The organism is Olsenella urininfantis (assembly GCF_900155635.1).
GTDB classification, from domain to species: Bacteria; Actinomycetota; Coriobacteriia; order Coriobacteriales; family Atopobiaceae; genus Olsenella_G; species Olsenella_G urininfantis.
In genome coordinates this window covers 1645227-1701554 of record NZ_LT732540.1, presented here as the reverse complement: position 1 = coordinate 1701554, position 56328 = coordinate 1645227, and the positions used below count along the sequence as shown (strand labels likewise).

Annotated in this window: 52 protein-coding genes, 1 tRNA gene and 1 pseudogene (2 of these 54 running past the window's edge); 14 read left to right on the top strand and 40 right to left on the bottom strand. The window is 63.8% G+C overall.

Annotation, left to right across the window (positions count from 1 at the left end):
• From ftsH to CZ375_RS07845, 4 genes are all read right to left on the bottom strand, one after another.
• Positions 1-577: the 5' portion of an ATP-dependent zinc metalloprotease FtsH gene (gene ftsH, locus CZ375_RS07860; protein WP_077598812.1), read on the bottom strand. 1430 nt of this gene lie to the left of the window's left edge; only the first 577 of its 2007 coding nucleotides appear in the window; the start codon lies at positions 575-577; its stop codon lies beyond the left edge, outside the window.
• 177 nt (positions 578-754) lie between these two features.
• Positions 755-1303, bottom strand: coding sequence for a hypoxanthine phosphoribosyltransferase (hpt, locus tag CZ375_RS07855; protein ID WP_077598656.1), 549 nt, complete (start codon positions 1301-1303; stop codon positions 755-757).
• A 49-nt stretch (positions 1304-1352) separates the two neighbouring features.
• Positions 1353-2864, bottom strand: coding sequence for a tRNA lysidine(34) synthetase TilS (gene tilS, locus CZ375_RS07850; protein ID WP_077598655.1), 1512 nt, complete (start codon positions 2862-2864; stop codon positions 1353-1355).
• Between the two features lie 116 nt (positions 2865-2980).
• Positions 2981-3406 (bottom strand): Hsp20/alpha crystallin family protein, encoded by a 426-nt coding sequence (locus tag CZ375_RS07845; RefSeq protein ID WP_077598654.1) that lies wholly within the window; start codon positions 3404-3406, stop codon positions 2981-2983.
• Between the two features lie 598 nt (positions 3407-4004).
• Here CZ375_RS07845 and CZ375_RS07840 point away from each other — a divergent pair.
• On the top strand, positions 4005-4433 hold the full coding sequence (locus CZ375_RS07840) for a hypothetical protein (protein WP_077598653.1): 429 nt from the start codon (positions 4005-4007) through the stop codon (positions 4431-4433).
• A gap of 15 nt (positions 4434-4448) precedes the next feature.
• Here the strand turns inward: CZ375_RS07840 and CZ375_RS08270 are convergent, their stop codons facing one another.
• The 8 genes from CZ375_RS08270 to dnaK form a co-directional block, all read right to left on the bottom strand.
• Positions 4449-4616, bottom strand: a complete 168-nt coding sequence (locus CZ375_RS08270; RefSeq protein ID WP_159438396.1) for a hypothetical protein — start codon at positions 4614-4616, stop codon at positions 4449-4451.
• A 10-nt stretch (positions 4617-4626) separates the two neighbouring features.
• Complete coding sequence (clpB, locus tag CZ375_RS07835) at positions 4627-7233, bottom strand: ATP-dependent chaperone ClpB (RefSeq protein WP_077598652.1); 2607 nt, start codon at positions 7231-7233, stop codon at positions 4627-4629.
• A gap of 332 nt (positions 7234-7565) precedes the next feature.
• Entirely contained in the window at positions 7566-9119 is a 1554-nt protein-coding gene (locus CZ375_RS07830; protein ID WP_143803093.1) for an ABC transporter permease, read from the bottom strand.
• Between the two features lie 140 nt (positions 9120-9259).
• Positions 9260-10111, bottom strand: a complete 852-nt coding sequence (locus CZ375_RS07825) for an ABC transporter ATP-binding protein (RefSeq protein ID WP_234966924.1) — start codon at positions 10109-10111, stop codon at positions 9260-9262.
• 277 nt (positions 10112-10388) lie between these two features.
• A complete protein-coding gene (locus CZ375_RS07820; protein WP_077598649.1) occupies positions 10389-10820 on the bottom strand; it encodes a heat shock protein transcriptional repressor HspR in 432 nt (143 codons plus the stop codon).
• On the bottom strand, positions 10810-11772 hold the full coding sequence (locus CZ375_RS07815; protein WP_077598648.1) for a DnaJ C-terminal domain-containing protein: 963 nt from the start codon (positions 11770-11772) through the stop codon (positions 10810-10812). Before CZ375_RS07815 ends, CZ375_RS07820 begins: the two co-directional genes overlap by 11 nt.
• A gap of 66 nt (positions 11773-11838) precedes the next feature.
• Entirely contained in the window at positions 11839-12609 is a 771-nt protein-coding gene (gene grpE, locus CZ375_RS07810) for a nucleotide exchange factor GrpE (protein ID WP_077598647.1), read from the bottom strand.
• A gap of 87 nt (positions 12610-12696) precedes the next feature.
• The gene (gene dnaK, locus CZ375_RS07805) at positions 12697-14583 is read right to left on the bottom strand and encodes a molecular chaperone DnaK (protein ID WP_077598646.1); all 1887 of its coding nucleotides are present in this window, start codon (positions 14581-14583) and stop codon (positions 12697-12699) included.
• Positions 14584-15229: 646 nt separating this feature from the next.
• Here dnaK and CZ375_RS07800 point away from each other — a divergent pair.
• Together CZ375_RS07800 and yfcE are read left to right on the top strand one after the other, a co-directional pair.
• A complete protein-coding gene (locus CZ375_RS07800; protein ID WP_159438395.1) occupies positions 15230-15994 on the top strand; it encodes a nucleoside/nucleotide kinase family protein in 765 nt (254 codons plus the stop codon).
• 29 nt (positions 15995-16023) lie between these two features.
• Positions 16024-16590, top strand: coding sequence for a phosphodiesterase (yfcE, locus tag CZ375_RS07795; protein ID WP_077598644.1), 567 nt, complete (start codon positions 16024-16026; stop codon positions 16588-16590).
• A gap of 124 nt (positions 16591-16714) precedes the next feature.
• On the opposite strand, the gene CZ375_RS07790 is transcribed toward yfcE, so the two are convergent.
• The gene (locus CZ375_RS07790; protein WP_077598643.1) at positions 16715-17719 is read right to left on the bottom strand and encodes a helix-turn-helix transcriptional regulator; all 1005 of its coding nucleotides are present in this window, start codon (positions 17717-17719) and stop codon (positions 16715-16717) included.
• 334 nt (positions 17720-18053) lie between these two features.
• Between CZ375_RS07790 and CZ375_RS07785 the strand changes: the two genes are divergently transcribed.
• The 3 genes from CZ375_RS07785 to CZ375_RS07775 all read left to right on the top strand — a co-directional run bounded on the left by CZ375_RS07785 (position 18054) and on the right by CZ375_RS07775 (position 22042).
• A complete protein-coding gene (locus CZ375_RS07785; protein ID WP_077598642.1) occupies positions 18054-19025 on the top strand; it encodes a homoserine O-succinyltransferase in 972 nt (323 codons plus the stop codon).
• A 58-nt stretch (positions 19026-19083) separates the two neighbouring features.
• The gene (locus CZ375_RS07780) at positions 19084-20685 is read left to right on the top strand and encodes a DEAD/DEAH box helicase (RefSeq protein WP_077598641.1); all 1602 of its coding nucleotides are present in this window, start codon (positions 19084-19086) and stop codon (positions 20683-20685) included.
• Positions 20686-20758: 73 nt separating this feature from the next.
• A complete protein-coding gene (locus CZ375_RS07775) occupies positions 20759-22042 on the top strand; it encodes a class I SAM-dependent rRNA methyltransferase (protein ID WP_077598640.1) in 1284 nt (427 codons plus the stop codon).
• Here CZ375_RS07775 and CZ375_RS07770 read toward each other — a convergent pair.
• Together CZ375_RS07770 and CZ375_RS07765 are read right to left on the bottom strand one after the other, a co-directional pair.
• Positions 22039-23022: a threonine ammonia-lyase gene (locus CZ375_RS07770; RefSeq protein WP_077598639.1), complete on the bottom strand. Its 984-nt coding sequence runs from the start codon at positions 23020-23022 to the stop codon at positions 22039-22041. The genes CZ375_RS07775 and CZ375_RS07770 overlap by 4 nt on opposite strands.
• Positions 23023-23183: 161 nt before the next feature.
• Positions 23184-23753 carry a nucleoside deaminase gene (locus CZ375_RS07765; protein WP_097677392.1) on the bottom strand — a complete coding sequence of 190 codons (570 nt, stop codon included), beginning with the start codon at positions 23751-23753 and terminating at the stop codon, positions 23184-23186.
• Between the two features lie 39 nt (positions 23754-23792).
• On the opposite strand from CZ375_RS07765, the gene CZ375_RS07760 reads away from it, so the two are divergent.
• Positions 23793-23883 (top strand) — tRNA-Ser (locus tag CZ375_RS07760).
• A gap of 78 nt (positions 23884-23961) precedes the next feature.
• Here the strand turns inward: CZ375_RS07760 and CZ375_RS07755 are convergent.
• From CZ375_RS07755 to CZ375_RS07725, 7 genes are all read right to left on the bottom strand, one after another.
• The gene (locus tag CZ375_RS07755; RefSeq protein WP_077598637.1) at positions 23962-24513 is read right to left on the bottom strand and encodes a LemA family protein; all 552 of its coding nucleotides are present in this window, start codon (positions 24511-24513) and stop codon (positions 23962-23964) included.
• Positions 24514-24624: 111 nt separating this feature from the next.
• Complete coding sequence (locus CZ375_RS07750) at positions 24625-27666, bottom strand: glycoside hydrolase family 3 N-terminal domain-containing protein (RefSeq protein WP_077598636.1); 3042 nt, start codon at positions 27664-27666, stop codon at positions 24625-24627.
• Positions 27667-27799: 133 nt separating this feature from the next.
• Positions 27800-28759 carry a transketolase family protein gene (locus CZ375_RS07745; protein WP_077598635.1) on the bottom strand — a complete coding sequence of 320 codons (960 nt, stop codon included), beginning with the start codon at positions 28757-28759 and terminating at the stop codon, positions 27800-27802.
• On the bottom strand, positions 28759-29613 hold the full coding sequence (locus CZ375_RS07740; protein ID WP_077598634.1) for a transketolase: 855 nt from the start codon (positions 29611-29613) through the stop codon (positions 28759-28761). The genes CZ375_RS07745 and CZ375_RS07740 overlap by 1 nt, the downstream gene beginning before the upstream one ends.
• Positions 29614-29696: 83 nt before the next feature.
• Positions 29697-29978, bottom strand: a complete 282-nt coding sequence (locus tag CZ375_RS07735) for a PTS sugar transporter subunit IIB (protein WP_077598633.1) — start codon at positions 29976-29978, stop codon at positions 29697-29699.
• 199 nt (positions 29979-30177) lie between these two features.
• A complete protein-coding gene (locus tag CZ375_RS07730; protein WP_077598632.1) occupies positions 30178-31644 on the bottom strand; it encodes a PTS ascorbate transporter subunit IIC in 1467 nt (488 codons plus the stop codon).
• A gap of 92 nt (positions 31645-31736) precedes the next feature.
• The gene (locus tag CZ375_RS07725) at positions 31737-32180 is read right to left on the bottom strand and encodes a PTS sugar transporter subunit IIA (protein ID WP_077598631.1); all 444 of its coding nucleotides are present in this window, start codon (positions 32178-32180) and stop codon (positions 31737-31739) included.
• A 258-nt stretch (positions 32181-32438) separates the two neighbouring features.
• Here CZ375_RS07725 and CZ375_RS07720 point away from each other — a divergent pair, with 258 nt between their 5' ends.
• Positions 32439-33071 (top strand): DeoR family transcriptional regulator, encoded by a 633-nt coding sequence (locus CZ375_RS07720; RefSeq protein WP_077598630.1) that lies wholly within the window; start codon positions 32439-32441, stop codon positions 33069-33071.
• A 215-nt stretch (positions 33072-33286) separates the two neighbouring features.
• Here CZ375_RS07720 and CZ375_RS07715 read toward each other — a convergent pair whose 3' ends face one another.
• From CZ375_RS07715 to CZ375_RS07685, 7 genes are all read right to left on the bottom strand, one after another.
• Positions 33287-33931 carry a beta/alpha barrel domain-containing protein gene (locus CZ375_RS07715; protein ID WP_097677391.1) on the bottom strand — a complete coding sequence of 215 codons (645 nt, stop codon included), beginning with the start codon at positions 33929-33931 and terminating at the stop codon, positions 33287-33289.
• A gap of 15 nt (positions 33932-33946) precedes the next feature.
• On the bottom strand, positions 33947-34846 hold the full coding sequence (locus tag CZ375_RS07710) for a dihydrodipicolinate synthase family protein (RefSeq protein WP_077598629.1): 900 nt from the start codon (positions 34844-34846) through the stop codon (positions 33947-33949).
• A gap of 5 nt (positions 34847-34851) precedes the next feature.
• Positions 34852-35460, bottom strand: a complete 609-nt coding sequence (locus CZ375_RS07705; protein ID WP_077598628.1) for an SIS domain-containing protein — start codon at positions 35458-35460, stop codon at positions 34852-34854.
• A 39-nt stretch (positions 35461-35499) separates the two neighbouring features.
• On the bottom strand, positions 35500-36060 hold the full coding sequence (locus CZ375_RS07700) for a hypothetical protein (protein ID WP_077598627.1): 561 nt from the start codon (positions 36058-36060) through the stop codon (positions 35500-35502).
• Between the two features lie 90 nt (positions 36061-36150).
• Complete coding sequence (locus tag CZ375_RS07695; protein WP_077598626.1) at positions 36151-37479, bottom strand: PTS ascorbate transporter subunit IIC; 1329 nt, start codon at positions 37477-37479, stop codon at positions 36151-36153.
• 137 nt (positions 37480-37616) lie between these two features.
• Positions 37617-37928, bottom strand: coding sequence for a PTS sugar transporter subunit IIB (locus tag CZ375_RS07690; protein ID WP_077598625.1), 312 nt, complete (start codon positions 37926-37928; stop codon positions 37617-37619).
• Positions 37928-38383 carry a PTS sugar transporter subunit IIA gene (locus CZ375_RS07685; protein ID WP_077598624.1) on the bottom strand — a complete coding sequence of 152 codons (456 nt, stop codon included), beginning with the start codon at positions 38381-38383 and terminating at the stop codon, positions 37928-37930. The genes CZ375_RS07690 and CZ375_RS07685 overlap by 1 nt, the downstream gene beginning before the upstream one ends.
• Positions 38384-38674: 291 nt before the next feature.
• Here CZ375_RS07685 and CZ375_RS07680 point away from each other — a divergent pair, with 291 nt between their 5' ends.
• From CZ375_RS07680 to CZ375_RS07670, 3 genes are all read left to right on the top strand, one after another.
• Positions 38675-39454, top strand: coding sequence for a DeoR/GlpR family DNA-binding transcription regulator (locus tag CZ375_RS07680; RefSeq protein ID WP_077598623.1), 780 nt, complete (start codon positions 38675-38677; stop codon positions 39452-39454).
• A gap of 221 nt (positions 39455-39675) precedes the next feature.
• Positions 39676-41514 (top strand): magnesium transporter, encoded by a 1839-nt coding sequence (locus CZ375_RS07675; RefSeq protein WP_077598622.1) that lies wholly within the window; start codon positions 39676-39678, stop codon positions 41512-41514.
• 9 nt (positions 41515-41523) lie between these two features.
• Positions 41524-42807, top strand: coding sequence for an Nramp family divalent metal transporter (locus tag CZ375_RS07670; protein ID WP_077598621.1), 1284 nt, complete (start codon positions 41524-41526; stop codon positions 42805-42807).
• A gap of 12 nt (positions 42808-42819) precedes the next feature.
• On the opposite strand, the gene CZ375_RS07665 is transcribed toward CZ375_RS07670, so the two are convergent.
• The 6 genes from CZ375_RS07665 to CZ375_RS07640 all read right to left on the bottom strand — a co-directional run bounded on the left by CZ375_RS07665 (position 42820) and on the right by CZ375_RS07640 (position 50293).
• On the bottom strand, positions 42820-43641 hold the full coding sequence (locus CZ375_RS07665) for a hypothetical protein (RefSeq protein WP_077598620.1): 822 nt from the start codon (positions 43639-43641) through the stop codon (positions 42820-42822).
• A gap of 81 nt (positions 43642-43722) precedes the next feature.
• A complete protein-coding gene (locus CZ375_RS07660) occupies positions 43723-44169 on the bottom strand; it encodes a YtxH domain-containing protein (RefSeq protein ID WP_077598619.1) in 447 nt (148 codons plus the stop codon).
• A 75-nt stretch (positions 44170-44244) separates the two neighbouring features.
• Positions 44245-45471 carry a cyanophycin synthetase family protein gene (locus tag CZ375_RS07655; RefSeq protein ID WP_077598618.1) on the bottom strand — a complete coding sequence of 409 codons (1227 nt, stop codon included), beginning with the start codon at positions 45469-45471 and terminating at the stop codon, positions 44245-44247.
• Between the two features lie 93 nt (positions 45472-45564).
• A complete protein-coding gene (locus CZ375_RS07650) occupies positions 45565-46884 on the bottom strand; it encodes a hemolysin family protein (protein WP_077598617.1) in 1320 nt (439 codons plus the stop codon).
• 130 nt (positions 46885-47014) lie between these two features.
• On the bottom strand, positions 47015-49090 hold the full coding sequence (locus CZ375_RS07645) for an elongation factor G (RefSeq protein WP_077598616.1): 2076 nt from the start codon (positions 49088-49090) through the stop codon (positions 47015-47017).
• Positions 49091-49351: 261 nt separating this feature from the next.
• Positions 49352-50293, bottom strand: a complete 942-nt coding sequence (locus CZ375_RS07640) for a lactate/malate family dehydrogenase (protein ID WP_077598615.1) — start codon at positions 50291-50293, stop codon at positions 49352-49354.
• Between the two features lie 171 nt (positions 50294-50464).
• Between CZ375_RS07640 and rlmD the strand changes: the two genes are divergently transcribed.
• The 3 genes and pseudogenes from rlmD to CZ375_RS07625 all read left to right on the top strand — a co-directional run bounded on the left by rlmD (position 50465) and on the right by CZ375_RS07625 (position 52597).
• A complete protein-coding gene (rlmD, locus tag CZ375_RS07635; RefSeq protein ID WP_077598614.1) occupies positions 50465-51916 on the top strand; it encodes a 23S rRNA (uracil(1939)-C(5))-methyltransferase RlmD in 1452 nt (483 codons plus the stop codon).
• Positions 51917-51998: 82 nt separating this feature from the next.
• Positions 51999-52109, top strand: a pseudogene (locus CZ375_RS08160) (IS3 family transposase); the annotation flags it as partial.
• On the top strand, positions 52103-52597 hold the full coding sequence (locus CZ375_RS07625; protein WP_002846217.1) for a Csac_0668 family 2Fe-2S cluster-binding (seleno)protein: 495 nt from the start codon (positions 52103-52105) through the stop codon (positions 52595-52597). The pseudogene CZ375_RS08160 and the gene CZ375_RS07625, both read left to right, overlap by 7 nt.
• 52 nt (positions 52598-52649) lie before the next feature.
• On the opposite strand, the gene CZ375_RS08535 is transcribed toward CZ375_RS07625, so the two are convergent.
• From CZ375_RS08535 to purM, 5 genes are all read right to left on the bottom strand, one after another.
• Positions 52650-53015 carry an AlbA family DNA-binding domain-containing protein gene (locus CZ375_RS08535; RefSeq protein ID WP_077598613.1) on the bottom strand — a complete coding sequence of 122 codons (366 nt, stop codon included), beginning with the start codon at positions 53013-53015 and terminating at the stop codon, positions 52650-52652.
• Between the two features lie 207 nt (positions 53016-53222).
• On the bottom strand, positions 53223-53648 hold the full coding sequence (locus CZ375_RS07615) for a Spy0128 family protein (RefSeq protein WP_077598612.1): 426 nt from the start codon (positions 53646-53648) through the stop codon (positions 53223-53225).
• Positions 53587-54777 (bottom strand): Cna B-type domain-containing protein, encoded by a 1191-nt coding sequence (locus CZ375_RS07610; protein ID WP_077598611.1) that lies wholly within the window; start codon positions 54775-54777, stop codon positions 53587-53589. The genes CZ375_RS07615 and CZ375_RS07610 overlap by 62 nt, the downstream gene beginning before the upstream one ends.
• 331 nt (positions 54778-55108) lie before the next feature.
• The gene (gene purN, locus CZ375_RS07605; protein WP_077598610.1) at positions 55109-55744 is read right to left on the bottom strand and encodes a phosphoribosylglycinamide formyltransferase; all 636 of its coding nucleotides are present in this window, start codon (positions 55742-55744) and stop codon (positions 55109-55111) included.
• A protein-coding gene (gene purM / locus CZ375_RS07600; RefSeq protein WP_077598609.1) for a phosphoribosylformylglycinamidine cyclo-ligase crosses the window boundary here: on the bottom strand, positions 55741-56328 show its 3' portion. 486 nt of this gene lie beyond the right edge of the window; 588 of the gene's 1074 nt are visible here — the last part of the coding sequence; the start codon falls outside the window, past its right edge — the gene reads right to left on this strand; its stop codon occupies positions 55741-55743. The genes purN and purM overlap by 4 nt, the downstream gene beginning before the upstream one ends.

The window sequence follows — 56328 nt, the reverse complement described above, 5'->3', positions numbered from 1 at the left end:
TCTCGGCGCTGGTTCGCGCCTTGCTCGCCTTGCCAAAGTTCATGGCACGGCCGTTCTGACCCTGCATCTGGTTCATGAAATACAGCAGCACGGCCACCAAGATCACCGTGGGGACCACCGAGACGAGAATGGTCTGCATGAGGTCGTCCGTTGAGGTGTCGATGTCGAAGATGGTGGAAGAGTGCTGCGCCATGAGGCCCTGGAGGCTGTCGCTTCCCACATAGTGGCTGGTGAAGGGCCTCAGCTGGTTGGTGTCCGCCGTGTCCGCCTTGGGGGGCCAGTAGGTGCCGCGCAGGCCACCGTCCGCTGCCCTGTAGGTCACCGACGCAACGCGGTCCGAGCTTACCGCCTTGACGAAGTCACTGGTGGTGAGGCTGTCTGCAGAGGCGGGGCCGGCAAACATGCTGCGCCACACCGAGACCGCCAGATAGATCGCAAAACCAATCATCAGGGCGGCGCTGATGGCGAGCCGCCTCCGAGGCGCGGGGCCGCCGGGACGCAGGGGGCCTGCGCCCAGGGGGCCCTCCTGGTCACCGTCCCCACTGCCGGGTGCGACAGGGCGTCCTCGTTCAGGCATGCCGTCTTTGCCCTGGCGCTGGGGTTGGCTCCTCTCGTCCTGGTTGGGTGTCTCGTCTTGCCGCTTCTCGTCTGTCACCAGAATGGCTCCTTGCCGTAAACGAGGAACGCCCCGCCCGGGCGTTCCCTTGGCGCGCGAGGGCGATGCCCCCGCGTCACCCGCGTGTTCCGATTGTGCCTACACGTAGGCCTCGGGCTTGAGGACCCCTATGTAGGGGAGGTTGCGGTAGCGCTCCGCGTAGTCCAGGCCATATCCCACGATGAACTCGTTTGGCACGTGGGTTCCCACGTAGCGGGGCTCGATTGCGGGCTCCTTGCCCTGGATGTCCTTGACCGCGAAGGTGGCGACCTCTATGGAGGCGGGCCTGCGGGCCCGCAGCAGCTTAATGAGGTAGCTGAGCGTCAGGCCAGAGTCCAGGATGTCTTCCGCGATGATGACGTGGCGTCCCTCGACCTTTGTGTCAAGGTCCTTCACGATGCGCACCACGCCCGAGCTCTTGACCGAGTCCCCGTAGCTGCTGACCGCCATGAAGTCCACGGAGCAGGGCACGGTGATGGCCCTCATGAGGTCTGCCGTGAAGATGAACGCGCCGCGCAGCACTGCCACGATGAGCGGGTTCTTGCCTGCGTAGTCCGCAGAGATCTCCGCGCCGACGCGCGAGACGACCTCACGGATCTCCTCCTCAGTCAGAATGACATCACTGATGTCCTGATGAAGCTCCTCCACGTGGCATTCCTCCTCTGCCCCAGGCGGATGACGCCCTCTGCGGTCTCCGCTATTTCTTGAGGATACTCAATTCTAGCAGCAGCTTTGTTGCGGGCTGGCAACGAACGCGCTCGTCCGGCCGAATTCCCGCCACCCACACGACGGCCCCCGTGGGAGAGCTTCGGACAACTGCGACCCCGGACCGCTCCGCCGCAGGGACCCGTGCCTGCGCAAGGAGGTCCGAGAGCTTCTTGGACTGCCCGCGCATGCCCAAGGGGCAGAGCACGTCCCCCGGGGTGGGCGCATCCACCCAGAGCCTGCCTCCGCTGGGCAGGTCAAGACCACAGGCCTGCGCATCGAGGAGCACGGACTTGCCCTGCCACTCGCGGCCATGCGCCAGGGCGAGCTGGTCTGCCCTCCTGCCGTCGTCTATGGTCTGCAGGCGCGCCGACAGAACCCGGCCGTCGGGAAGTGGCAGGCTCCCAGGAACCTCCAGCCAGGCGGGCTGCAGGCCCTGGCAGTCGCCCTGGACGCGAATGAAGAGCAGGCCGTACTCTACGCGCACGTCGCAGGCCACGGGCACGCTTAGGGAGCCGTGCCCGGCAGCCACAAGGCGCAGCACGCCGTTGACGTGGCGCGCCTCGAGACGGGCCTCGGGACAGACGGCGAGAAGCGCCTTGCGCACCACGCGCCGGGCAAGGGCCAACTCGCAGGCCCCCAGGCGCCGGGCGTCCAGGGCAAGCATGGAGGGGCCCTCTCGGCGCACCAGCTCCCGGTAGCTGCGGGCGGCGAGCTGAGAGAGGAAGGCGTCCTCGTCGGCCAGGATGTCGCAGGTGGTGGAGAGGGCGCCCACCACCTGCGGGTTGCGCGCCTTGATGGGCGGCATGACCTCATGGCGCACGTACGAGCGCAGGTAATGGGTGTCCAGGTTGCTCGCGTCCTCGCGCCACTGGATGTCCCGCATGCGGAGGAGGTCGCAAAGCTCCTGGTGGGTGCGGTCAAGGAGGGGGCGAACGATGCGGTTGCGCCTGCGGGGGATAGACGAGAGACCCGGGGCTCCGGTGCCGCGGATCGCGTTCATGAAGAAGGTCTCCGCCCGGTCATCCGCGGTATGCGCCGTGAGGATTCGGGCGGCAGAGCGGGGGACGGCGGCCTTGGCGCACAGCTCGTTCGCGAGCTTGGATGCGGCCTGGTAGCGTAGCTCCCTCCCAACGTTCTCGACGTTCGAGGACCCACCGGCCTGCTCGCGGGCAAGCGCGGCGACGTCCTGGCTGCACACCGTGCAGGGGATGCCGAGGTCTTCCGAGAGCCGACGAACGAAGCTCTCGTCCTCTTCTGCCGCCCCCGCCCTGAGCTGGTGATTCACATGCAGTACATGAAGGCGCTCACGAGCTATGCGGGAGAGGCCGCGGCCGTCGTCTATGTCTAGCTCTGAATCCGCGGCAAGCAGGAGCAGCGCCGTGGAGTCGGCACCACCGGAGACCATGAGCACCACAGGGGCCCGCATCTCCATGTCATCGTTCTGAGACGGGCGCTCGAAGAGATTCTGGGGCGTGGCGAACCTACGCAAAACGCTGGGCATCAACAACCTCCGCGGTCAAGGGCGGTACCTCACAAGTGTAGCGAGAAAGAGGCGGGCGCCACCTGCCGTGGCGCCCGCCTCGGTGCGAGCAGGGGTCAGAGCCGTGCCAGCTGGCCCTAGTCGATGGAAACCTTGGTGACGTTGACCTTCTCCTCCTGCTTGGGGACGTTCACCGTAAGCACTCCGCCCTCGAGCTTGGCACTCAGGCCCGCGGTGGCCGCGTCCTTGAGGTAGACGCCGCGCGTGGCACTCCACTCGGTGGTCTCCTTGTGCAGATAGTTCTTGCCCTTCTCCTCGTCCGACTCCCTCTTCTCGACGGAGATGGAAAGGCGCCCCTCGTTGAGCTCGACATCGATCTCTTCGCGCTTGACGCCGGGGAGCTCGGCGCTGATTACGTAGCTGTCATCGGCGTCCTCGACGTTCATCTTGAAACCGCCCTCGCTGGCAAGGGTGGGGAGCTGGTTGCCAAAGAACGCGTCAAAGGGATCGAACGCCCTGCGCAGGGCCCTGTCGTAACGGTTGTACGGAATCATGCTGGTCATGATGCCTCACTCCTTAGGTCTTGTGGCTCCCCTACTTGGGGTGCCTTCGGCTTTCATGACCTCTTGTTCCCGCTTGACAAGAATCTATACCTGTCTGGAAGATTTTATTAGTAATTAGCACTTAGTAAATCTAAGCGCTACTTTGTTAGATTTTTGCAAGCTGGACAGGGGGCGGGATGTCGCGGCAGCCGCGGGCTGGCTCGCGACGTGGACGGCCCAGGGCTGACGGCAACCCCAGCGTCAAGGCCCCCGCTGACAACAAAATGGGCCAGAACCTCTCGGCAGCTGGGGAAATGTCATTCAGGGTGATTTAGCCGTCAAATAGGCGCCCATGGTGACAACAAAAGCAGTCTGAACATCTCCAAGCTGGGCAAACGCGATTGGGCAGCAGTCTTGTTGTCGGCAAGGGAACAGGTGCGTGGCGGCGATCTTGTTGGCAGCGGGCGGGCGAAGCGCGGGCCGTGCACGGGCAGAGCATGGTTCCCGCAAGAATTTGGCTGCGCTATGGCAAGGGGAGATGCCGCTGCCATATGATGTGGTCATTCATGACAGCGCGCGGCAGCAGCCTCCCGCGCAAACGCAGCCACGGAGGGCCAGAATGGGCGAAGAAGAGCGTCGCGAGCAGGACGCGACACGGCAGGCAGGAGAAGTCGCCGAGACGGACGTGCCAAACGTGGCGGAGGAGCCCCTGCCCTTCGTTCGCCCGCGCGCGCCGCACAAGACCCAGGCCGCCATCGACGACCTTGGCCAGGACAGCGGCGGCGTCCAAGGCTACGCCCATGACTCCAATGTTGCCGTGGGCTCCATGCCCTTCACGGACGGCGGATATCGCCGCTCGCGCAGCTCCATGGACCAGCTCAAGGGCAGCCGTTATGGCCAGTACCTCGAGATCCCCAAGGGGAGGCGCAGCATCTTCTCCTCGCGCGGGCAGGAGAAGCGGCGGCGCTCCACCTTGGGAGGCGCCGCCGCAGTCATCGTCCTTGCCGCGCTGGCATTTGTGGTGCTGAGGCTGACGGGGGTCATCTAGGCCGTATCGCGCGGCTCAGTCCCAGGGGTTGCCCTCGAAGAGCGGCTCGCGGGGAGCCGGCCGGTCAGAATACGGATCGTAGCCGTCGTCGTCCTCGTTCTCTGCGCGCGCAAAGCTACGCTCGACCTCGGGTTCGGCCACCAGCTTCTTCTCGCCGGCTTCCTGCGTTTTGCCTGCGGGCATGACCTGCCTCCTACTCGATCTCCGCGACCGGCTGTGGCACGGCAACAAGGCGTCCGTCCTTGCCTGCCTCGATGCGCACCCCGTCTCCCTCATGCAACTTGCCGTCTATTATGAGGCCTGCGATGCCGTCAACCACCTGGCGCTGGATGAGTCGCTTCAGCGGTCGCGCACCATAGACGGGGTCCAGGCCATCAAGCGCGAGCGACTGCAGGGCCTCGTCGCTGAGCGAGAGCGTCATGCGCTCGCGAGAAAGCCGCTCGCGGACGCCACGCAGCTGGATGTCCACGATCTTCTCGATCTCCGCCAGGCCCAACGAGTGGAATACCACCACATCGTCTATGCGGTTGAGGAACTCGGGCTTGAAGCTGGCGCGCAGGGAGTCCATGACCTGCGCGTGCACCTCAGGCGTCACTCCCGCGCCACCGGCCCCGGCGATGAACTGCGAGCCCACGTTGCTGGTCATTATGATGATCGTGTTCTTGAAGCTCACGACCCTGCCCTGGCCGTCCGTGAGGCGCCCGTCATCCAGCACCTGCAGAAGGACGTTGAAGACGTCGGGATGGGCCTTCTCCATCTCGTCCAGAAGTATCACGGAGTAGGGCCTGCGACGGACGGCCTCGGTGAGCTGGCCACCCTCGTCATAGCCAACGTATCCGGGAGGGGCGCCGATGAGGCGCTGCACGGAGAACTTCTCCATGTATTCGGACATGTCTATGCGCACAAGGGCACGCTCGTCGTCGAAGAGGCACTCTGCCAGAGCCTTTGCCAGCTCGGTCTTGCCCACCCCGGTGGGCCCAAGGAAGAAGAAGCTTCCCAGGGGACGGTTGGGGTCCGAGAGCCCCGCGCGGCTGCGCCTGACGGCGGAGGCAACCGCGGCGACCGCCTCATCCTGACCGATCACGCGCTTGTGCAGCTCGTCCTCGAGGCCCTTGAGCTTGTCCATCTCGCCCTGCATCATCTTCGAGACGGGCACGCCCGTCCACGACGAGACGACCTCGGCGATCTCCTCCGTGGTGACCTCCTCCTTGAGGATGCCGCCCGCCTCCTGCTTGGCCGAGAGGTTCTTCTCCGCCGCACCGAACTCCCGCTGGAGGGCAGGAATCGTGGAGTAGCGCAGCTCGGAGGCGTGTGCCAGGTTCCCCTCGCGTATGGAGCGCTCCACCTCCGCCCTTGCGTCCTCGATCTGGGACTTGAGGTCTTGCACCCTGTCCACGCTGGCCTTCTCGTTCTGCCAGCTGGCCTTCATGGCGTCCAGCCTCTCGCGCGTGGTGGCTATCTCGGCACGCAGGGACTCGAGGCGCTCCTGGCTGGCCGCGTCCTCCTCCTTCATGAGGGCCTGCTCCTCGATCTGCATCTGGGTAAGCTGACGGTCCACCGCGTCTATCTCGGCGGGCATCGAGTCAAGCTCCATGCGCAGGCGGCTCGCCGCCTCGTCCACCAGGTCGATCGCCTTGTCCGGCAGGAAGCGCTCGCTGATGTAACGATTCGAGAGGTCTGCCGCGGCAACCAGGGCGGCGTCCGTGATGCGCACGCGGTGGTGCTGCTCGTAGCGCTCCTTGAGGCCGCGCAGGATGGAGATGCTGTCCTCCACGGTTGGCTCGCTCACCAGGACCGTCTGGAAGCGACGGGCCAGGGCCTGGTCCTTCTCGATGTACTTGCGGTACTCGTCCAGGGTGGTTGCCCCTATGGCGTGGAGCGCCCCACGGGCGAGGGCGGGCTTCAGGATGTTACCGGCGTCCATGGAGCCCTCGGTTGCCCCTGCCCCAACGATGGTGTGGAGCTCGTCGATGAACAGGATGACCCTGCCCTCGGACTTCTCCACCTCCTTGAGCACGCTCTTGAGGCGATCCTCGAACTCGCCGCGATATTTGGCGCCTGCGACGAGGGCGCTCATGTCAAGCTCGACGATGTCCTTGTCCTTGATGGTTGAGGGCACGTCGCCGGCCACGATGCGCTCTGCCAGACCCTCTACGATGGCCGTCTTGCCCACCCCGGGCTCGCCGATGAGCACGGGGTTGTTCTTGGTGCGGCGCGAGAGCACCTGGATGGTGCGGCGAATCTCCTCCACGCGACCGATGACGGGGTCGAGCTTGCCCTGGCGCGCGAGGTCCGTCACGTTGCGACCGTACTGCTCGAGGGCCTCGAACTGGGTCTTTGCGTCCTGAGAGGTCACACGCTCGTTGCCACGCAGGTCAGCGTAGGCCTCCTGCACGCGCTTGCTGGTGACGCCGGCGGCCCTGAGGGCGCTCCCGGCCTCGCCGCGCTCGTCCGCCAGGGCGCAGAGCAGGTGCTCGCTGGTTACGTAGGAGTCTCCCAGCTTGCTGGCGAGCTTCTCGGCTGCGTCTCCCACCTTGGCAAGATCCGACGAGATGCCCATCTGGCTCATGTCGCCCGTCACCTGCGGCGCGGCGGCAAGCGTTGCATCAACCTGCGCCTCCAGCCGGGCGGGGTCTGCGCCGACGCGCTCTATGATGGCGCGCAGGTTTCTCTCGCCCGACGAGAGCAGGGCCTTGAGCAGGTGGATGGGCTCCACCTGCCCCGCCTGCGCGTCCGCCGCCGCGGAGACCGATGCCTGCAGCGCCTCCTGGGCTGTAACCGCCCACTTGTCAAACCTCATGTGTGCCTCCTTGGGCCGTCCTGTTGTTCGAGGACAGTATTCCCGCGGAGGGTGACAGGCATACCAGAATCTAAGTGTCTCTATATAAGATTTTTTGAGTGCACCGAGTCTTGGTCATGCTGACGAGAGTGACGACAAAAACTCGCGCGCAGCGGCATCCCCCAGCTGAAGAAACCTCGCACTTGTTTTTGTTGCCGCCAAGAGCGCTTATTTGACAACAAGATCCCGCCAGAAGGCGTTGTTCCGAGTAGCGAAAGGAACAGAACTGTCTTGTTGTCAGCCGGGGCAAAGAGGCATCGAACTCCAAGGGAGCTGATGGGTGTTCCTGGGAGCTATAGGTAGAGAGGCTGCCTGCACGCTCGCGAGAAGATAAAGGTGCCAACCACAATCATCAGCGCCTCGATGCCGACATACGCAAGTCTTGATGTGTCCGGCCCCACCGCAAACAAAGCCGAGGCAACAACAAGGCTGGACAAGGCCATGACAGCCATGCCGGACAGAATCGCGGCAGTGACGGGCGCCCCCCTCTTCACCACCTCTGCCGGACTGCTCCAGGCATAGTTTGGCGACCTGACATCAACGAACAGACCAATCGCAGCCGCAAGATAACCATAGCTCACCATAGCGAGAACGCACTCGAAGGCAACAAGGGGCTCGATGCGCCCCGTAAGAGCCAGCAGCACGGCCGAAATCATCGCAGTTACCACTAGGTGCACCATACTCGCCAGCATCTTTGCACCCAAGATAATGCGGACGGGCTGGGGGGCACAAGACATCACCCATGCCGCTCGGCCCTCAAGCGAGGTCGAGCAAGCGGCGAAGGGTACCGAGAGCGAGAAGAGGGCGAAACTCCAAGGCGCCACGAGACGCACCAGGTCGTTCGGCGTGCCAAAGAGCGAAAGCTGCGACAGCTCTACGCCATTGACCGAAAGCGTCGCAAGGTCTCTTGGTGCAAAGAACGCCAGGAATAGTGCTGCACCCAGGAGCATGAGGTCTGATGCGAGGATATTGAACACGCAGGCTGGCGTCCCAACAAGGCAGCCAAGCTCCTTTGCCAGCAGCGCGCGGAAGGGGCCGGAGCTTCGAGCCCATCCTCTCTTGATGGCCTTCGGGTTGTGGCGTCCCCCACGCGCGAGGAATACAGAGTTCAGTGCCATGAAGTGACGCGCCAGAAACTCCAGGCTAGCAAAGGGAATTACCAGCGACACGCCAAAAAAGAGGCAGCCTGCCGGCAGGCTGCCCGCCATGGCGCCGGCAAACCACGCCGCCAGGGGCCAAAGCCGTTGTGACAGAACTTGGACCAAGCCAGAAAGGCCATGCGCGAGAAGCGCCATCCCGTCAGAGTCCGGTGAGCCAAAGGAAAACGACAACCACAGGTAGCCATAGAGCCCTCCGGCCACAAGGACCGCGCCAAGCGCAAGGGAGAGCGTGCGAAAACGCCTAAACCGAGAGACAAGCATCGAAATGAGAAAGGACAGGACGGTGGCCGCGCACGTGGGGGTCAGAGGGACAAGAAGCACCGAGGCAAGCATCAGGCCTAGACGACCTGCCGTCACTGGGACTGAAAGGGCGTAGGCAAAATAGAGGGGGAGCATGGTGACAACAGCAGACGCAAGCTCAACCAGATAGAGAGGCACAATTCGAGACAAGACAACGATGTGCGTGGACGTGGGCATCGACATGATCAGGTCGTAGTCACGAAGGCCAAAGAGAGCACCATTGGCCTTGAGCATGGTGATCGCCAATGCGGGCAACGCCCCCACGAGCACGGCAGCCGCAGGAATGGCCTCCACCTCGCCGCTTCGACCCATAACAAAGCCGAAGGCGAAAAGATAGGTCATTACGGCAAGAGACATCACCAGCATCAGGACGACAGCACCAACCATAAGGCCCACCCTGGGCTTCCGCGCACCCCCAGGCGTTAGGCCAAAAGAGGCAAAAAGCGCGCGGGCCTGCGGCCCCAGAAGCAGCTCAAGCTGCTTGCCCCATTTGGGTAGTGGCCGTAGTTCAAAAGCTCCCATGCGCGTCACTCCTCCCGAGATGGCGCTGCGGAAACGGACCCCGCGTTGTCCGCGATGCCCAAGAATGCCTCCTCGAGAGAGCCATCCCCTCGGACCTCATCAGTTGGTCCAGCCGCAAGAAGCTCACCCGACCGAATGAGAGCAACCTTATTGCACAGCTTTTCGACCACCTCAAGAACATGCGACGAGAAGAAGACCGCGCCGCCTCTCTCGGCATGTTCGTGCAGGAGGACCTTCGCCTCATGAATTGCCAGGGGATCCAGCCCCACAAAGGGCTCGTCAAGGACGATGAGCTCAGGATTATGCAAGAGGGCCGAGATCAGCACCAGCTTCTGTCTCATGCCATGAGAGTAAGAGGAGACATAATCTCCCAGCACGTCGACCATTCCAAGGCGATCGGAGAGAAGCTGGATGCGCGAGATTCTCTCCTCTCCCACAACGCCAAAGAGTGCGCCGACGTAGTCCAGGTAGCCAATGCCGGTCATGAAGTCGTAGATGTCAGGATTATCCGGCACGTAGGCCATGCGACGCTTGCACTCGATGGGCTGTCGGGCAACGTCAAATCCCGCAACGGAAATCGTTCCGCCGTCAAATGGCTGGGCACCCACGATGGAACGTATCAAAGTGGTTTTTCCCGCGCCGTTATGCCCGACGAACCCATACACGTCTCCCGGGCACACCTCAAGAGAAAGGTCGGGCACAACCAGCTTTTTGCCATAGCTCTTCTTGAAATGTCTGACCAAAAGAACGGGCTGGCCGCAGCGGGTATCCGATGCTTCCATCCAAGCCTCCCTTGAAGACCCGACTCTAGCGGTACTGCATATCAATGTGATATCACATATGCTCCTGAGGAGCAAGAAATGCCACGACACTCGACGTTTGGCACCGGTGACAGCAAAACTGCAATGGCCCACTTGTCAACTGGGAAAACACTCTTCAGTCTGATTTAGCTGTCATATGAGAGCCATGGGTGACAACAAAACTCCGCCAGAAGGCGTTGTCCCAGATATCCCATAATGCAAGCAAATCTTGTTGTCATAAAGCCACCTTATGCGAGAACAAAGCGAGACGGACCCGGCATCGTCGCAGTTGCCGGATCCGTCTCGTCATCTTGTTGTCACTGGACGCCGAGCGCTACCCCTCGGCGGCGGCGATCGTCCCATTGAGCAGGCCGCGCATGACCTGCTCGGGGTCAGCGCCGTCATAGCGAGCAAGCGCCGTGATCCTCTCGCGCATGCGCAGCTCGTGGATGTCGTCCTCGAGCGCGCGCACGCGGGCCCGAAGCTTGTCGATCTCTGCGTCTCTCTCTGCGGCACGCTCCTGCATGTCCAGGATGCGCACCACTCCCGCAAGGTTGATGCCCTCCTCGGTGAGCTTGCTGATCAGATTGAGTCTCTCGATGTCGCGCCTCGAGTACAGACGGGTGTTCCCGCGCGAGCGGCCTGGGTTCACCAGGCCCTTCTGCTCGTAGACGCGCAGGGTCTGGGGGTGCATTCCCGTCAGCTCGGCGGCGACGCTGATCATGTAGAGGGGCTTGTCCTTGCCTTCCTCGCTGCTATGCGCCATAGCGGTCAACGTCCTTCCTGTACTCGCGCTCATCGAGCTGCCGCAGTGACTCGAATGCCTCCCGCTCCTTTGCGGAGAGGCGCGTGGGAACCTGGACCTTGACGGTCACGTAGAGCGCGCCGACGGCACCCTTGTGCTTGACGTCCGCCACGCCAAGGCCGCGAAGGCGAATGGTCTTGCCGTCCTGGGTGCCTGCGGGAATCTTGACGCGCACCTTGCTGCCGGAGGGTGTGGGGACCTCAACCGTCACACCAAGGGCCGCCTCGTACACGCTCACGGGAAGCTCCATGCGCACGTCAGCGCCATCACGCTTGAAGAGGGGATGCTCCTCGACCTTGGTGGTAACCACCAGGTCTCCCCTCTCGCCACCCATGCTGCCGTACTCCCCGCGACCGGGATAGCGAAGCTTGCCACCATCGACCGCACCCGCAGGCACCTTCACGCTGAGCGTCTGGCGCTCGCCCGTGGAGGGGATGGTGTAGCTCACCTTTCGCTGGGTGCCACCGAAGCCCTCCTCGGCACTCACCGTGACGGTGAGGGTGAGGTCCCTGCCACGGCTGGACCTGGGGCGTCCTCCCTGCTGCTGGTCCCCAAAGAAGCTGCTGAAGTCGAAGCCGGAGAAGGCGCCGTCGCCGCTGCGGATGTTGGTGAAGATGTCAGACCAGTCCGCGCCGCTGGCGTTCGTGTAGGTGTAGCCACCACGCCCAGCTCGCGCACCGCCAAACCCCGCACCCGGAATGCCACCAAACATCAGCAGCTGGTCGTACTCCTTGCGCTTCTGGGGGTCCGAGAGTGTCGTGTAGGCCTCGCTGACCTCCTTGAACTTCTGCTCGTCTCCACCAGCGTCCGGATGGTACTTGGCAGCGAGCTTCCTGAACGACTTTTTGATGTCATCTGCGGTGGCGTCGCGCTTCACGCCAAGGGCGTCATAGTAGTTCCTGTTTTCCGCCATGTGAGCCTGACGCCTCCCTTCATGCGAACATGCCCGAACCAACCGGCCCGGGCATGGACTTAAGCCTTACTCGCCGTCCTCGGAAGCGGCATCGCCCTGATCGGGCGCCGCGTCCGCCTCGGCTGACGGGCGCTTGGGCCCACCGAAGGTGACGGTGACCATTGCCGAGCGAATGACCTTCTCGCCCATGCGATACCCGCGCTGATACACCTGGGCCACGGTCTCGTCGAAGCTCCCGCCGTCCTCGACGCGCCCCACTGCCTGATGCACCAGGGGGTCAAAGGGCTCGCCCACAGGGTCAATGACCTCGACGCCCTCCTTGGCGAGAATGGAATACATCTTCTCGTGGATGGCCTCCACGCCCGCGACGAACTGCATCACGCCCGCGTCTTCGGCGTTGTTCTGGGCCGCGTGCTCGCAGGCACGCTCCATGTCGTCCAGGATGGGCAGCAGGTTGAACACGAGCTTCTCGGCTGCGCGCTCACGCTCGGCCAGGCGCTCCTGCGCCGTGCGCCTGCGATAGTTGTCCCAGTCAGCCTGCAGGCGCACGAGACGGTCCGCGGAATCGGCCGCCTGCTGCTTTGCCGCGGCTATCTCGTCCGCCACGTCATCGAGCTGCTTCTGCAGCTCGTCGCGCTCGACGCGAATCTTGTCGGCATCAGCCTTGAGCTCGTCTTCCGCAGCCTGCTCTCCGGCACGGATGGCCGCCTCGACGCGAGCGCGCTCCTCGTCCTCGCCCAGCTCCTCCGGCTCTGCGGCTGGGGCGTTCTCGGCCACGGGCTGGGCCTCGCCGCCTGGCCGGACCTTATCGTCTTCGACATCGATAGGCACCTTCACGTCACGCTCCTCAAAACTCCCAGAGGGCGGCCCAGAGAGGGCCGCCCCGTTTCACTTGGCTTGTGGTGCAGGCCCGCGGCGAGCCACCTACTTGTTCTCGTCCACTACCTCGTAGTCGGCATCGACCACGTCGTCGTCGGAGGAGCCGGCACCAGCCGCACCGGCCTGGGCGTTGGCGTCCGAGTAGACGATCTCTGCCAGCTTGTGGCCAACCTCCTGGAGCCTCTCGCCAGCCGCCTTGATGGCCTCGATGTCAGTGCCGTCAAGGGCCTTCTTCGCCTCGGACACCGCATCCTCGACCTGCTGCTTCATGTCGGCGGGGACCTTGTCTCCCAGGTCCTTCATGGTCTGCTCGGTGCTGTAGGCAAGGGAGTCGGTCTGGTTGCGGACCTCGATCTCGTCCTTGTGCCTCTTGTCCTCCTCGGCGTGAGACTCAGCGTCCTTGACCATGCGGTCGACTTCGTCGTCGGACAGCGCAGTGGAGCCGGAGATGGTGATCTGCTGCTGCTTGCCGGTGCCCTTATCCTTGGCGGTGACCTTCACGATGCCGTTGGCGTCGATGTCGAAGGTGACCTCGATCTGGGGCACGCCGCGACGGGCCGAGGGGATGCCGGTCAGGTTGAACTTGCCCAGGCTCTTGTTGTCGCGGGCCATCTCGCGCTCGCCCTGCAGGACGTTGATCTCGACGGAGGTCTGATTGTCAGCTGCCGTGGAGTAGACCTCGGTCTTGCTGGTGGGGATCGTGGTGTTGCGATCGATCATCTTCGTCATGACACCGCCCATGGTCTCGACTCCCAGGGAGAGCGGGGTGACGTCAAGAAGCAGGATGCCGGAGACGTCCCCGGTGAGGACGCCGCCCTGCACGGCCGCACCGTCGGCCACGACCTCGTCGGGGTTCACGGACATGTTGGGCTGCTTGCCGGTCATCTGCTTGACCAGGTCCTGAACCGCGGGCATGCGGCTGGAGCCACCGACCAGAATGACCTCGTTGACCTCAGAGAGCTGCAGGCCCGCATCGCGCAGGGCCTTGGTGACGGGACCCTTGCAACGCTCGAGCAGGTCGCGCGTGATGCGCTCGAACTCGGCGCGGGTGAGGGTGTACATCAGGTTCTTGGGGCCGGTGGAGTCCATGGCGATGAAAGGCAGGTTGATGTCGGCCTGCTGGGCGCTGGAGAGCTCCTTCTTGGCGTTCTCGGCGGCCTCCTTCAGGCGCTGGAGGGCCATGGGGTCAACACGCAGGTCAATGCCGTGCTCAGCCTGGAACTTGTCGGCCATCCAGTCGATGACCTTCTGGTCCCAGTCGTCTCCGCCCAGGTGGTTGTCGCCGTTGGTGGCGAGGACCTCCACGACGCCATCCGCAAGGTCGAGCAGGGAGACGTCAAAGGTGCCGCCACCGAGGTCGAAGACCAGGACCTTCTGGTCGATGTCCTTCTTGTCGAGGCCATAGGCCAGTGCGGCCGCGGTAGGCTCGTTGACGATGCGCTGGACGTTGAGGCCAGCGATCTTGCCGGCGTCCTTGGTGGCCTGACGCTGGGCGTCGTTGAAGTAGGCGGGCACGGTGATGACGGCGTCGGTGACAGGCTCGCCCAGGTACTTCTCGGCGTCTGCCTTCATCTTGGCGAGCGTCATGGCGCTGATCTGCTCGGGGGTGAAGTCCTCGCCGCTGATCTCGACGACGGCGCGCTCGCCGGTGCCGGACTTGACGGTGTAGGGAACGGTCTTGAGCTCAGAGCTGACCTCGCCGTACTTGCGGCCCATGAAGCGCTTGATGGAGAACACGGTGTTCTTGGGGTTGGTGACTGCCTGGTTCTTGGCACCCTTGCCAACGACGCGGTCTCCGTCGGCACGGAAGCCAACGACGGACGGAGTGGTGCGGTCCCCCTCGGCGTTGACGATGATGGTGGGCTCACCGCCCTCCAGCACTGCCATGGCAGAGTTGGTGGTACCGAGGTCGATTCCCAGAATCTTGCCCATTGCGAATCCTCTTTCCTTCTCGTTGGCCAAAGGCCAGGAGCTTGTTTCCACGCGTTCTTGCCGCGCCTCCGCACGGCTTCTGCTTTCACAGCAATTGTTCCCTAGCCCCTTGATTCTAATCACAATCTAAGTCTCTACATATTAGATTTTTTATTACGTTTGACATGAGGATTCTTGAGCCGTGCCAAAGGGGCTTGCGCGAGCGGCATTTTGGCAGCGTGAGATGCAACAAGTTGCTCTGGCGAGTGCAAACGCCCAGCCTGCCGAGAGGCGCCAGGCATTTTGTTGTGGAATAGGCACTCCGAATGACAACAAAACCAACCCCCCCTCTCGACAAACTGGGCGTTTGGCGTTCAGGCTGATTTAGTTGTCAATATGGGGCTCTATGTGACAACTAAATCAGCCTGAAGCCCCGGGAGCTGCAAAAACGCCAGAGTTTCTCATCTTGTTGTCAGGCAGAGCCAGCAGACGCGCCTGCACGCACGCCCACGCCAGGATGCAGCCTTCGTGCGGAAAGGCTCCCGAGAGACAACGCGTGAAGAGTGGCAGGATTTCTGAATGTGTCGTTACAACACACAAAACCTTCCCGTCATTCCTATCATGGGGAAAACGCACGGCAGGCCGCCGGACAGGCGGGAGGGCAGCCATGGACATCCAGATAGACAACAGCGGCATGCGCGTCAACGCCCGTTTTCGCAGCGAAGACGTGCGCGACATCCTTCTGCCCCTGCTCAGGCGCTGGGCGAACCTGCACCAGTCCCTAGGCAGGCGCACCGTTGTCTTCCTGGCGGCACCCCCTGGGTGCGGAAAGACGACCCTCTCGCTGTTTCTGGAGAAGCTCTGCCAGCAGTCCAACGACCTCGGCGACATGAGGCTGCAGGCGCTTCCCCTTGACGGCTTCCACCTCCCCAACAGCCATCTTGACACGCACCTCTTCGAGGAGGGCGGCAAGCTGGTGCCCATGCGCCAGCGCAAGGGCGCTCCCTTCACCTACGACGTCGACTCCCTGACGCGTCATCTGCAGGACCTGCGCTCGGCAGAGGTCCCCGAGCCCTGGCCAAGCTACTCCCGAGCCATCCACGACGTGCTCCCCGCACAGCTTCCTATCTGGGGAAACGTCATTCTCCTTGAGGGAAACTACCTTCTCCTGGAAAGCTCTCCCTGGTGCTCCCTTGCGCAGTTCTGCGATGACAGCCTGTTCGTCTCCGCGGAAGAGGAGCTGCTGCACGAGAGGCTCGTGGCGCGCAAGGCCTGCGGGGGGACCAGCCCGGACGCAGCCGAGGGCTGGTTCCAGAGCAACGATGGCCCCAACCTGAGGACGGTCCTTCAGCGCTCAGCCCCCGCAAACACCGAGCTGCGCTGCGAGAGGGACGGCGGGATCACCCTCGTGCGCGGCCTTGCCCTAGACTAGGCGGGAAGAAGCCAGAGGGAGGAACGCCCATGAAGCTGCTCATCGCATCGGACATCCACGGGGCTGCCGGATACTGCGAGCAGCTCATGGGGGCCATAGGAAGAGAGGACCCGGAGCGCGTGGTGCTGCTGGGCGACCTCCTCTATCACGGGCCACGCAACGACCTGCCTGCGGACTATGCCCCCAAGCAGGTCATCTCCATGCTCAACTCGATTGCCGGGAAGGTCATTGCCGTGCGCGGGAACTGTGAGGCAGAGGTAGACCAGATGGTGCTCGACTTCCCCTGCATGGCGGATTGCAACACCCTGTTTGACCCCGATGCCACCAATCCCGCGACGGGCGGGCGCGGGCGCGCCCTCTTCCTGACCCACGGGCACGTGTGGGGTCCCGGCATCCACAACTCTGTGGACCGCATGCCCCGCTTGGCCGCAGGATCTGCCATCGTGTACGGCCACACGCACAAGAAGGTCAATGCGCCCAGCGAGAAGCACCCCGATATCTGGTGCTTCAACCCTGGCAGCGTGGGCATCCCCAAGGACGGCAGCCACAGCTTCGGCATCTACGAGAACGGTCACTTCGACCATCGGGGGCTGTAGGGCGCGGGGGCGCGGCCCCAGACAAGGGGGAGCTGGCCCACACCAGGGCGCTTGATGGAACAGGAGATGACAGCGGGACCGCCCCTCCCGAGACGGCCCCAGCCAGACATCCAGGCACGTTGGCCTAGCGCTTCGACCTGAGGTCGCGCTCCCACACGGCAACAGCGGCGCAGGCAATGCCTCCGATGGGCCATGGAATCCAGAAGAGGCGGCTGCCCGTTCCCGCGGCGCCATCGCGGCCGACGGACGTGAACAGCAGCGTCAGCGCCAGCGCCGTGGCGACCAGCATGATGATCGCGCAAATGGCGCCCAGCCTGCGCCGGCCTCTCTTGACGGCCAGCGCGTGCTCCCGCTCCTCCCCCTCGAACATCTCGGCTATCTCCTGCTCGCTAAGCTCGTCCAGAGCACCCTCGTTGTAGTCGGCAAGGTCCATGCGGCCGCCCATTATCAGGGAATACACGATGATGCCAACTCCTGCGGCAACGCAGAACAGCATGGCGGCAAGCCCCGTGTCGGCGTTCCATATGAGTGCGGGCAGAACGACCCCCAGGAGGATTGCGCCGATTCCCAGCGCGAGGCCCCATCCCACAAGCCTGTGTGCAGAGAGGCGTTGCTCGGAGGTGTAGAAGTCCTCCACGAAGGGGTGCGCCTTCTGGAAGGCCACGTGTGAGGTCACAGACGGGATGACCAGCGCGAGGCCAAGGGCGATAAAGGCAAAGAGGGCCAGCATGGAAAGGGCCCCGTCGCTGGCAAAGGCCCCGTTGGGATTGACGCCCTCGGAAAGCGCGCCCAGGGCCACGCCGGCGATGATGACGAAGATCCCCAGGGCCATGCGCAGGGCAAATCCGCGCATGTGCTCGTCGTAGCCGCAGACGTCCTGCGGTGCGGCACCCTGGGGCACTGCAAGCACGTCCTCTCTCTGTCGAGAGGTGAGGTCACCCAAGACCAGCTCGTCCAAGCTGCAACCGAAAATCTGGCAGATCTTGAGCAGCTTGTCCATCTCGGGGTAGGCCTTCTCGGCCTCCCACTTGGTGACGGACTGACGGCTCACTCCCACGAGCATGGCAAGCTGCTCCTGGGTCATGTCCCTGGTGGAACGCAGGTGTTGAAGGTTGTCTCGGAAGCTCATGTTGCACCTTTTCATGGTTGCGGTACGTGTCTCATTCAGTGGTGCCGGCAACTGTGAGATTACGGTAGCGCAAGCGCGCGCTCCACCAACCTAGGGCTGCATTTTGCCGTGCCCTGCAGGCACCTTCTGGTTGCATTCGCAGGTAGACGGTATGACGGCCCGCCGTATGCCAAAGGAGAGGCCCGTCGCCCAGACGGATGAGATCTTGTCTTTTGCCGCACATTTCGACGATATCCGGCCCAAAAGTGAAGCGAAAGACAAGACAAGCGGCCCCATGCGGGCCAGGCGAAGCTGAGCTATCCTGAACGATGTTGCAAACCGAAACGGAGCCCCTATGCCCATCAACATTCCTGACGGACTGCCCGCAAAGAAGACCCTGCACCAGGAGCGCATCTTCGCCCTTGAGGAGGAGGTGGCCAACGAGCAGCAGATTCGCCCCCTCAACCTGGTCATTCTCAACCTCATGCCCACCAAGGTCGAGACGGAGACGCAGATCCTGCGCCTCATCTCCAAGTCTCCCCTGCAGGTCAACTGCGACTTCATGAGGGTCTCCACGCACGAGAGCACGCACGTCTCGGCGGACCACCTGGTCAAGTTCTACGACAGCTTTGACGCGGTCAAGGGCCAGAACTACGACGGCATGATCGTCACCGGCGCGCCGGTGGAGCAGATGGCGTTCGAGACCGTGGACTACTGGGACGAGCTCTGCCAGATAATGGACTGGTCGCAGGAGCACGTGTTCTCCACCATGTACCTCTGCTGGGGCGCCCTGGCCGGCCTCTGGCACCTCTACGGCATCCCCAAGAGGCAGCTGCCTGCCAAGCTCTTCGGCGTGTTCCCCCAGCGCCTCTGCGACGAGTACAACTTCCTCACCAACGGCTTCGACGAGGTGCACAACATGCCTCACTCGCGCCACGCGGCGATCGAGGCCAGCGAGCTGGCCCACCATCCGGAGCTGCACGTGCTGAGCGAGGGCCTAAACTCCGGACCCGCGCTCATTGCCACGCGCGACCTGCACGAGATATACGTCACGGGGCACTTCGAGTACGGCCGCGACACCCTGAGCGACGAGTTCTGGCGCGACTTCAAGAAGGGCCTGCCCATCCGCGTGCCCGAGAACTACTTCCCCAACGACGACCCCGAGGAGCAGCCGCTCTTCACCTGGCGCGCCCATGCCAACCTGCTGTACCGCAACTGGCTGAACTGGGTCTACCAGATGACGCCCTACGACCGTGCGCTCATCCCCGGCGAGATCGCCGCCCTCAAGGCTGACTCTGACGGCATGGTGGACAAATTCGAGGCGTAGACGCGGGCAGGCTGTGTGGCGCAAGCAGAAGACGAGCAGTTGAGCCATACTTAGGGGCATGGAAAAGACTTTTGCCGAGCTCGGGCTAGACGAGCACATCCTCAGGGGCGTCGAGGCCCTTGGGTTCACCACTCCAACCCCCGTCCAGGAGCAGGCCATTCCCGCCGTGCTGGCTGGCAGGGACGTCCTTGCCTCCGCGCAGACCGGCACGGGCAAGACCGCAGCCTTCGCCCTGCCCATCCTGCAGCTGGTGGCACCCTACTCCCAGGCCGCCCGCACCAGGCAGGCCGAGGCGGCGGCAGCAGGGGGCGGCGAGAGGGACGGTGGGCCGGACGTTCTGGCAGACGCCGTGGAGGGGGCCGAGGGCGCGTCCCTCTCGGCCGAGGTGGCGGAGGACGGGAGCATTGCCACCCCCAAGAGGCGCCGCCGTCGCCACCACAAGAAAGCCAGCGCGCCCGCAGCAGAGAGCGAGCCCACGTCTCAGCCCGCAGGCGAGCCCAGCGCCCCCACGGGTGACAAGCCCAGGCGCAAGAGGCGCCGCAAGAAGAAGCCCGCTGGCGAGAAGGCCAGCACAGCAGAGAGGCGCGCGGCAGACCCCAACGCCCACCCCTTTGGCCCCTTCGCCCTCATCGTCACCCCCACCCGCGAGCTGGCGGCGCAGATCGAGGCCGTGGTGAGCGTGGTCTGCGAGCAGACCGGCCAGAAGGCCGTGGTGGTGATGGGCGGAACGAAGTTCGAGCGCCAGATCCGCGAGCTCGAGGCGGGTTGCGACCTGCTCGTGGCAACGCCCGGCCGCCTCATAGACCTCATGGAGCACGACCACGTCTCTCTGGCGGACATTCGCTGCTTCGTCCTGGACGAGGCGGACCGCATGCTGGACATGGGCTTCTGGCCCAGCGTGAGGCGCATCGTGGCGGCGCTTCCCAAGGAGCGCCAGAACCTGCTTTTCTCGGCGACCATCCCGCCATCCATCAAGGGCACCGTGGACGCCATGCTCAAGGATCCCGTGGTGGTTGAGATAGCCCGCGTGGGCGAGACGGCCGACACCGTGGAGGAGCACCTCTGCCCCGTGACGCAGGGACAGAAGACCCTCCTTTTGGAGGGCCTCCTGGCGCACGAGGTCGAAGGCCAGGTTCCCGATCGCGTGCTGGTGTTCTGTCGTACCAAGCACCGCGTGGACGACCTCGAGAGGTACCTCAGAAAGGCCGGCGTGGCCGTTGACGTGATGCATGCGGACCGCCCGCAGAAGGCGCGCGAGAAGGCGCTGGAAAAGTTCCGCGCGGGCAAGGTGCGCGTGCTGGTGGCGACCGACGTGATGAGCCGTGGCATCGACGTGAGCGGCATCGACGCCGTGGTGAACTTCGACGTGCCGATGGACCCCGAGGACTACGTGCACCGCATCGGCCGCACCGGGCGGGCGGGCGCGACCGGCCAGGCCTACACCTTCGTCGCCCCAGACGAGATAAGCCCCCTGCGCGAGATAGAGTACTTCACCAAGAAGCTCGTGCCGGTGTGGGACCTCGAGGGCTTCGACTACGACAGCACGCGCATCGTCCCCAACCCGGGCCGCTCCGCCACCAAGGCCACCCGCTCGCTGTTCAGCGGCTCCCGCAGCCGCGGGCGTGGGATGTCCGGCGGAAGGTACGGCAGGCACTACTAGCGCAGGCGCACGAACGACCAGGCCGGAGACCTCGCGTCTCCGGCTTTTTTCCGCACCAGGAGGAGCAGCATCCATGAGGCAGCAGCGTCCCCATCCCCAGCTCATCATCAGCCGCAAGGCGGCCAGGTCCCTCAGGCAGGGGCATCCCTGGGTGTTCGAGGGAGAGGTCCTGCGCATGGAGCCCTCCCCCACGAGCGGGCGCGAGGCCCAGAACGGCGACGCCGTTGACCTGCTTGAGGAGAACGGAAGCTGGCAGGGGCTGGCACTCCTCTCCATGAGGTCAAAAATCCGCGCACGCGTGATCAGCCGCAACGCCAACGACCGTGCGGACGAGGCGTTCTGGAGGCGCAAGCTGCAGTGGGCCTGGGAGCATCGCAAGGCCAGCATGGGCGGCCGGGCCCTTCCCGGCTGCGAGCCTGACACGAACTGCTGCCGCATGGTCTTCTCGGAGGCCGACGGGCTGCCCGGCCTCATAGTTGACCGCTACGAGAACGTCCTGGTGGCGCAGGTGGGAACCGTGGGCATGGAGCGCCTGCGCGAGACCATATACCCCCTGCTGCACGAGCTCCTCCTGTCCGACGGCCAGGACATCCGCCCCGGCGTATACGAGCGCAACGACTCCCCGTCCCGTCTGAAGGAGGGCCTGGAGCAGTACAAGGGCTGGTGGGGCGCGGACCCCGACCAGACCGCGCGCATCGTGGTGCGCGAGAACGGCATCGCCTTCAACCTGGACCTTGCGCAGAGCCAGAAGACCGGCTTCTTCCTTGACCAGAAGTACAACCGACGGGCGGTGCGCGAGCTGGCCGCCGGCCGCAGGGTGCTGGACTGCTTCTGCCACGTGGGTCCCTTTGGCCTGAACGCGGCCGCAGGGGGCGCCAGCTACGTGCGCTGCGTGGACGTGAGCCAGACCGCACTTGACCTTGCCGCCCAGAACGCCCGCCTCAACAACCTGGACGCAAGCATGGGCTTCAGCTGTGCCAACGTGCTGGAGTACCTGCCGGCGCTTGCGCGTGACCGTCAGCTCCTGAGGGAGCAGGGCGGTCCCTTCGACCTCATCGTGCTCGACCCTCCCGCCTTCACCAAGAGCCGCGCCACGCGCGATCATGCGGCCAAGGGGTACCGAGAGATAAATGAGGCCGGCATGAGGCTGCTGCCGCGCGGAGGCTACCTCGCCACCTGCAGCTGCAGCCACTTCATGACGCGGGACCTTCTCGCCAAGGCCATATCCGAGGCCGCACATAACGCGAACGTGCAGCTCAAGCAGGTCGCAGAACTCCAGCAGGCCCCAGACCACCCCATCCTTTGGGGGGTGCCCGAGACTCACTACCTCGACTTCTTCATCTTCCAGGTGATCTAGGCCAAGGGCTGGCGCGCTCCCAGCACATCGGAAAGAACGCCCGCGTCCAGGTTGCCGCCGCTGATGACCAGCGCGACGTTGCTGCCTCCCACCATGTCGGGATAGTCTCGCACGGCGGCAACCACCATGGCGCTTCCCGCCTCAACGCTCAGCTGCTCCTTCTCGATCATGAAGCCGAAGGCGGAGCGGATGGACTCCTCGCTCACCAAGATCAGCTCGTCGAGAAGGGCTGGGAGCATGTCGAAGGCGATCTGGCCAACGCCGCCCACGATGGCCTCGCAGACGGTGTCTCCCGTGGTCGGGTAGCGGTTGTAGCAGACGCCGTCGCGCAGCGACTGGTACATGGCAGGGCACGCTCGCGTCTGCACGCCCACGATGCGCATGCCAGGCCTCAGCGCCTTCGCATAGGTGGCGATGCCCGTGATGAGCCCACCTCCGCCGATGGGGACTACGATGGTGTCTATGTCGGGGTTCTGCTCGAGGATCTCAACCCCTATGGTTCCCTGTCCGCAATAGACGCGCGGGTCGTACTCGTAGGGGTCAACGTAGAACATCTCGCTGCGGTCTATGTAGTTGATGCCCAGTGTTATGGACTCGTCATAGCCGACGCCCAGCGCCATTGAGCGTGCCCCATAGTAGCGGATGCGGTCGGTCTTCGATGCGGGCGTTCCCAGCGGCACCACCACCATGCAGTCCTTGATGCCCAGCTCACGGGCCGCGTAGGCCACCGCGACGCCATGGTTTCCCGTAGACACCGTGCCCACCCCATGCCTGATCTCTCGCTCGCCGAGCTGCGACATGGTGTTGAGGGCACCACGGATCTTGAAGCTCTTCCCGATCTGCTGGCTCTCGAGCTTGAAGAAGTAGCGCCTACCCGCCTCATTGAGGTAGATGGACTCCTCGAGCGGGGTCATGCGGATGCGGCCCCTTATGCGCTCGTGCGCTTCCTTGACGTCTTGTGCCGTAAAGTGCCCCTGCATCGATCGCCCCTCTTTGCCAATGGCTCAAAGCCGGACGCCTGCATGCGGCCAGCCAGAAACGTGTGTGTGGTTTTCCGTCAATTTACCTGATGCGCAGGGCCCCCGAAAGGCAGGGGCCAAAGTTCTGGACGAGCGGCCGTGCAGAGAAGCGCACGGCAGGGCTAGCCCCGTCTGCGTGCCGCTCGCCTCTCCCTGAAGAAGTCCCTCAGCAGCTGGGAGCACTCTTGCGCGAGCACCCCCCGAGTGACGTCAAAGCCATGGTTGAGGCGTCCGTCGCAGCTCAGGTCATAGAGGGAGCCCAGCGCCCCGCCCTTTGGGTCTGCCGCACCAAACACGCAGCGATCCACGCGGGAGTTGACCATGAGGCCTGCGCACATGAGGCAGGGCTCCAGGGTCACGTACACCGTGCAGCCCGAGAGGCGCCAGTGGCAAAGCTCCCTGGCCGCGGCAAGCATTGCCGAGAACTCCGCGTGGGCGGAGGGGTCCTCGTCATGCTCGCGCCTGTTGTGGGCACGCGCGATCACGCGAGGCTCGGGTGCGGTGTCCAAGGCGGCGCGCGGTGCCTCCGGACTCACGAAGTGGGGGCTCGCAGGATCGCGCGCGGGATCGTACACGACCACAGCGCCAATGGGCACCTCGCCCTCCTGCGCGGCAAGAGATGCCTCCCCCAACGCCATGCGCATGTACTCCTCGTCGCCGCCCACCATGACCCCTCGCATTCCCTCCGCCATCAAAGCCCGCTATGAGGTAGGATATATCCGCTCTCGGCCGGAGGAGTGGCAGAGTGGTTGAATGCAGCGGTCTTGAAAACCGTCGAGCGGCAATCCCGTTCCGAGGGTTCGAATCCCTCCTCCTCCGCCATCTTGAGCGCACGCACACGCAGAGGGGCCCCGGCGCGAAGCCGGGGCCCCTCTTTTGCGGCAATGAGAAAGCCTGTGCCTAGAACTTGACCTCCGGGGCCTGGCGCGCGGACTCGCTGCTGACCTCAAAGCCCTTGCGACTGGAGAACTTCGCGCCGGCCACAAGGTTGCCCGGGAAGGTCCGGACGGCATTGTTGTACTCGAGCACGCAGTCGTTGAAGCTCATGCGCGCATAGCTAATCTTGTCCTCGGTATCGGTGAGCTGGCTCTGGAGCTGCTGGAAGTTTGCGTTGGCCTTGAGATCGGGGTACGCCTCGGCGACGGCGAAGAGGTGGCCCAGGGTCTGGGTCAGCTGGTTGGACGCCTCCATCTTGGACTCGGGGGTGCTGGCGGAGCTCACGGCAGAGCGGGCCTTGATGACGGCCTCGAGGGTCTCGGACTCATGCGAGGCGTATCCCTTGACCGTCTCGACCAGGTTGGGGATGAGGTCGTTGCGGCGCTGAAGCTGGGCATCGATGGTCTGCCAGGCATTGTTGCAGCGGTTGTCTTTGGCGACGATACCGTTGTAGATGTTCATGTACATCAGGGCAAGCACCGCGACGATGACGATGACGATAATGGCGGCGATCATGCTGTCTCCTTCTGTCCGGTCTCGGGCGTGTCCCGAAACGTACCCGTGCACGAGCTGTCCTGCCGCCCGTGGCGCTGAGCTAAGTATACCCACTCGCAGGCGGCAATCTCGCTAGCCCCTCTCCGCCTCGCCCCGCCTTGACCGAAGGCGCTTCCGGACGACAAGCACCAGCAGCAGCGCCGTGACGGCGTCAATCGCGGCCAGGCTCGCCGAGAGGACCGAGAGCCCTCGCGTCTTGATGGGCCTCTCGAGGGGTGGCCAGCCGTTCTCGAGCGCGGCCTCGTTGTACGAGAGGTTGCTGGCCCGAGCGTTCAGCCAGACGTACATGACGTCCTTGGTCGCGCGCCTGAGCTGCTGGCGATAGTTCTCGGAGCCCCTTCCGACGGCAAAGCGGCCGTCACGGAAGACGCCGTCCATATAGAGGCTTCCCCCGGCGCGCAGCATCTGGTCCGCGTTCATGTACTGGTGGTGGTCGCTGTAGTCGGTGATCACGGAGCCCCTGAAGCCCCACTCCCCACGCAGCACGTCCGTAATCAGGGCGTGACTCCCTCCCGCCCAGACGGGCCCGATGCGGTTGTAGGAGCTCATCATGCCCGTGGCGCCGCCCTCCTGCACCGCCCTACGGAAGGGCTCGAGATAGATCTCCCTCAGGGACTGCTCCGTGAGCCAGGTGTAGAGGGAGTCCCGGTAGGAGTCCTGCTCGTTGAGCGCCAGGTGCTTGAGGTAGGTGAAGGTTCCCGCCTCTCGAGACCCTCGCACCGTGCCCGCGGCCATGACGCCCGAGAGGAGCGGGTCCTCCGAGTAGTACTCGTAGTTCCTGCCGCCCAGGGGGGTGCGGTGGATGTTGCACGCCGGGGCGTACCACCCATCGACGCCCAGCATGGCCGCCTCCATGCCCGCCGCCTGACCGAACGCGTGGGAAAGCTCCTGGCTCCAGGCCTGGGCGAGCACCGTGGGATTGGGGAAGGCCACGCCGAAGCGCAGCTGATGGAAGGACCCGATCTGGGAGGAACCATCCAGCTCCTTGGTCCTCTCCTTGCCCACCGCATCGATGGCGGCCGAGTTGGAGTAGCCGTGCAGGACGAGGCGCTCCATGTCGTCCTGGGAGATCCGGTCGAGCAGGAGCGGCCAGCGCGGGTCGTCGTAGTTTTTGCCCAGCTCGAGCCCCAGCTGGGTGAGCTTGCCCTTCCTGCTGACCGTTGCCCCATGGGCAAGGTATGCCGGCTCGCCCCCCTGGCCGTCTCCCGCCTGGGAGAGAGTCTGCCCCGCCGCCGCGTCGGCGGCAAGGGCGTCCTCCTCCCTGTAGAGGTTCATGTCCCTCAGGGCAGGCGCGATGGGCCGGTCAACGTCTCCCGTCAGGGGGAAGCTCGACTTTAAGTCGGCACGGGTGAGGTAGCGTATGCCCTCGCCCGTGCTGGTGCCGTCTATAGAGACCTTGCCCTCGGCGTCTTCTCCCGTGAAGCGGTTGCGGACCTCCATGCCCGTCTGGAGGTCGCTCTCGTATCTCTGGCCGTGCGCCACGAGGTAGCTTGCGCTGGCGTTCTCGCAGCTTGCCAGCGTGTGGGCGTCTCGCCTGAGCTGAACCAGGTACTCTCCCTCCTCGAGCTCCCATCCCTTGAAGCCGTTCTGGTTGGCGTCGAGGTAGTCGTAGCTTGCCATGTCCCTTGCGCCAAAGCCCAGCGTCACGTCCTCGCTCTGGCCGGGCTCAATCAGGCCCGTCTTTGCAAAGGCGACCAGCTGGCAGGAGGGCTTCTCTATGCCACCCGGCGTGTACGGGGTCTGGACATAGAGCTCGATCACGTCCCTTCCCGCGCGGCTTCCCGTGTTGGTGACGCGCACGGTCATCTCTATGCGGTCATCCGCCGAGAGCCTGCTGTTGCGCAGGGGCGTGCGCCCGACGATGTCCCAGGAGAAGGTCGTGTAGCTCAGGCCAAACCCAAAGGGATACTGCACCACGCCCTGGTAGCCTATGCCGTGGCGGTTGCTGACTCCATCCCAGAAGCCCTCCGCGTCTGCGGTCTCATACCAGCGGTAGCCCACGTAGATGCCCTCCGCGTAGTCCACGAAGCGCAGGCTGTCATAGCCAACGGGAGAGCCCTCGTTCACGTCGGCCGTGCCGTCGGCGGGGTAGAGCCCCTTGGAGCCAAGGTATGAGCCCTCGCCGTCAGCTCCCGCGTTTGCCCAGCTCGCAGCGGTGCTGAGGTCATATGCGTAGGTGTCGGCAGTCCGTCCGGAGGGGTTTATCTCACCCCAGAGGGCCTTGACCACGCTGCGCGCGCCCGTGCCCCCCGTCGCGCCAACCAAGACGCAGGCGTCGACGCCCTCAATGTCCTCCACCAGGCCAAGCTCCATGGCGTTGGTCGAGTTGACCAGCACGATCACGTTCTCGTAGTTGGCGGCAACATACGCGAGCAGCTCCTCTTCCTCAGGGGAGGGCTCCAGGTAGCTGCGTCCCCGGGACCGGATGGGACTGCCTCCCCTCTCGTTCACGCGCAGCTGCTCCCGGGGACAGTCTATGCTCTCTCCCGCCATGCGTCCCAGCACCACGATGGCCGTGTTCGAGTAGCTCTTCGCCCGCCCGAGCAGCTCGGGCGCATAGAGGCTCTCGTCGCTGATCTTGGGCTCATAGAGGCAGCAGAACTGCTCGGCGGTGCTGCCGAGGGTCCCCGCCGAAAGATGAGGCCTCTCGCCCTGAAAGCCCCGGTAGAGCTCCGCGAGCTCCTCGTTGTACGAGATGCCCTGGCTGGTCAGGGCATCAAGGATCCCCTCGCAGCCACCCGCGACCCCGCCCGAGCCGGACCCGCCGCTCACCCACTGGGTCGAGCCCCAGCCAAACACATTCACCTTGGTCACATTCGGCGAGAGGGGCAGGGTCTCGTCCTGGTTGCGCAAGAGCACCAGGCCCTCTCCCTCGATCCTCTCCGAGAGAATTTGATCGCGCGCAAGCTGGGCCTGGAGGTCGGTCTCTGAGACGCTGACCTCGTCGGAGCCCAGGAAGGAGTCAACGGTCTCCCCGTAGAGGACCGTAGCGACGTTCGCCACCACCACGGTTGCGAGGGCGATTCCCGCGGCGGTCCAGCCGGCGACCCTCAGGGCCCTTCGGCCGCGGCCCCCAACCTTTCCCGGTGCCTCACATGCTTCACGACCCAACACTGCGCCATCCCTCCAGGCTTCCCAAGACGATGCTCCAAGGCGGTCCAGACAAGCGGGCCGGCGTCTCCATGATGGCAGACGCCGGCCCGTGCGAGGCGTTAATTCTTGGTACAGCCTGCGCCGTCAGCGGAGCTTAACCCAGCAGGGACTTCACGCTTTCGACGAGGTCGGAGGCAGTGAGCTTGAACTCAGCCTGGAGGAATTCGGGCGTGCCCACCTGACCGAAGCGCTCGCATACGCCATGGCGCTTGAATGGGACGGCGATGCCGCCCTCCATGAGGGTTGCGGCAACCGCGTCACCCAGGCCGCCGATGACGTTGTGGTTCTCGAAGGTCACGACGGCGCGCTTGCCGGCGGCCTCGGAGCGCACGAGCCCCTCGTCCAAGGGCTTAATGCAGAACATGTCGATGACCTCGGCGGAGACGCCCTGCTCCTGGAGGGCGTCGGCGGCCTTCAGGGCATCTGCCACCAGTTGTCCGGCAGAGATGATCAGCACGTCGGAGCCCTCACGGATGACGTTGCCCTTGCCCATCTCGAAGGCAGAGCCCTCGGCATAGATGGAGGGGGCGTTCTTGCGTCCGGTGCGTAGGTAGTGGATGCCCTCGGTCTTGGCAAACTCTCGCACTATCCAGCTTGCCTGGACCGCGTCGGCGGCATCGCAGACCACAGATCCCGGGATGGTGCGCATGAGGGCAACGTCTTCCCAGGTGGTGTGGGTTCCGCCATTGGCGCCGACGGTAAAGCCGGGGTCAGACCCCCAGATGTTGATGGTGTTGTGCGCATAGCCGCCAGCAAGGTAGATCTGGTCAAACGCACGCCTGGTGGCGAAGGGGCCAAAGGTGTGCGTGAAGGGGATGAAGCCCTCGGAGCTCATGCCGCCGGCGATACCCATCATGTCGGCCTCTGCGATGCCCACCTGCACGTACTGCTGGGGGATCTTCTTCTGGATCTTGGAGGTTCCCGAGGCGCCGCCAAGGTCCGCCTCGAGCATGACCACCCTCTCGTTCTCCTGCATCAGCTCGATGATGGTGTCGCAGATTGCGTCGCGGTACGCGGTGCCGTTGGAGCCGAGGTTCTCGGAAAGCCTGAACACTACGCCTCACCCCTCTCGATCTGGGCGTCAAGCGCGGCAATGGCCTCGTCCGTAGCCTTGTTGATCTCCTCGTTGTTCCACTTCATGGAGTGGTTGGCAGCGGCGTTCTCAAAGTAGGGGACGCCTGCGCCCTTGATGGTGTCGAGCACGATGCAGTTGGCGGAGGACTTGTTCTGCTTCGCGGCCTCGATGGCGCCATCGATGGCAGCGATGTCCTGGCCATCGACCTTCTGGGTGTTGAAGCCGAAGGCCCTCATCTTCTCCACGTAGTCAAACGCGGGGAGAACCTCCTCGATGGTGCCGTCAAGCTGCTTCTTGTTGCTGTCGATGAAGACGATGCAGTTGGAGAGGCGCTTCGCGGCGATGAACTGGAACGCCTCCCAGCACTGTCCCTCGTTGAGCTCGCCGTCACCTACGATGAGGTAGGTGTAGGACGCGGAGCCCTTGAGCGCGAGCGCCATGGCGATGCCCGCTGCCTCGGAGGTGCCCTGGCCCAGAGATCCGGTGGTGGCGTCCACGCCAGGGGTCTTCAGGCGGTCCGTGTGGGACGGAAGCCTGGTGCCTCCGTCGTTCAGGGTCATGAGCCACTCCTTGGGGAAGAAGCCCCTCTCGGCCAGCACCGAGTACTCGACCGGACCCGCGTGGCCCTTCGAGAGCACGATGCGGTCGCGCTCCTCCCACCTGGGGTTGGCGGGGTCATGCCTGAGCTGCTTGGTGTACAGGTCGGCCATGAGCTCGACCAGGGAGAGGGATCCTCCCACGTGGCCGTAGCCGCGGTGCTGCAGCATGGCCAGCACGTCTCGACGGACCTTGGCCGCGAGCAGCGTTGCCTCCTTCAGTTCCTCTTCCTTCACTGTGCCTCCAATGCACGTCGTGAGATGTCGCAAACAAAACGGCTCGCAATGCGCAGGGCGCCTCGCGAACCGGCAAGGGACGCCTAGCCCAGGTGGGCCTTCAGCTTCTCCTCCAGCTCCGCCTTGTCGAGGATGTTGCTGAGAACGACCTTCTGCTCCTCGGGGATGCCAGAGATGAAGTCACCGAGGTCGGCGCCGACCACAAAGAGGTCAGCCGCGGTGGGGTTGATGTCGGAGATGGTGGTGTGGTCAACCTCGACCTCGGGATGACCGAGCTTCTTGACGACCTCCTCGGTATTCATGTGGACGATGAGGCTGGAGCCAAGGCCAGAGCCGCACGCACACATAATCTTGCGAATAGCCATGAGCGTTCTCCTTCTTCTGCTGCGCGGCCCACCTGTTGCGCCGCGTCGTTGCCGTGTTCAGTCTATCCATTTTGTGCCCAGCTAAAACTGGGTATGACACAACGCCAACAAATACCGCTCTTTAGAAAGGGGCCGAGAACCACGCTGGTTCTCGGCCCCCGCACGTCTCGGTCCAAAGACCTCTGGCGTGGTGCTGAGCCTACGCCTCGTTCTTCTTGGGAGCGACAAAGTTGTAGACGATCGGCAGCAGGAACGCGATGACGCAGACGGCCACGAGCAGGCCACCCTGGGCGAAGTTCACGGCGTTGCCGAAGACGATGCCCATCCAGGAGAAGTCGGCATCAGAGAAGGTGCTGCCCACGTAGCCCAGGGCGCTGAAGACGGGCATGCAGACCATGGGCAGGAAGGTGATCAGAAGGCCGTGGGCGAAGGAGCCGGCGATGCAGCCCTTGAGGCCGCCCTCGGCGTTGCCGAAGACGCCTGCGGTTGCACCGCAGAAGAAGTGGGGCACGACGCCAGGCAGGATGAGGGCGACGGGAATTGCGGCGTTGACGCCATTGAGGATGAGCAGGCCCACGATGCCGCCCACGAAGGAGCTCAGGAAGCCGATGATGACGGCGTTGGGGGCATAGGTGAAGGCCACGGGGCAGTCCAGCGCAGGCTTGGCGCCGGGGACCAGCTTGTCGGCGATGCCCTTGAAGGCGGGGACGATCTCGCCGATGATCAGGCGGACGCCGGACAGGATGATGTAAACGCCACCGGCGAAGCTCATACCGGAGGTGAGGGCCCAGACGATCCAGTTGCTGGTCGTCTCGGTGCCGATGTTAAGCAGGCCGCCCACGTTGGCGACGGTCAGGCCGTAGGGCTCAAGAAGGGCAGCTGCGGCCTTGGGGTCGGTGCCGGCGGGAACGATGCCCAGCAGGCCCTTGGCCACGGCGACGGCCACGACGATGAGGAAGAAGATCATCATCGTGATGGAGATGGAAACGGTGGTGTCACGCAGGAAGATGAGGCGCTTGGGGAAGCTGATCTCCTCGGTGCTCTTGCGGTTGGGGTCCTTGGCGAAGAGGCGGCCCACAAGGCCGGCAAACCAGTAGCCGAGGCCGCCGAAGTGACCAAGGGCCACGCCATCAGAGCCGGTGACCTTGCGGAAGGTGACCTGGCAGTAGGCGGGCGAGAGGACCATGATGAGCGCCAGCAGGCAGCCGCCTGCAAGGTAGAGGGCAGCTCCCTCGAGGTGGCCGGCGCCACCCAGGATGACGGCGATCATGCACGCCATGTACAGGGTGTGATGGCCGGTGAGGAAGATGTAGGGCATGCGGGAGAAGCGCGCCAGAACGATGTTCAGCGCCATGCCGATGGCCATGATGAGGGCCGAGCTGGTACCGAAGTTCTGGAGGGCGTCAGCCACGACGGCCTCGTTGTTGGGAACGACGCCCTGCATGTTGAAGGCGTAGTTGAAGAGCTCGCCAAAGGCGAGCAGGGAGCCGGTCTGCAGGAAGCCAGCGCCTGCGGACAGCACCAGGAAGCCCACGATGGTCTTGATGGTGCCCTTGACGACGTCCTCGATGGGCTTGCGCTGCAGACACAGGCCCACAAGCGCGAGAAGGCCAACCAGGATGGCTGGCGTTGACAGAATGTTGACTATGAAGTCGAGCACTGCCATGTTTCCTCCCTCTGTTGCGATGTACGTGCTTCGTTCCACTTGCATTGCCGGCGCGCCCTGCGCCACCTGCCGCACGGCGCGCGTTGGGCGGCCTATGCCTCCATGAAGAGCCTGTAGACCTCGTCTGCGCTGGCTGCGGTGGCGACCTTCTCGATGTTTGCGGGATCGGCGAACATCGTCGCGAGAATGCGCATGACGTCCAGGTGAGAGTCTGGGTCGGTCGCTGCCAGGGTGACGAGAACACGCACCGGCTCGCCGGGCTTGAACTCGACTCCCGTGCGGGCGATGGTCACCGCGAGCTGCTGCTCCACCACGCCCTGCTCGGGGCGCGCATGCAGAAGCGCCAGGTCGGGAGCAAGGACGAAGTAGGGACCGAACTTGTTGGTGTTCTCTATGATGCCCGCGATGTAGTCGGGCGTGACGAAGCCGCCATCAACCAGGGGCTGGACGGCAACATGAATGGCATCCTCCCAGTCCTTGCAGGACTCGACGATCTGCACGTTCTCCCTCTTGAGCATGTCAGACATTGCGCTCATGTAGTACCTCCCTTCGCTTCCTCGTCCCTTCAACAGGCGAAGGCACCTCCGGGCCGGCGCGCACCGATCACGTGCTGCGCTCAAACCCTTGGCGCTCCTCATTACGCGCACATTCTATTCCTGTTCTTTCCTGTTTTGTACTAAAAATGTACATTTTTTCTTCACCTTTGGCCAACGGTGCCTTTTCCCAAGCTTTCGAGGGGTATTTTTCTAGCTAGGGATAACCACCGGGCATCCAGGCGGCGGGAGGGGGCACGCTTGTTTCGCCATGAACGCAGGGAGCAAATCGTTGCCATCCTCAATGCTGAGGGCTCGGCAAGCGTGGAGGGTCTCTCGCGGCGCTTTGGCGTAAGCGTCGACAGCATCCGGAAGGACCTCCAGACGCTCTCGAGGGAGGGCCGCTGCGAGCGCTACTACGGCGGCGCCCGGCGCGTTGGGCCACCCGCCCCGCAGGCGGCGCAGCGCGCCGGGCGCCATAGGCCCCCAAGCCACGCCAGCGCCTCAGGCGACCACTGGCCCTGGGATGGCACGGGACGCGTCTTTGAGCCCGTGTCCGTCGAGCGCGAGAGGGACGAGACCGCCCTGCAGGCGCGCAGGGCGGTGGCGAAGCGCGCTTATCTCGAGATAAACAATGGAGACTCCATCTTCCTCGACGTCTCTCGCACCAACCTCCTGCTTGCCGACCTTATTGCCGAGGGCGACAAGCGCGTCATCCACAACGCCTCCTACCGCTTCCTCCTGGTGGAGGAGGAGAAGTTCCACCGTCCGGGGCTCTTCCGCTTCGCCTCGGTCACTGACTTCTCGGCCGTCATCACCGATGCCGAGGATCTAGCCCTGCTGGAGCGGCTTTCGCAGCTTGGCGTGCCCACCCTGAGGTCCCTGCCCCGGTAGGTCCGTGGCCCGAGAAGGGCCGAGGCCCGACTTCCCGCCCGCAATGCCGCCGCCAAACGACGGCATTGCGGGCCTGGCAGGCCGAATCTCACCTTTTTCGTCCGTCAGGCCACCAGTAGGTGACGGCACAGCAGGCAGAAAAGGCCCGAAAAAAACCGCCTCGTCGCCAGAGGGCCTGGCGACGAGGCGGACGTGCTCACCCCAAAGGCGGGCAACTACGCCATCTTGGCCCGCGTCTCGTCAATGATCCTGCGCACCTGGGCGGCGTTGGCGGCGATCTCGTCCACGGACCCCTTGGTGAGGAGGCTCCCCATCCCACAGCAGTCCACGCCACGCTCGACCCACTCGGCGAGGTTCTCCAGGTTGATGCCGCCAGAAGCCATGATGGGCATCCAGGGGGTGGGGGTCTTGAAGAGGCTGACCAGCTGAGGGCCATAGACGTTGGAGACGGGGAAGGCCTTGATGAACGCCGCCCCCCTCTCCATGCCCTGGACCGCCTCGGTCACCGTGGTGCAGCCGGGGGCGTAGGGGATCTGGTAGCGATTGCAGGTCTCGGCGACGGCGAGGCTGCTCATGTTGGCAACGACGAACTCGGCGCCGGACATGATGGCGAGGCGGGCGGTGGTCTCGTCCATGACGGTACCCGCGCCGATGCAGATCTCGTCGCCGAACCTCGCCTTGATGCCGGAGATGACCTCACCCGCGTTGGAGTTGGTGTAGCTGATCTCGAGGCAGGGCACGCCGCCCCTGATGCAGCCCTCGGCTATCTCGCAGCCACGCTCCACGGTCTCGACGCGCACCACGGCAAGGGCGCCGCAGTCATAGAGCCTCTTGGTGACGCACATCTTCTGCATCTGCATGATGGCCCCCTCTTCCTACGCTGAGTGACTGATGCCGTAGTGGTCCAGCATCGCCTTGATCTTCTCGTCCACGTCGGGCGTGGTCTCAGAGACGGGGGCGCGGCCTGGACCCACGGGGATACCGGAGAGCTCGAGCGAGCGCTTGAGCGTCTGGGGGGTGGACCCCAGGTGAAGCACGTCGCGAATGGGCTCCACCTCGGCCTGCAGCTGAGCCGCGAGCTCGGCGTCGCCCGCCTCGAGGGCCTCCCAGAGCCTGACCACCACGTCAGTGATGAGGTTGGCCGTGCCCGCAATGGTGCCCGAGGCGCCAAGCGCGAACGCCTCGGAGATCTTGCCGTCGGAGCCCACGAGCACGTCCACGTCGTTGCCCCTTGCGGCCTGGAGGTAGCCGGCGAGGTTGTCCATGTTGCCGGAGCTGTCCTTGACGCCCTTGACGTTGTCTATCCGGGCGAGCTCCCCCACGAGCTCGGGCGAGAGGTTCATGCCCGTGGACTTGGGGATGTTGTACAGGATGATGGGGATCTTCACGCTCTGGGCAACGGCCTCGAAGTAGCTCCTGACCTCAGCGTCGGAGACCTTCATGAAGTAGGGGTTGATGACCGAGAGCGCGTCTGCGCCGATCGCCTCCGCCCTCCTGGACATCTCGCACGCCTCGCGCGTAGAGCAGGAGCCGGTGCCCACGTAGACGGGAACTCGGCCGGCGACCCTCTCTACCACGAACTTCGAGAAGCCTATCTTCTCGTCGGGGGTGCAGGTGTGGAACTCGCCGTTGGAGCCGAAGGTGAAGATGCCGCTCGCGCCGGCGGCGACGAGCTTCTCCACGAGCTGCTCGCCGGCCTCGTAGTTGATGGTCTGTCCCTCGTCGCGCCTGAAGGGCGTGACCATGGGGACGATGACGCCAGAGAAGAGTGCCATGCGCCCTACCTTCCCTCGCGGATGGACGCGCCCAGGGCCCCGCCCGGATGCCACTTGACGTACTGGGTGGGGTTCAGGCCGTAGTCGTTCTGCAGCAGGATGGAGAGGCACTGCAGCTCCAGGATCTCGGCGACGATGGACGCCCGGGGAGGCTTGTTCATGTCGTCGCCCTCGCGCCTGACTCCGGCGATGAGGGCCACGTCGCCTTGCCGGGCAAGCCAGGACTCGGGGTTTCCGGTCACGGAGATGATCTTTGCCCCGTTGGACTTGAGGCAGTTGACGGTGGCCTTGAGCTCGACCGTCTCGCCGCTGTTGGAGATGGCTATGACCACGTCGCCGGGAAGGACCTGGCCTGCGGAGCCATGGACGGCCTCGGTGCCGTGGAGCTCGTAGGTGGGCGTTCCCGTGGACGAGAGGAGCGACGCCACGTAGCCGCTCACGTGGCCCGGCTTGCCGATGCCGGTGACGTGCACGCGACCGCCGGCCTTCTCGGTCGAGCGGATGAGGTCCCTTGCCGCGGCGAGGGCGTCGATGTCGATGCCGGCCTGGAAGGCCATGACCTCCTCGTTCATGATGGACAGAAATTCCTGGACCTGTTCCTTGTCGCTTGCCATGTTTCCTCCTTGATCTTGGAGATGGATGCTGACGTGGTGCTAGGACGCGACGCTCACACCGTGGGCGCGCAGAGCCGAGACGAGCTCCTCCTCAAGGGAGTCGAGGCTCTCTTTGGCGAAGGGTCGGGAGACTGCCACGTACTCGTAGCCAGAGGGATGCTCGACCCAAGGCCCCTTGAGCAGCAGGCGCAGCTTGCCGCCCTCGCGCTGGACCCTGGCCTGGCCAATGCTCTCGTAGCTTACGCAGAGCGCCTGCTCCCGCTTGGACTCCCTGCAGACGAAGAGGTGCCTCTCGCCCAGCTCCATGACGGGGGTATGGGCCATCCACCTGCGGAAGAGCCTCCCGGCATGCCTGGAGATGAACCACACCGCCGTCAGGGCGAACAGGGCCAGGAGCACGAGCCACATGTTCGAGCTGGCGCCTGCCGCCTCCACGAGGGCCAGCGCGCCAAGGAGCAGGGCCAGGACGCAGGCGAAGGATGCGAAGGCCTCGAGGACCAGATGCATGCGGTCCTCCTCCACCACGAGCTCGATCTCCTCGTCGGGAAGGGAGCCGCGGTCGGGAAGCCTTGGCGATCCCTTGGGCTTTGCTTGAGACATGTGACCCTCCAGAGTCCTTTCTAGCAAAAGGGCCCGGAGACGCCCACCGCAGGTGGTTGCCGCCGGGCCCCTGAAGCTGCTCAGGCGAGCTTATGCGCCAAAGAGGTGACCGATGCCGTAGATGATCGAGCCAACGATGTTGTAGTCGACGTTGGGGAAGGAGGCTCCGGTGATTCCCAGGGCGCTGAACGCGGGGTACAGGACCAACGGGCCGGCGCAGAGGAAGATGCCGATGACGAAGGAGCCGAGCAGGGCGCCGCGCCAGCCGCCGTAAGCATAGCCCATGACGCCACAGGTGCCGCCAGAGAAGAAGCAGATGCCGGCGGCAGGAATCATGATGGTGGGGCTGTGCAGGGCAACCATCACGGCCATTGCCACGAGGCCACCGACGAAGGAGCCGATGAAGCCAAGGATGACGGCGTTAGGCGCGAAGGGGAAGATGGCGGGGCAGTCAACGGCGGGGATGGCGTCAGGGATGAGCTTCTCGGAGATGCCGACGAAGGCGGCGGTGATCTCTGCGATGAACTGGCGCACGCCGTAGATGAGGACGCTCATGCCGGCGGCGAACTGGAGGCCGGCGAGGAAGGGCCAGATGAACCAGATGTCGTTGCCCATGGCCTTGAGGATGACGTTATTCACGTTGGTGGGGTCGTCGGGAACCTTGACCAGGTGGCCGGTCAGGAAGCAGGCGATAGTCACGATGTAGAAGAGCACGATCATGAACAGCGCCACGGAGAACACGAAGTCACGGAAGAGCTTGAAGAACTCGGGGAGCTCGCGGTCGTCGGAGGAGCCGGAGGCAAGCTCCGCCTCGTGCTGCTTGGAGAAGAGCTTTCCGATGTAGCCGGAGACCGCATAGCCGATGTCGTTGAAGTGGCCCATGGCGATGGTGTTCTCTGCGCCGGTGAGCTTGTTCATGAAGGGCTGGCAGAAGGAGGGAAGCGCGGCGCCGCAGAAGCCCAGGATCACGCCGCCGAGAACCACGGTGACGATGAAGGGGGCGCCCAGGGAGATGAAGACCAGGGCCAGAACGCAGGCGAAGTACAGGAAGTGCTGGCCGGTCAGGAAGACCGCCTTGAACTTCGTGAACTTGGCGAAGACCATGTTCATGATGAAGCCGAGGACCATGACCAGGGCGACCTCGGTGCCGTAGGTGTTGAGTGCCAGGGAGGTGGCGACCTCGACCTGCGTCACGACGCCCTGCACGCCGAATGCGGTGTTGAACATGGTGGCGAAGGTGGTCACCTGGGCAGACATGGCGCTGGAGCCGATGTTGAAGATCATGAAGCCGATGATGGTCTTGACGGTGCCAGAGAAGACGTCAACGGCGGACTTCTTCTGGAGCAGCAGTCCGATGAGGGCGATGGCGCCCATGATGACCGCTGTGTCGCGCAGCTGCATCAGGATTGCGTTAACCATGGCATTTCCTTCCTTTTTGAACCGGTTTTTTCGACAGAGCACCCCAAGGCCATGGTCCCAACTGGAATCATGAGCCCACAGCCCCTGGGGGAATGGCTATGTGTTTTGGCCCTGAGGCCACTGGCTAGGCCAGGGGTCTACTCAGAGACCTCGACGCCCTGCTCGGCCAGATACTTGACGAGACCAGCCTTGATCTCTGCCTTGTCGACGATGTTCTTGACACCCACGGCATAGGGGACGCGGGGGTCGACGGCGAGCTCGTCGGTGAGGTCGGACATGGTGACCACAAGGTCGCCCGTGAAGCCGTTGAGCGAGTCGAGGTTGCCGTGCTCGGTCTCGATGGGGAGGTTGGACTCCTTGATGACCTGGTCGCACTTGATCTTGAGCATCATGCTCGAGCCCATGCCGGCACGGCAGCAGACAAGCGCACGAAACTTCTTATCGGCCATTACAAACTCCCTTCCATGTCATGGATGAGGCCCATGACATCCTTCGGTGAATGAGCTGCCTCCAGACGCGTGAAGAACTCGGGGTCCGAGAGGAGCTCGACGAGCGACTGTAGCGCGGCGATGTGGCCATCGCTATCCTTGGCGCTCAGGGGGAACAGGAACTTCACGGGATCGTTGTCCTTGCTCCCAAACTCAACGGGCTCCCTGAGCACGGTGATGCCCACCGCAGGCTCAAGGGCGCCCTGCTCGGGACGGGCATGGGGCAGCGCAACGTGCTCGGTGATGACGATGTAGGGGCCAAGCTCGTTGACGCCCTTGACGATGTCGTCCACGTAGGCAGGGGTGACCTTGCCCGCGTCCACCAGGGGCTGGGCGGACTTGCGCACGCCGTCCTCCCAGTTGGTGGCCTCGACGTCGAGCTGGATGAGCTCCTCGCTCACAAGATCGCTCAGCACGTTCCACCTTCCTTTCCAAGCACATCCCATATGAAGAAAAACAGAATTTCATTTGCAGATTATATAGGGGAATATGTCGTGTAGCAAGACTAAATGAACGTTATTTTTTTAATATTGCCAGCTAGATAGCCTATATGTTCTTTACGAACGTTTATATGATTCAAGAGTTTCTATAAATGCCTTAAACAATGTCTGCGAGCTGAATGGGGGTCGTTTTGACCCGTAAAGGTTAAACTCGATCATATAGGATTCCCATTCGTTCGTTTGTGGCATCACGCAAGGGAGCTGGGCATGAAGAGAAGCCAGGCGAGCATCGACGCCCGCAGGAACGAGATAGCCTCCCTTCTCGAGCTCAGGGGGCACATGAGCATCGCCGAGCTCGCGCACCACTTCTCGGTGTCGGCGCTCACCATCAGACGAGACCTCGACTACCTCGAGGAAAACAAGATCGCCTCGAGGTCCTACGGCTCCGCCTCGCTGCTCAATCCCATGGGAAGGCCGTCTGGCTCCAAGCAGGTGCGCGCCAACAAGGCCATCGCCCGTGCCGCGGCGCTTCTCGTGCAGGACGGGGACTCCATCTTCATCAACACCAGCTCGACCGCCATATCGATGATCAACTACATAGAGGCGGAGGACGTCACCGTGATCACCAACAACCGCAAGGTATCGCTGGTTGAGGTGCCGAGCTCCGTCTCCGTGCTCCTGACGGGCGGAGAGCTCAGGCCCCGGAAGTCCTCCCTCACCGGCGAGCTCGCCTGCGCAAACATCCGCAGCGTGGAGGCCACCAAGTGCTTCCTGGGATGCTCGGGCCTGAGCGTGGTGCGCGGGCTCAACACCGCAACCCCACAGGAGACGGCGGTGAACGCCCTGATGCTCGAGCACTCGCGCACGCACTACCTCCTGGCCGACTCCTCAAAGATAGGTCTGGACACGGGCTTCGCCTTCGGCACGGTCTCGGAGATAGACATGCTCGTCACCGACGACCGCTACCACGCGGACCTCATAGAGAGCCTTATCGAGGCTGGGATGGGAGATGTGCTGCGCGTGAGCATGGAACCGATGCTCGCCTAAGATTCGCGTGCGCCCAAATTGGCGACCCCTGGCGTGTACAATCACAAACGACGGCGGGGCATGCCCCGGCCGCGGCCTGCAAGCCTAAGAGAAGGGTCATTGATGAAACCTCGACCTCACAGTCGATGACCCCACGACGCTCCTGTTGGTCTCGTCGCGGGGTACCCCAGAAGATTTCGGCATGACGCACCCGCGCGTCGTCCAACCAATAAGGAGCCTGCATGATCTACCTTTCCCAGCTGGTGGGAAATCCCGTCTTCGACCTCAACGGCGAGCGCATCGGCAAGGTCAACGACCTTGGCATTGCCACCGGCGAGGTGTTTCCCCGCGTGACCGCCCTGGCGATAGAGGGCCCCAGCAAGACCCCCTTCATGGTGAGCTGGCGCAAGTACGTCGAGAGCTTCGGCGAGTCCGAGGTGCGCCTCAAGGTGGTGGCAACGGACATCCGCTTCAGCTACCTCCAGCCCTCCGAGGTCCTCATTGCCCGTGACCTGCTCAACAAGCAGATAGTTGACACCAGGGGCGCGCGCGTCGTGCGCGTGAACGACCTCAAGCTCTCTGACACCAGCTCCAGCCAGCTGCGCCTGCTGGGCGCCGAGGTTGGCGTCCGCGGCATCCTTCGCTCCCTCTCCCCCACGCTCGAGCGCCTGGTCCTGCGCGCGGCGAAGTCCCTGGGCCGCTCCGTTCCCGAGCGCATCATCGCCTGGAACTACATGGACCTCATCGACCGCGATCTCAGCGACGTGAAGCTCTCCGTCTCGCACAAGACGCTGGACGAGCTTCACCCCGCCGACATCGCGGACATCATCGAGCGGCTGGACCCACGCCTGCGCGGGCAGGTCTTTGCCCAGCTTGACGAGGAGCGCGCGGCGGACGCCATCGCAGAGCTGGACGACGACGCCATGGCGGCGGAGCTCATGGGCGGGCTGAACGACGCGGCTGCCTCTCGCATGCTCTCCGAGATGGACCCCGACGACGCCGCGGAGCTGGTGAGCGAGCTCGACTACGACAAGGCCGAGAAGCTCCTCAGGCTCATGGGGGTCCAGGAGCGCAAGGCGATCAACCAGCTCCTGGGGTACCGCGAGGACACCGCGGGCCGCATCATGACCTCCGAGGTGGTGCTCCTGCCCGAGGACGCCAGCGTCTCGGACGCCATCAGGGCAATCGGCGAGCTGGACGACGACTTCGAGTCCGTCCACTACGTCTACCTAAAGGACGAGGAGGGGCGACTCTCGGGCGTGGTGGGCATGAGGGCGCTGATCACAAGCGACACCGACGCGCGCCTCGCAGACATCTCCTTCGACGACCTGGTGACCGCCGGTCCCGACGACGACCAGGAGGACGTGGCCAAGGATATCGCCAAGTACAACCTGCTTGCCATGCCCGTCGTGGACGACAACCGCCACCTGCTTGGCATGGTGACGGTGGACGACGCCCTGGACGTCCTCGAGGAGGAGCACGAGGAGGACCTCCAGATTGCCGGCGCGGGCAGGAGCGACTCCGATCGCAGCCAGGCGGGAAGCAACATCCTCTGGCTCCTGCGCAGCGAGCTCTGGTTCTTCTTCTGGATGGCGGGCATCGCCCTTCTGGCCACCATCATCGAGCCACAGATGGGCCTCGCCCACACGCTGCGCTTCGCCTTGGCCCTTCCCGTGGCGGTCATCGCCGCGCGGGACGCCGTGAGCTTCACCACGAACTTCTACCTGGAGTTTGGTCCAGAGGACGAAGATGCGCCCTCTGACCTCGGATTCATGCTCAAGGGGCTGGGCCTGGGGCTTCTCTTCTCCGCAATGGCCATCCTCATTGCCACGGGAGTCGAGGCCGTCCTCTCGCCCGGGAGGCCGCTGGACGGGGAAGGCATCCTCGTCGGCTTTGCCGCCGCGGCCATCAGCATCGTCGTCTCCTTTCTGAGCACCCCCGTATATCTGGGCGTGCTCCGCAGAAGGGACGCCAGCAACCGCGAGACCTCCGGGCAGGTGCTCTCCTCCGTCGCCATGGTCGTGGCCGTTGCCGTCTTCGTCGTGGCAACCGTGCTGCTGTCCGGCGCTGTCTTGGTCTAGGCGGGGCCCATGGACGAGAAGACCCTGAAGCCACAGGCGCACGAGACGCCCGAGCTGCCCCTGCCCTCTCGGCGGACGCGCCTGCTTGCCATGCTCTCGGTCATGGGACCTGGCATACTCACCGCACTTGCCGGCATGGATGCGGGTGGCATAGCCACCTTCTCCGTGATGGGATCCAACTTTGGCTTTGCCATGCTCTGGTCAGACCCCCTCACCTGCCTGCTGCTCATCGTGGTGCAGGAGACTGCCGCACGCATGGCCTGCGTCACCGGCAAGGGCTTTGCCTCCCTCATCCGAGAGCAGTTTGGCATCCGCGTGTCCACGGTGGCCATGCTCGCCACCGTCATGTCGAACTTCGCCGTCACGGTCTCCGAGTTTGCGGGAATCGCCTCGGGCATGGCGCTCTTTGGCATACCTGTGTTCGTCTCCGTGCCCATAGCGGCCGTCACGGCCTGGCTCCTCACCATGTCCGGCTCGTACCGCAGGGTCGAGAAGGTGCTCCTCGCCATCTCCTGCGTCTTTGCCACCTACATCATCTCGGGCTTCCTTGCCAAGCCAGACTGGGCGCACGCCTTCCACGACACGGTCATCCCCCAGCTCTCGGGAGACCCGTCCTACATCTCCGTCCTGGTGGCGAGCATCGGCACCACCATCTCGCCCTACATGATCTTCATGGTCTCGAGCAACGTCTCCGAGAAGAACCTGGGCGAGCGGGACATCGCGGGCCAGCGCGCGGACAACGTCTCGGGGGCCTTGGTCTCGCAGACCATAGCCTGGTTCATCACGCTCACCACGGCAAGTGTCCTCTTCCCCCTGGGCATCAAGATCGCGGACGCCGCGGACGCCGCCAAGGCGCTGGTGCCGCTCGCAGGACAGTATGCCTCGGCGATGTTTGCAGCCGGCCTGGTGGGGGCATCGTTCCTCGCCGCCTGCGTGATGCCCGGCATCACCGCCGGGGCAGTCTGCGAGGCCTTCGGCTGGGAGCGCGGAACCGACCGGAGCTGGAAGGAGGCGCCCGCCTACCGGGGCATGGTCACGGCCATCTCGCTTGTGGCCGCGGTGATCGTGCTGGTGCCGGGGGCAGACCTCTTTGGCATCATGATGGGCGCCCAGATCGTCAACGGCATGCTGCTGCCCGTGCTCCTGGTCTGCATGGTTCGCATAGCGAGCGACAGGCGCATCATGGGGAGATGGGCGAACGGCCGCACGTGGAACCTGCTCACCTGGTTCACCATCGTTTTGGTGGTGGTGCTCACGGTGGTCATGTTCGCGTTCCAGGCCATAGGCTACTAAGGACTCGACGAGCTACTTGCTGGCCTTCTTGTACTCGTCCATGAATGCGCCGAACATGCCGCTTGCCTTGCGAGCCTGCTTGCCCACGGCCTTTGCCGCGCCTTGCGCATTTCCTGAGCCCTTCCCCTTGGCAGGCTTCTTCTCCTGAGGCGCCAGGGCCCGCTTGGCGCTTCCCAGGGCCTTCCCCAGGGCGAGGGACCCCTTGTCCACGGCGTCAGACGCCGCGGCGTCGGCCTTTCGCGCCATCTCCTTGCCCTGTATCTTTGCCTTGGCGTAGCCAGCGCCGGCCTTTGCGGCAACGCCGCCGCTCAGGGAGCCGGCAGAGGCCTCGTTCTCCACCAGCATGCAGCCGTGCTCATAGCCCCTGAGCAGCCGTGCGGGGATTTCGAGGGAGCCCACGAGCGACTGCGAGACGCTCCCGTCACCCACGTAGAAGGACTCCACGTCGCCCTGCGGTGCCGTGAAGGACGCGTCGTTGACGTATCCCAGCTGCCTGCCCGAGACGGTGCGCGCATCCATGCCGGTCCACATGACGCAGCTGTCCCAATCTATGCCCAGGCGCTTGCGGGCGGCAGCGTCCGTGCCTGTCTCCATGCTAGAGACCTTGTAGCCCCCCTCCACGCGCTCAAGGGAGTCGAGGGCAACGAAGACGTCGGGCCTCTTTATCATGCCAACCACGTCGGGACGGCTGACCAGGAAGCCCACCAGCTTGTGGCCGCTGGGACCAAAGACGGCCATGTGCACCTTCCCAAGGCGCGAGAGATGCAGGGCATCCCTCTTGTTGGGCTTGAGCCGGAAGACCTTGGCGTTCAGGTACTCGCTTACCCTGGGCATCTGACATCCCTTTCGCTCGTCTAAGGTCGGGGGCGCGGTGCGACAACGCACCGCGCCCCCGACCGCCGCGCAGGAGCCGACCTACTCGGCCTCGTCCTCCAAGACGACCTCGACATGCACGGACTCCGCGGGGGCCTCCTCGGGGGCCTCTTCGGCCTCGACGGAGGCGCTGACCTTCTCGGCAACGTTGCTCACGGCATCCTGGACCTGCGCTGACGTGGCGTTGACCGCCTCGGAGAGGGAGTCACGCAGCTGGTCCATGCGCTCGCGGGCAAGATCGACCTTGGCGCGAAGCTCGTCGGTGGTGGCGTCCACGTTGGGACGAACGGTGTTGATCTTCTCGCTCACGGCACGAGAGCCGCGCTCGTAGGAGTCAACGGCACTGTCCCAGGCGTCGTTCATGGCGTCGGCTGCCATGGCCCTGCTCTCCTCGCCAGGACGCGGGGCGAGGAGGATTCCAGCGGCGACGCCTGCGGCGGCACCGATGACGCTACCCATGATGAAACCAAACGTTCCCTTTGCGCTCATGTCTTCCTCCTCCATCCCTGGCAGGCCAGGCTCGTTGACAGCATCCACGGAGCGGTGCTCCGGTATCGCATCACTTTAGCGCACTCGTCTGGGGCCCGGGATGTGCTCGGCCTGGGCCTCCTGCTCGGGTGGCTCGTCCCAAGGGAGCTCCGGCTCCTCGTCTTCCTCTGCGGGCACCTCGGCGGCGGGCTCTGGCTTCTCCATCTCCCTGGGCTCGCCCTCCTCGGGAGAAGACGGCAGCTCTTCCCCTGCCACGGGATCCTCCAGGGTCATGACCGCGGTCTCGCCCAGGCCGTCTCCCCTCTCCATCGCCTCGAGCTCCTCGGGCTGGATCGCCTCCAGCTCGGGGCGAGAGCTGAAGAGCTCGTGCAGGTCGGAGCCGAGGCTCTCCCCTGGCTCCCCCTCGCCCACCTCGGCCTGGGTGTCCCCTCCAAGAGGTCCCAGAACGCCCGTCTCGCCCTCGTCCGTCTCCTGGACGGCAAGCGCGGCGCGCTCGGCTGCCTGCTGCTCGGACGCGAGCTCCTCCGCCTGGCGACGGGCATCCTCGGCGGCCTCGTAGGCCTCCAGGTCAACCGCCCAGCCAGGGCGCTCGGCGGCAAGCTCGGCCTCCCGTGCCTCGGCACGCAGCCGTGCCTCCTCCTCGGCGGCGGCACGCTCTGCGGCGGCACGCTCCTGCGCCTCCCGAATCGCCTGGCGGCGAGCCTCCTCTATCTCCTGCTCGCGCTGGGCGATCTGCTGCTGGCGCTCCTGAAGGTGCCGCTGGTACTCAGCCCTGAGTTCCTCGGTGAACCGATCCTCTATCTGCCTCTGATAGCGTTCGGCCGGACCCTCGCCCATTCCGCCCACCATGCTGGTGAGGCCGGCGACGATGGCCTCCACGTCCGGCTCGGGCGCGCCGCCGTCGCCGAAGGCCCACTCCGCAATCCAGACGGCGCTCGAGAGGGCGCCGATCACCAGCACGTCATCCGGACAGGAGAGCTCGATGTCGAAGCAGCGCTCCTCATCTGCCGGGCGCGTGCGCCCACAGCTCACCTCGCCAGAAGCGCTGGACTGCGAGAGGAGCTCCACGGTCATGTGCTCCAGCAGGTGGGCGAGCTCGGTGTGACCCATGGCGTCCTTGAAGGTCTCGCCGGCATCCCCCAGGCACACATGGTCAATGATGTGGGGCATGAGGTTGTAGACGCGCGTGGTGCCAACCAGGTTCTCGCTGGTCATGAGGGGTGCATCCTCGCTGAGGCGCACACGTGCCGTCAGGTTCTCAAGTCCAACCTCGACGCGGACTATGTCAATGAGCTGTGCCATGGGGCAAAACCTTCCCTCGCAAACGTGCCGTGCGTGACCTTATTGTAGACAAACTCCAGCTTCCGGCAGGCAGAAGGGCCACATGGCGCGGCCTCACTCCTGCCCGGCGGCAGGCTCCGGCACCGCCAGGGGCGCAGGCGCCGTCACGCGCAGCATGGAGACGCGCCTGCCGCGCATGGACTGCACGCGAAACACGTAGCCACCAACCTCAAACTGGTCGCCCGGCGATGGCAGGCCGTCAGCCGTCTCCAGCACGAAGCCGGCAACGGTCTCGTACCCTTCGCTGTCCTCTATGGGCCAGCCCAGCTCGATGGCATCGTCTATGGAGAAGCGCCCATCCACCAGCCAGTCATGCTCCGATAGCTGCGTGAGGTACTTGTTGTCGGGGTCGAACTCGTCGGCGATCTCACCCACGACCTCCTCGACGATGTCCTCCACCGTGATGACGCCGGCAGTGCCACCGTACTCGTCCACCACGATGACCATCTGCTCATGGCTGGCGCGCATCTCGGATAGCAGGGGGATGATGTCCTTCGTGTCGGGAACGAAGTCCGCCTCGCGCATGAAGCGAACGATGGGCGCGTCCATGGCGGAGTCGTCGAGCGCGGGACCTATGAGGTCCTTGATGTGGGCGACCCCCACGATGCGGTCCAGGTCCTCGTGATAGATGGGCATGCGTGAATAGCCCGTGCGACGCATGACGGACAGCACCTCTCCCAGGCTGGAGTCGTCCTCCATGAAGGTGACGTCCACGCGCGGCACCATGACCTCGCGGGCCTTGGTGTCTCCCAGGTCGAATATCTCGTGGATCATGGACTTCTCCTCCTCGGAGAGATCCTCCGAGTCGGTGACCATGTAGCGAATCTCGTCCTCCGAGACCTCCTGGCGGTCATCCGTTCCCTTGATGTGCAACAGGAGGGCAAGGCCGTTCGCGCTGGCAGAGGTGAGGGCAACCAGGGGGCGCGCCAGACGAGAGAACGCGTTGATGGGGCCGGCCACGCGCTTTGCCATCCCCTCGGCGTTTGCCATGGCGATCCTCTTGGGCACCAGCTCGCCCACGACTATGGAGAAGAACGAGACGAGCAGGGTGATGAGGGCCGTTGCCAGGGCGCGGGCAAGACCCTCCTCCACGCCAAGCGCGGCCAGCCAGCCGCCAAGGGGCTCAGAGAGGCTCGTCGCGGCGAAGGCCGAGCTGAAGAAGCCAAGGAGCGTGATTGCCACCTGAATGGCGGCAAGGAACTCGGAGGGGTTGTCGGCAACGGCCGCGGCAATGGCGGCGCTGCCGTCCCCCTCCTCTGCCTCATGGTCCAGAAGGACCTTCCTCGCCGTGGAGAGGGCCATCTCAGACATGGAGAAGTAGCCGTTGGCAATGGTCAGAAGAACGGTAACGCTAATGGAGAGGGCTATGTCCATGCGCGGGCGCGCAACCTCCTCAAACGGTGAAAACAGTTCTGAACACTATATCAGTACAAAGGGCCGCAGACAGCTGGCGAGGGGCGGCGCCATAGGCACCGCCCCCCGGCATTCCTGGACCCTCAGGCCATCAGCGGCCCTCGGACCTCCTGTCCGCGTATTCCTGGGCGAGCTGCTGCTGGATGTCATGCGGGACCTGCTCGTAACCCGATATCTCAAGCTCGAACTCGCCCGTCCCGCGCGAGAGGGACCTCAGGCGCGTGGCGTAGTCCGTGACCTCGGCGTAGGGCACCGTGGCCTCGATGGTGGTGAAGCCAGCAAGGGCTCCGTGGCCCTGCGTCGCGGCCATCCCCTCGACACGTCCGCGGGAGGCGGACACGTCGCCCATGACGGAACCGGCGTAGCTCTCGGGAACCGTGATCTTGAGGTGCGCCATGGGCTCCAGCAGCACGGGCTCCGCCTGGCCGACGGCCTTCTGGAATCCTATGCGGGCGGCCGTCTTGAAGGCCATCTCGTTGGAGTCAACGGGGTGGTAGGATCCGTCGTACACGGCAACCTTAACGTCTATCAGGGGATATCCCGCAAGGACGCCGTCCACCATGGTCTCCTGGACGCCCTTGTCGATGGCGGGAATGAAGTTGCGCGGGACATGTCCTCCCACCACCTCGTCCACAAACTCGTAGCCCGCGCCCGGGTTTGGCTCCACGCGCAGCCAGCAGTCTCCGTACTGGCCGGCGCCACCCGTCTGCTTCTTGTGCCTGCCCTGGGCGCTGGCCACGCGACGGATGGTCTCACGGTAGGGGATGCGCAGCCTGACGGTGTGGGCCGTGACGCCCGCACGCTCCTCCAGGCGGTCGAGCAGCACGGAGACCTGAGCCTCTCCGATGGCGGAGACCACGGTCTGGCCCGTGTCCTCGTCGCGCTCGACGGTGAGGGTGGGGTCTGCGTCGGCGGTCTTCTCGAGGAAGGTGAAGACCTTGCCCTCGCTGCCGCGCTCGTCGGGCTCTATGGCAACGCGGTAGAGGGAGTTGGGGAAGCGGAACGCCGCTGCCTCCACCTTGCCGGTGACCGAGAGGGTGTCACCCGTCATGGCGTCCAGCTTGGGAACCACGCAGATGTCGCCCGCGGCAACGGACTTCACGTCGGTCATGTCATGGCCGCACATGAGGTAGAGGTGTCCCAGACGCTCAAGCTTGCGCGTGCGCGCGCAGGTGAGCTCGGCACCGGGCGTCACGGTGCCTGCCAGGATCTTGACGAAGGAGAGCTTGCCGTTCTGCTGATCCTGCAGGGACTTGAACACGAAGGCCACGGGACGGTCGTCGTCGGCGGAGATGTCCAGCTCCTCTCCGTTGACCAGTGGAACGCGGCCGTAGTCCGCCATGGTGGGAAACCACCGCACGATGTCGTCCATGAGGGAGATGACGCCCTCCTCGCGCACGCAGGATCCTGCGAAGACGGGGACGAACACGCGCTCGCGTATGGCCTTGGCGAGAAGCCCCTCGAGCTCCTCCTGACCGATCTCCCCTCCCTCGAGGTAGGTCATCATGGCCTCGTCGTCCGCCTCGACGACAAGCTCCACCAGCTGGGAGTGGGCGAGCTTTGCCGCCTCGAGGTACTGGGCGGGAATCTCCTCGGTGACGGGGCTTGTGCCCTCGAGGTGGCGGGCCGTCAGGTGCACCACGTCGACGATGCCGGCGAAGTCGTCGCCGGAGCCCATGGGCATGGTGACGGCGGCCAGGCGGCTTCCATAGAGCTCCTGGGCGGTGGCAAGGGCGGTCTCCCAGTCGGCGTCGCTGCGGTCCAGGCGGTTTATGAAGAGGGCGCGGGCAATGGAGAGGTCCTCGGCCGCGTACCAGAGGCGCGTGGTTATGGTGCCGGGACCAGAGGCCGCGTCCACCACGAAGACCGCCGTCTCGGCGGCGGCGAGGGCGCCGTAGGCGTCCCCCACGAAATCGGGGTAGCAGGGGGCGTCCAGGACGTTGATGCGCGTTCCCTTCCACTCCACCGGGGCGATGGTGGTGGAGATGGAGAACCCGCGGCTGCCCTCCTCGCTGTCGTAGTCAAGCGTGGGCTTGGTGCCGGCATGCCCGCCCAGACGGGTGGTCTTGCCCGTCAGGTGAAGCATGGCCTCGGCCAGCATGGTCTTGCCCACGCCACCTTGGCCCACGAGAGCGAGGTTCTTTACTGTCCCGGTGCTTGTTGCCATGATTCCTCCTCGAGCCGCACCGCAGGGCGGCAACGCCGAGGAGATAACGCGACGGCGAGGCCACCGTGCACCTATGACTGAAAAGCGGCACGCCCCCAGGAGAGCGCGCTGGAACCAACATACCCACGCCCCCGCCCGCCGAGAAGCTTGCTTCGGGCAGCGAGTGCCTGCGCGCGGTGGGCGCGCTGCTGGACAAAAAGCGGCGGCGCCCTCATGGGTGCCGCCGCGCGAAGGGCCGATCATGGGAAGGAACCTCTGCCCCTACCAGCTTCTGACCTTCTCGAGGTTCTCCTGGATGTGCCTGCAGCTGGCGTGGAACTTCTCCTGCTCTGCGGCACTGAGCTCCAGCGGGAAGGTGGACTCCACGCCATCCTTGCCAATGACGCAGGGAATGGAGCTGAAGTGTCCGCTCTCGCCGTAGACGCCCTGGAGCAGGGTCCCGGCGGGAGTGATGAGCTTGCTGTCCTGAACAATGGCCTTGATCAGCTCGGTTGCGGCATTGGCAACGGAGTACTCCGTGCACTGCTTGCCTGCGTAGGTCACGTAGCCTCCCATGCGGGCGGCCTCCTCTATCGCGTCCTTGTCAAAGCCGAAGCGCTCGGGGTCCGCCAGCTCGAGCTCGGCGAGGGGCGTTGCGCCAAACGAGACGTGCGACCACGCGGCGAACTGGCTGGCACCATGCTCTCCGATCATCCAGCTGGTGATGGACTGGGGATTGTAGCCCGTCACGTCCCAGAGGGCGTGGCGGAAGCGCGCGGAGTCAAGGGCGGTGCCGGAGCTAACAACCTGGCGCGGCTCGAGCTCCGCCAGCTTCCAGATGATGGTCGCCACCACGTCGCAGGGGTTGGCAATGGTGACGACGATGCCCTGGTAGCCCTTGAGCTCGGGCGCCCAGCTCTTCGTCTCGTCCGAGGTGCAGAAGAGCTCGCCGTCACGGTTTCCCGCCGCCTGGGCAACGTGGCCGGCGGCGTTCACGATGATGTCGCAGCCCATGAGCGCCTTGTAGTCCCGGTGGCAGTTGTAGACGCGCGCCACGCGAGGATAGAAGGGCATGGCATCCTGCAGGTCGTTCACCTCGCAGGCAACCTTGCTCTCTATGCTGTCAACGCAGTACAGCTCGGCGGCAAGGCCCTGCGAGAGGATCGCGTTTGCCACGTGCGCTCCCACGTGGCCCATTCCGATGATGCCGATCTTCATTGGCATGTCTGCCTCCTTGCATCGCGGCCGCAAACTCTTGGTTGGTTCATTCTATGCGGCGGGGCGGCCTGGCACTGAGGAGTTATCACGTGGGAAACGTTGCGGCAAGGCGGGCGAGGTACGGAGCGTGGCGTACAATTCCCAAGACCCACGCCCGCAGAAGCCGGAAGGAGGCCCATGGGCTTTCGCACCTACACCTGCCCCATCTCGAAGCGCTGCGGAGGCTGCGAATGGCTCGCGGTCCCCTATCCCATCCAGCTGAGACGCAAGCAGGAGGCGATGGAGCGGCTCTTCTCAGGCCTGGTGGAGGCGGACGGCTTCCGCATCGGGCGCATCCATGGCATGGAGGAGCCCACGGGCTTTCGACACAAGATGGCGTCTCCCTTCGCGCCAGGCGCAAGGGGGCGTGTGCGCTGCGGCTTCTTCGAAGCGGGCTCTCACCGCATAGTGGCGTGCCAGGAGTGCCTCGTCGAGGACAAGGCGGGCCGCCCCATCATCAATGACGTGGCGCGCATCGCCACGCGGTTGCGCATCAGCGCCTACCAGGAGGACAGCGCGCGTGGCGTGCTGCGCCACGCGGTGGTTCGCAGCGGCTACGCCACAGACGACGTGCTGGTAACCCTCGTCACCAACGGAGAGAGGCTTCCCCAGGCGGAGCGCCTGGTACAGGAGCTCACGGAGCTTCACCCGGAGATAACGAGCATCGTGCAGAACGTGAACGAGAGGCGCACCAACGCCATGCTGGGACGCAAAAACACCACGCTCTTCGGCACGGGGGTCATGCACGACAGGCTCCTGGGATGCCTCTTCGAGATAGGGCCCACCAGCTTCTACCAGACCAACCCCGCCCAGACCGAGCTGCTCTACCGCCTGGCGATCGATGCGGCCGGGCTGCAGGGGAAAGAGCTGCTGCTAGATGCGTACTGCGGCACGGGCACCATTGGTATCTGCGCCAGCCGAGGTTGCCCTGACGCGCGTGTTCTGGGTATCGAGCAGGTACGGGGCGCCGTTGGGTGCGCCAGACGCAACGCCAAGGCAAACGGCCTCCAGGGGAGCTGCGACTTCGTGTGCGCGGACGCCACCGAGCACCTCGCCGGAAGCGCCAGGGGGAGCCTCTCGGCAGACGTTGTCATCATGGACCCACCACGGGCTGGCTCGACCCCGCAGTTCATCGAGGCCGTCTCCAGGCTCAGGCCCCGCAGCGTGGTGTACGTGAGCTGCAATCCCCAGACGCAGTTGAGGGACCTGAGGGAGTTTCGCGCGCACGGTTGGCGCACCACGCACATGGAGCTCGTGGACATGTTCCCCCACACCAAGCACGTGGAGACGGTAGCTCTGTTGTCCAAACTAAATACAGAACATCATTTAGATATAGAAATAGGGGAAGATGAATTATCTGAAATTGACTTTTCAAAAGACGCAACTTATAGAGAAATTAAAAAGTATGTGTTAGATAAATACGGACTAAAAGTTTCAAGCCTATATATTGCACAAATAAAAAGGAAACATGGTCTAATAGAGAGAGAAAATTATAATTTTAGTAAGAAAGAAAATCAAAGAGTGCCAAATTGCCCAGAAGAAAAAGAAAAAGCAATCGAAGATGCTTTAGAGCATTTTGGAATGATTTAAATAATATCTAAACAGGTTGAAATGGAGAATGATATTTTAAAACAAGCTGCACTACTGAAAACTAATAGAAGAAATAGATGAAAAAGAAATATTCAGAAGAAGTAGAAACAACTATGGAACACGCAAAATAAAAAAAGAACTAGGGAAAATTGGATATAAAATATCGAGAAGAAAAATAGGCCGAATATGGAGGCTAAGAATATGAAGATTAATAATGAATGTTGTTGTGGATGCAAAACAGAAAAGCCGGATCAAATTAAAGACAATTGTCCTGTATGTAATAATGAAGGGATTTCCGTTAGTAAAGTAACTGTTGAACATCTAGTGGTAGATGATTATCGTAATGCTGTTAACGGAGATCAATATAAGATTTGCATGAACGAGGACTGCGACGTTGTTTACTATAACTTAGATAATGAAATAAAATTCTTGAAAGACCAAGTTAGAGTTCCTATCTGGTTTAAGAAAGATGCAGATCCTAAGTATGCTTGTTATTGTAGCGAAGTCACAGAAAATCAGGTAATTGAAGCAGTTGTAAAGCATGGCGCGAAATCCGTAAAAGAAGTAAATGCCATCACTGGGGCAATGAAAAATTCTAATTGTAAAGAAAACAATCCGTTGGGAGTTTGTTGTCATAAGATTATTCAGGAAGCTATCGATAAAGGCTTGAAAATGAAATAATTACAGTCGATATGTTCCTACAAACGAGAGCCAATCTTTGATATGTTTCCATCTACGAGCGTGGATATGTTCCCCATAACCATAGGGGTTGAGACGGTGGCAACCCTGTCGCGGGCAGCAACCTGATAGAGTTGGTGACAGGAATCCTCGTCGACTGGACCACGGGTGCCGGATTGCATTCAACAAGGGCGGCTTGCTCGAACTCTTCCACTCGTCGAGCGCCCTCACGGAGAAATCCGGTTATAACTCCATTGTCCTCCACACCGATAATCAGCTTTCCACCTGAAGCGTTTGCAAAGGCACCGATATGCCGCGCAAGCTCCCTGGGTTTCAGACGCGAGCTCTTGCGGTCGAGGTACTGGCTCTCCTCCGCATTGCAAAGGTCGTCTATAGAGCTTTGCGAAACGGGCGCATACATATAGCTCCATTCAATCGCAAGTCATCATTGGTTTGATTTTTTACATGCCAAGCTTCGAGAGCCGCCCGAAGCGGCTGGTGGTACGACAGGCGTGTAAGTCAACGGAGCTCCAGGTCGTCTGGGTATTTGCGGTATGGAGGAGGGGGTGGCACCAACCGGTACCACCCCCCGAACGTCCTAACAAACGGAATGACGCGAGATGCCTAGCTATCCCCTCCTGCGCAGGGCAGCGCCTCCGGCAACGAGCGCCAGGGCGAAGGCCGCGAGCGGCGCGGCCTGAGAGACGTCGCCCGTCCTGGGGATGCGCTCGGCAGCCGGCTCGTCGGGGTATACGTTGGTAAAGACCGCACCGACGCCGTTGCCGTCAGGCCCGAGGTCAACAGACTGCTCGACTCCGTTTCTGGTCACCGTGACCGTGCGGGTGGGTGGCAGGAGCTTGCCCGTACCGTCGTCCATCACAACGTAGGTGATGGTGTAGGCGGAGCGGTCGTAGCTGCAGGCGGCGGAGCCGAAAGTCTCGGTAACGGTGTAGGCATAGGTTCCCGGCTTCGCGAACTCGATGTCGCCGAACTCAGCCGAGCCCGCTCCACGGATGACGACCGTCTTCCTGCCGCCCACGGAGCCCTGGGGCATCCGGGTTTGCGGGGTCGTTGGGTGTCAGGACGAACTCGAAGCTGTCTGGCGTCTTGGGTGCGGGGCCGTCGACGCGCTTCTCCACAGGCGGGTCATGTCGCGTTGGCTCGGGCTTGTAGGTGTTGGTGATGGTGTAGCCGTCACCCATGCTTCCCGTCACGGCACTGACGTAGCCACCGATGGGAGTCTCCTTCACGCTGTAGTGGTACTCGTGACCGTCACTGGAATCATAGGCAACGAGGTCGGTGAACTCATGCGTCCACGCTCCCGCCTCGTCAAGCGTGGCCTTCTCTATCTCCGTGCCGTCCCTTAGGAGCACCACCTCGGCCGCATCCTTCTTGGGACCCTCCCAGACCTTGGTGACCGTAAGGTCCGTCGTGGGGACGAAGGCCCACCTTCCGTAGACGGTCGCGTCCTGGCGGACGTTGACAGAAGTGACCGCCTCGCCAGCCGAGGCAGTGGGCAGCCAGCCGTCGAAGCGCCAGAAGCCCCGAACCTGCTGGCCGTCTCTCAGGGCAAAGGCCTGGTCGCTGGAGAGCGTGTGGGCCAGCCTCTGGTCGGTGTCATACTCGATGCCCGTCACAGGCGACGGCGGGGTAACGCCTTCCAGGGTGCCGTAGGTGGGGTCGGCGGCGACCTCGTACGTGAGGCCGTAGGTCTTCCTGGCCATGTGGTAGGTGGTCTCACTCTTGATGGGCTCGTCGAGGTCGTGCCCCTCGACGGAGGTGATGGCCGCCGTGTTCTCGAAGCGCGTGGTTCTGACGAGGTCGCTGGTGAGCGCGGTTGGCACGAAGACCTTCATTGTGGCACCGACGGGAAGGGTGCCCACCTCGACAAGGAGCTTGCCGTCCACCACCTTGGCGGAGACCGCCGTGGTCTGGGAGAGGGGGGCCTTGTCGAGGCCAAGCTCCTCGCAGGCCACCGTGATGGCGTCCTGCCTGACCGTAAGGCCCTCGTGGATCTTGTCCTCGATCCTGATGTTCCTCAGGGGGAGCTCGGTGCCCGCGTTGGTGACGGTAAGGGTGCCGTCACCGTTGTCCACGTAGTTGAAGTCGCTGATCGTGGAGGTCTGGGGGGCGGGAGTCGTCGGGGCCAGGACGGGCACCGAGGCGTCGACCTCCGTTTCCATGGTCTATGCGCCTGCCGTGGGGGCACCCTTGGCGAGGTGGGGCGCGCCCACGAACGCCAGGGCCGCAACGGCAGCGGACAGGATGGTCAGCTTGGTGAGCAACGAGACGTGAGCCCTCATCTTGAATCCTTCTCCTTGAAACAGAAAAATACACAATATATGCAGTCTGAAAGATAGCCTTAAGAAATCAATGGATGCGTATCGACTCCTTGTGGCTTAATCGGTCAGTGGCGCGAGGGGGGCGAGCGCCCCCCCTCTGCACAGGCATCGGGCGCGTGAGGGTATGCTCACCCCCTCGTGCGCCCGATGCAACGAAACCTGCCAAGCAGACCTAGGAGACCGTCACGCGCCCGTCCTCGCCAACGCTCACGCGCCCCTCGGCAAGGAGCTGGATGACCTCGGGATACAACTCGTGCTCGATGGCGTGAATGTGGCCCTCAAGCTCCTCCACGCTCCAACCCTCTCCTACCGCGAGCGGACGCTGGGCAATGATGGGGCCGCAGTCGTACTTGTCGTCTGCGAAGTGAACCGTCACGCCCGTCACCTTGACGCCATAGTCATGGGCGTCCAGTATGGCATGGGCCCCTTTGAAGCTGGGAAGCAACGCCGGATGCAGGTTGACCACGCGATTCTTGAAGCCCTCAAGAATCGGTGCGTGGACCATGCGCATGTAGCCCGCCATGATCACGTAGTCGACCTCAAAGCGCTTGAGCTCCGAGGCGATCACCCTGTCCGCCGTGATGGGGTCCTCGTAGAGCTCCTTCGAGAGGGTCAGCGTCTGGATTCCCGCCGCCTCCGCGCGTTTGAGCCCCAAGGCGCCCGGACGGGAGGAGACTACCAGCTCTATGCTGGCGTCCAGCGTGCCCGCGGCAATGCGGTCGATGATGGCCTGCAGGTTGGTGCCCGAGCCCGAGAGGAGCACCCCCAGCTTGATCGGGCACCTCTCGCCGTCAGGGGAGCCGCTCATCGGTACACCACCTTGCCATCGCCCGGAACGCACTCGCCCATGACGAAGGACTCGAGACCCTCCTGCGAGAGCATCTCCTGGACGCGCCCGACGTCCTCGGCAGCCACTATCAGGCTCATGCCAACGCCCATGTTGAAGGTCTTGTAGGCCTCGTCTGGCGTAAGCCGCGCGGCATCCACGCAGTAGGTGATGACGGGCGGCACCTTCCAGGCTGGCCCCCCCTCGCCGCCACGGTCCACCACGGCGTCGATGTCCTTGGGGAGCGCGCGGTTCAGGTTCTCGGTTATTCCGCCACCCGTGATGTGGGCCATGGCGTGTATGGGGGCTCCCGCCTTGAGGGCGCGCACCAGCCTTCCGGCATAGATGGTGGTGGGGCGAAGCAGGGCGTCTGCCAGGGACTCCCCTCCCAGCTCGTCCAGGGGCTCGTTGAGCTCTGACACCGTCTTGCCCTCCACGGCAACCTTGCGCACCAGGGAGTAGCCGTTGGAGTGGATGCCCGAGCTGGGAAGGCCCAAGATCACGTCGCCGACGCAGACCTTGTCGGGACCGATCATCTTGGGACGGTCCACCACGCCCACCACAAA

What these genes read in the sequence shown, in the direction of transcription:
- CZ375_RS07625 (WP_002846217.1), top strand. Translation starts at nt 52,103, where the DNA reads ATGGAGGCTAAGAATATGAAGATTAATAATGAATGTTGTTGTGGATGC.
- CZ375_RS07645 (WP_077598616.1), bottom strand. Translation starts at nt 49,090, where the DNA reads ATGGCAACAAGCACCGGGACAGTAAAGAACCTCGCTCTCGTGGGCCAA.
- CZ375_RS07735 (WP_077598633.1), bottom strand. Translation starts at nt 29,978, where the DNA reads ATGGCTATTCGCAAGATTATGTGTGCGTGCGGCTCTGGCCTTGGCTCC.
- rlmD (WP_077598614.1), top strand. Translation starts at nt 50,465, where the DNA reads ATGGGCTTTCGCACCTACACCTGCCCCATCTCGAAGCGCTGCGGAGGC.
- CZ375_RS07830 (WP_143803093.1), bottom strand. Translation starts at nt 9,119, where the DNA reads ATGGTTGGTGCTGTCGTCCTGATGCTGGTGATGTCTCTTGCCGTAATG.
- CZ375_RS07845 (WP_077598654.1), bottom strand. Translation starts at nt 3,406, where the DNA reads ATGACCAGCATGATTCCGTACAACCGTTACGACAGGGCCCTGCGCAGG.
- CZ375_RS08535 (WP_077598613.1), bottom strand. Translation starts at nt 53,015, where the DNA reads ATGTATGCGCCCGTTTCGCAAAGCTCTATAGACGACCTTTGCAATGCG.
- dnaK (WP_077598646.1), bottom strand. Translation starts at nt 14,583, where the DNA reads ATGGGCAAGATTCTGGGAATCGACCTCGGTACCACCAACTCTGCCATG.
- CZ375_RS07665 (WP_077598620.1), bottom strand. Translation starts at nt 43,641, where the DNA reads ATGCCCAGGGTAAGCGAGTACCTGAACGCCAAGGTCTTCCGGCTCAAG.
- CZ375_RS07690 (WP_077598625.1), bottom strand. Translation starts at nt 37,928, where the DNA reads ATGGCCGATAAGAAGTTTCGTGCGCTTGTCTGCTGCCGTGCCGGCATG.
- CZ375_RS07770 (WP_077598639.1), bottom strand. Translation starts at nt 23,022, where the DNA reads ATGCAGGGGCACTTTACGGCACAAGACGTCAAGGAAGCGCACGAGCGC.
- CZ375_RS07800 (WP_159438395.1), top strand. Translation starts at nt 15,230, where the DNA reads ATGGACATCCAGATAGACAACAGCGGCATGCGCGTCAACGCCCGTTTT.
- CZ375_RS07725 (WP_077598631.1), bottom strand. Translation starts at nt 32,180, where the DNA reads ATGAGCGCAATGTCTGACATGCTCAAGAGGGAGAACGTGCAGATCGTC.
- CZ375_RS07705 (WP_077598628.1), bottom strand. Translation starts at nt 35,460, where the DNA reads ATGGCAAGCGACAAGGAACAGGTCCAGGAATTTCTGTCCATCATGAAC.
- CZ375_RS07780 (WP_077598641.1), top strand. Translation starts at nt 19,084, where the DNA reads ATGGAAAAGACTTTTGCCGAGCTCGGGCTAGACGAGCACATCCTCAGG.
- CZ375_RS07700 (WP_077598627.1), bottom strand. Translation starts at nt 36,060, where the DNA reads ATGTCTCAAGCAAAGCCCAAGGGATCGCCAAGGCTTCCCGACCGCGGC.
- CZ375_RS07670 (WP_077598621.1), top strand. Translation starts at nt 41,524, where the DNA reads ATGGACGAGAAGACCCTGAAGCCACAGGCGCACGAGACGCCCGAGCTG.
- tilS (WP_077598655.1), bottom strand. Translation starts at nt 2,864, where the DNA reads ATGCCCAGCGTTTTGCGTAGGTTCGCCACGCCCCAGAATCTCTTCGAG.
- CZ375_RS07755 (WP_077598637.1), bottom strand. Translation starts at nt 24,513, where the DNA reads ATGATCGCCGCCATTATCGTCATCGTCATCGTCGCGGTGCTTGCCCTG.
- purN (WP_077598610.1), bottom strand. Translation starts at nt 55,744, where the DNA reads ATGAGCGGCTCCCCTGACGGCGAGAGGTGCCCGATCAAGCTGGGGGTG.
- CZ375_RS07765 (WP_097677392.1), bottom strand. Translation starts at nt 23,753, where the DNA reads ATGGCGGAGGGAATGCGAGGGGTCATGGTGGGCGGCGACGAGGAGTAC.
- CZ375_RS07615 (WP_077598612.1), bottom strand. Translation starts at nt 53,648, where the DNA reads ATGCCCCAGGGCTCCGTGGGCGGCAGGAAGACGGTCGTCATCCGTGGA.
- CZ375_RS07675 (WP_077598622.1), top strand. Translation starts at nt 39,676, where the DNA reads ATGATCTACCTTTCCCAGCTGGTGGGAAATCCCGTCTTCGACCTCAAC.
- clpB (WP_077598652.1), bottom strand. Translation starts at nt 7,233, where the DNA reads ATGAGGTTTGACAAGTGGGCGGTTACAGCCCAGGAGGCGCTGCAGGCA.
- CZ375_RS07680 (WP_077598623.1), top strand. Translation starts at nt 38,675, where the DNA reads ATGAAGAGAAGCCAGGCGAGCATCGACGCCCGCAGGAACGAGATAGCC.
- CZ375_RS07640 (WP_077598615.1), bottom strand. Translation starts at nt 50,293, where the DNA reads ATGCCAATGAAGATCGGCATCATCGGAATGGGCCACGTGGGAGCGCAC.
- CZ375_RS07785 (WP_077598642.1), top strand. Translation starts at nt 18,054, where the DNA reads ATGCCCATCAACATTCCTGACGGACTGCCCGCAAAGAAGACCCTGCAC.
- CZ375_RS07790 (WP_077598643.1), bottom strand. Translation starts at nt 17,719, where the DNA reads ATGAGCTTCCGAGACAACCTTCAACACCTGCGTTCCACCAGGGACATG.
- CZ375_RS07815 (WP_077598648.1), bottom strand. Translation starts at nt 11,772, where the DNA reads ATGGCGGAAAACAGGAACTACTATGACGCCCTTGGCGTGAAGCGCGAC.
- CZ375_RS07650 (WP_077598617.1), bottom strand. Translation starts at nt 46,884, where the DNA reads ATGGACATAGCCCTCTCCATTAGCGTTACCGTTCTTCTGACCATTGCC.
- CZ375_RS07820 (WP_077598649.1), bottom strand. Translation starts at nt 10,820, where the DNA reads ATGGCGCATAGCAGCGAGGAAGGCAAGGACAAGCCCCTCTACATGATC.
- CZ375_RS07655 (WP_077598618.1), bottom strand. Translation starts at nt 45,471, where the DNA reads ATGGCACAGCTCATTGACATAGTCCGCGTCGAGGTTGGACTTGAGAAC.
- CZ375_RS07695 (WP_077598626.1), bottom strand. Translation starts at nt 37,479, where the DNA reads ATGGTTAACGCAATCCTGATGCAGCTGCGCGACACAGCGGTCATCATG.
- CZ375_RS08270 (WP_159438396.1), bottom strand. Translation starts at nt 4,616, where the DNA reads ATGCCCGCAGGCAAAACGCAGGAAGCCGGCGAGAAGAAGCTGGTGGCC.
- CZ375_RS07840 (WP_077598653.1), top strand. Translation starts at nt 4,005, where the DNA reads ATGGGCGAAGAAGAGCGTCGCGAGCAGGACGCGACACGGCAGGCAGGA.
- CZ375_RS07710 (WP_077598629.1), bottom strand. Translation starts at nt 34,846, where the DNA reads ATGGCACTCTTCTCTGGCGTCATCGTCCCCATGGTCACGCCCTTCAGG.
- CZ375_RS07715 (WP_097677391.1), bottom strand. Translation starts at nt 33,931, where the DNA reads ATGCAGATGCAGAAGATGTGCGTCACCAAGAGGCTCTATGACTGCGGC.
- CZ375_RS07610 (WP_077598611.1), bottom strand. Translation starts at nt 54,777, where the DNA reads ATGGAAACGGAGGTCGACGCCTCGGTGCCCGTCCTGGCCCCGACGACT.
- CZ375_RS07775 (WP_077598640.1), top strand. Translation starts at nt 20,759, where the DNA reads ATGAGGCAGCAGCGTCCCCATCCCCAGCTCATCATCAGCCGCAAGGCG.
- CZ375_RS07730 (WP_077598632.1), bottom strand. Translation starts at nt 31,644, where the DNA reads ATGGCAGTGCTCGACTTCATAGTCAACATTCTGTCAACGCCAGCCATC.
- yfcE (WP_077598644.1), top strand. Translation starts at nt 16,024, where the DNA reads ATGAAGCTGCTCATCGCATCGGACATCCACGGGGCTGCCGGATACTGC.
- CZ375_RS07660 (WP_077598619.1), bottom strand. Translation starts at nt 44,169, where the DNA reads ATGAGCGCAAAGGGAACGTTTGGTTTCATCATGGGTAGCGTCATCGGT.